This is a genomic window from Brevundimonas sp. GW821-FHT09G01, assembly GCF_059416065.1.
Genome location: NZ_JBWKOL010000012.1, coordinates 1 through 54,081, shown reverse-complemented (window position 1 = coordinate 54,081; position 54,081 = coordinate 1). Strand labels below are relative to the sequence as shown.

Genomic DNA, 54,081 nt, shown 5'->3' with positions numbered 1-54,081 from the left:
TCAGGGCGGCGAGGAGGAAACGGTTCATCGGGGGTCTCCGCGAAAGCTTGGCCGGGATGAAAGTCATCACCGGCGAAACGCGCGCGCGCAAGCCTCGGCGGACGGCGCGTCGCGCAAACGAAAACGCCCCGGAGTTTCCTCCGGGGCGTTCCGTAGTCGTTTCAGTCGCCTCAGTCCGTGGGCGGAACGAAGCGCGTCGTCCAGCGAACGGTGGCGCCTTCGGCGGCGCCGTCGACGGTGCGGGGCGAAACCCGCGACCGGCGAGCCGCAGCCAGAGCGGCCTGGCCGAAGCCGGCGCCCGCGGGGTCCTCGGACACCACGGAACAGTTCGACAGGCTGCCGTTCGGTTGAACGGTGCACTGAAGGGTCACCCGTCCCGACTCGATCCCGCGGGCGGACGCCCGTTCCGGGAACTCCGGCGGGACCTGACGGGCCCAGCTCGGCTGAGTGATCAGCGACGGACGAGCCGGAGCCGGCACCGGAGCCGGGCGCGGAGGATCCGGGGTGATCACCGGCGGTGCGGTGTTCTCGATCCGGTCTTCCTTCTTGACCGGCTCGATGCGGACCGGCTCGACCGGCGTCACGTTCGGCACGATCGCCGGGACACGCACCTGCAGCTTGGGCGGCGGAGGCGTATCGGTCGGCGGCGGCGGAGGCGGCGGCGGCGGGGGCGGCTCGGGGATCGGTTCGATCAGCTCGACGTCAACGGTGTCATCCGTGTACCGGACCTCGCGCAGCGTGAACTGCATGTTGATCAGGTAGATGGCGAGCAGGCCGAACAGGGCCAGAACGAACAGCACGCTGACGAGGAGCACGCCCGGGGGAACCCCGAGGAAGCCCTTCTTGCGCGGCGGGTCGTAGCGACTGCGGTGATATTCAACATCTGTCATGAGATCACCGTTCCCTACTGCGTCGACTGGTCTTCACCGACCAGAGCCACGGAATAGAACCCGTGATCCTGGAGGGAGTTCATGACCTGCATGAAGTCGCCGTATCGGGTCTGCTGGTCCGCACGGATGAAGATACGCTCATCCGACGGCGGCTTGTTGCCGATCAGCTTGCCCAGTTCGGCGCCGACCGAGGTGATCTCCACCTCATTGTCACCGATGTACGCGCGGCCGTTGTCCTGGATGGAGACGTAGAACGGCTTGGGCGGATTCTGCGCGGGTTTGGCGACCGCAGTCGGCAGCTTCACCTCCACCGACACAGTGGCGAGCGGAGCCGCCACCATGAAGATGATGAGCAGAACCAGCATGATATCAACGAAAGGCGTAACGTTGATGTCAGAGTTCTGCTCAATGGCCCACTTGCCACCGCCGCCGCCTGAAAGTTTGGCGGCCATCCGGGTTACGCCCCCTTGTCGAGGTTACGCGAGATGGCGTTGATCAGTTCGGCGTTGAAGCCGTCCGAACGGGTGCCGTACGCCGCGATGCGGGTGTTGAAGTAGTTGTAGAAGATAACCGCCGGGATAGCGGCGAACAGACCGATACCCGTGGCCAGCAGCGCCTCGGCGATACCGGGGGCGACGACGGCCAGGTTGGTCGTGTTGGTGTTCGCGATGCCGATGAACGAGTTCATGATGCCGTACACGGTGCCGAACAGACCGATGAACGGACCGGTCGAACCGACCGAGGCCAGGAACTGTTGGCCGCCCGAGAGGCGCTTGGCCAGACCCGACTGAACCGCCGAGACGGCTTGCTGCGCGCGCAGCAGGGCCGAGTCGGAGTGTTCGCCGGTGACCGAGAGGCCGGCCTGACGCGACAGTTCGATTTCGTCGGTGGCCGCGGCGGCCATGTCGGCCAGCGGGTTGCCTTCGAACTCGTCCGAGGTGGCGACCTTGCGCATGTCCGCGATGGTGCGGGCCGAGCGGAAGGTTTCCAGGAAGCGGTCGGTGGCGCGGTTGAGGGCGCCGAACTCGAACAGTTTGATGAGCAGCAGGGTCCACGAGAAGATCGAGGCCAGGACCAGGCCGATCATGACGACCTTAACGATCAGACCGGCGTCCATGAACATGGTCGCGATGGTCAGCTTGTGAGCGCCGCCTTCGGCAGCGGGAGCAGCTTCTTCGGCCGCGGCCGGAGCAGCTTCAGCAGCCGGCGCCGGAGTGGCGGCGGCGGCGTCAGCCGGGGTGGCCGTCGCGGCGGCGGGAGCGGCCGGAGCGGCTTCCTGCGCGAGGACCGGCGAACCAGCCATCAGGACGGCAGCGCCGGCCATGGCCAGAAGAATGTTGGTCTTTTTGAAATCGAGCATAGTTCGCCAGTTCCTGCTTTGGTGTCTGACTCGTGGAACCCAGGGAACAGGCCAATCTGGCGGCCGGTTCCCGATGAAAATCTCGCCCGCAGCGTCGGGATTCACTGAACCCTGATCTGCGGAACGCCTCCTGAACGCTTCCGGTTGCCTAAGGCTTCCGGGGCGGTGTCGACAGGCCTTGGGAAACCGTTTTCCCAACCCCTCCCGGCCGCTCGCAAAGGAAAGCGGTCAAGCTCCTTTGGCGAACGCATACCAGAGCGTCAAGTGCGCAACGGCGCTTTTCCCCTCGGGGGAGAGCACGCACGCTCATCGCGGAAGTTTCAGGTTGAAAGCGTCAATTTCGTGATGGTTGGGCAGAAAGTCCGACCCTTTGCGAGGGTGTACGGAGCATCATTTTGGAAAAATGAACCCCGATTGAGCAATTCATTCCAAACCGGCTAACGCGCCCGTAAATCCAGACCCGTTAACCTGTCTTAACGGGGTCGTTCCCACCTCTTATAAGGGAAATTCCGCATACGGGATCATACCGAACAGCGGTCTTCGCCGCGGAAGCTGAGGCGCTCCGGCGAATATGGCCTGACAGATTGTCTGAGAGGAGAAGGCATCTCCCGAGGAGATGGCGCCATACTTCCGAGAAGATGGTGCCCGGGGGCGGATTCGAACCACCGACACGTGGATTTTCAATCCACTGCTCTACCAACTGAGCTACCCGGGCGCACGCTTTGAAGCGAGGGAGCGGGGTCTATAAGCGAGCCGCTTTCGGGAGGCAAGCACCTCTGTCAGTCTTCTTGCGAACCACGGTTCCCGCCCTCGTCCGTGGGCTCGTCCTCTCGCACCGGTATGGCGTAGCCGCCGGTGAACCAGCGTTGCAGATCCACGTCGGCGCAGCGCTTGGAGCAGAAGGGTTTGTACTTCGGGTCCGCCGGCGCGCGGCGGCAGATGGCGCAGGTCGCCATGATCACTCGGCCTCGATGTTGGAATCGCCTGGCTTCAGGCTGTCGTCGGTCTTCAGATGGGCGCGCGGCCCCAGCTGCGCCACCAGCGGCGCGGCCAGCGCCGCGATTCCCGTGGCGCAGGTCAGGGTCACCCGCGCCCGTGTGGTGTCCTCCAGCAGCGCGGCCCGCAGCCGCCGGACCGCCTCCTGCGCCGCCTGTTCGGGCCGCGGCAGCCGCAGGCGAGGCTCCGCGTACAGCACCTCTTCCAGCGGAGTCCGCCCCCACGGCAGCGACAGCATCAGCACCCCGAACCGGTTCACCGGCCCGTAGACGATCGACGGATCGTCGCCGAACGCCGCTTGGGCCGCCGCCAGGATCGCCTTGCCGTCGTGCTGGGTCCCGATCAGGTCGACCGCCACCAGTCCGCCCCAGCGATTCAGCCGGATCAGCCGCGCCGCCGCCTTCAGGGCCAGACGATTCGTCTCGTCGCGCGAGTGCGCCCGGCCCATGTCGTGGGCGTTCAGGTCGATGTCGACGGTGATCATGGCGCGCGTGCGCTCGACGTGGACCTGGCCGCCCGGCACGGCCGCCGGTCCCTGGGCCTGCTCGACCGCCGCCCATCCGGCCTCGATCGCCGCCCGGCCCGTCGCCGGCTCCGCCCCCGGCGCGATCCGCGCCAGCGTTTCAATCAGTGTCGGCGCGGCCGCCAGCAGGCGGGGCTCCCCCTCCCCCGCGCCCAGCCGGCGCGCCACCGGCGCCTTGGCCTCGCGCCGTTCCGCCGAGATCTCGACCTCGACCTTGGCCCCCACCGGGGCGGAGATCCCGCCCTTCAACGGCATGAAGGCCTCAAGCCCCCCGACCAGGTCGATGAAGGCGCCCTTCAGCCCGGGGGCGGATTGCCTCACCCGCGCGACCGAGCGCGCGCCCAGCCGGGTCTGCGGCGGCGTATCGGCTCTTTCTATAAGTATGTGTTCGGCCCGGCCGTCCCGTTCGACCACCGCCCTCAGCTCGCCGGGCGTGTCGTCGAGGAAGACCTCCAGCGTCACGGCCTGACGCCCGCGCCGGCCAGCAGGTTCACGCTTTCATGCAGCGGCAGGCCCATCACGGCCGGATAGCTGCCGACCAGCCGGGTCACGAAGGCTCCGGCCCGGCCCTGGATGCCGTAGCCCCCGGCCTTGCCCTTCCATTCGCCCGAGGCGACGTAGGCGGCGATCTCGGCGTCGGACAGAACCTTGAAGGTCACCCGGGTCTCGACCACCCGATGGGTCAGCTTGCCGCCCGCCGCCACGGCCACGCCCGTATAGACGCGGTGGCCGCGCCCCGAGAGCAGCTTCAGGAAGCGCACGCACTCCGCCTCGTCGGCGGCCTTCTCCAGGAAGCGGCGGCCCACGGACACCACGGTGTCGGCGGCCAGCACCACGGCGTCCGGCGCGCGCGCGGCCACGACCTGCGCCTTGCCGATGGCCAGGCGCGCGGCGAGACGCGGCGGCGTCTCGCCCTTCAGCGGGGTTTCGTCGATGTCGGCGGGTTCGATTCGGTCGGGCTTGATCCCGACCAGCGCCAGCAGCTCCACGCGGCGCGGGCTGGCCGAGGCCAGCACCAGTTCGGGGCGAAGGCTCATGTGAGCCCGCCCTTACTTGAAGCGATAGGTGATGCGGCCCTTGGTCAGGTCGTAGGGCGTCATCTCGACCAGGACCTTGTCGCCGGCCAGCACGCGGATGCGGTTCTTGCGCATCTTGCCCGCGGTGTGGGCGATGATTTCGTGGTCGTTCTCGAGCGTCACGCGGAACGTCGCGTTCGGCAGCAGTTCGCTGACGACGCCGGGAAACTCGAGCAGTTCTTCCTTAGCCATGCGGCCTCTCACGCCCGGTGGATACGAGTAGACGCCGCGCGCCGGGCGGAGCGCGCGTCGAAGGAGCGGGCATATGCCCGAAAAAGGCGAGCTAGTCGAGTTCTCCTCCCCATTGCTCCGCAACGGAGAGGACCCGTCTTCAGCGCCGGTAAAGCGCCGTCACCAGCGTGAACAAACGCCGGGCCGTTTCGTGGTCCACCGTGATCTTGCCGTCCAGCCTGGCCTTAAGCAGCTCGGCGCCTTCGTTGTGAAGGCCCCGGCGACCCATGTCGATCGCCTCGATCTTGCCCACGTCGGTCCCACGCAGCACTTCATAGTAGCTGTCGCAGATGTCGATGTAGTCCTTGATCACCTTGGTCAGCGGCGACATCGACAGGCCATGGGCCTTGGCGAACCGCGGCCCAGCGATGTCGAACACCAGCCGGCCGTCCTGCGACGACAGCTTCAGCGAATAGGGTCCCGTCGCCGCCCCCGCGGGCTCGAAACTGTTCTTCTCGACCAGGTCGAAGACGGCGACGCGGCGTTCGTGCTCGATCTCGGCCGAGGCCGCCGGCAGGGAGGCCGCATCCAGTTCGATGGAGACCAGCCGGTGCTCGCTCACGAGGCGCCCGCCTCCGCCAGCGCCGCCTCGATGGAGCCTTCCAGGTGGGTCGGGGCGATCCGGGCGGGCCAGCGTTCCGACAGGTCGGTCAGCACGGCGTCCAGGCATTCCACCTCAACCCGCAGATCCCCGCCCCCGGCGAACATCATGATGATGCGTCCGCCCGGCGCGTCGCCCGGCTCGAACTCCATGGCCAGCAGCTCCAGCGCGATCTCCGGCCCGCGCGGCAGGCGGCGGCTCTTCACCGCGATCACGTCGCCGAACTGCATGGCCGCCATCACCCGGGTCCCGCCGCATTCCCAGCAGAACCGGCTCAGCGCCACGGTCAGCAGCCGCGCGTTGCGCTCCCAGACGATGTCCTTGGGACGCATGATCGCGTCCTGCAGCGCCACCGAGATGATGCTCAGGTCGTCGGCGTCCTCGGCCAGCAGACGCAGGGGCTCCATCGGCGACTTGATCGCCGTTTCCTCCGCCGCGCCCTTGACCTCAGTGTTCATGCGTATCGCCTGTGATCCGTCGGATGTTCGCGCCGCACGCGCCCAGCTTTTCTTCCAAACGCTCGAAACCGCGATCCAGATGATAGACCCGGCCGACCGTCGTTTCACCCTGGGCGACAAGGCCCGCGATGACCAGACTGACGGATGCGCGCAGGTCGGTCGCCATCACGGGCGCGCCGTGCAGCACCTCGACCCCCTTCACCACCGCCTCACCCGCGTGGACGTGGATGTCGGCGCCCAGGCGCGCCAGCTCGGGCGCATGCATGAAGCGGTTCTCGAAGATGTTCTCGCGGATGACGCTTTCGCCCTCCGCCGTTGTCATCAGCGTCATGAACTGGGCCTGCAGGTCGGTGGCGAAGCCCGGATAGACCTCGGTCTCCAGATTGACCGCCCGCAGGCGCTGCATCGGATCGCGCTTCACGATCACGCCGTCGTCGGTCGGCGTAACCTCGACGCCCGCGGCGACCATCTTCTCGGTCAGGGCGGTCATGAGCCCGGCGCGCGCCTTGGTCAGCCGCACCTCGCCCCCGGCCATGGCCGCGGCCACGGCATAGGAGCCCATTTCGATCCGATCCGGGATCACCGACCATTCGGCCCCGCCCAGCGAGGTCACGCCGGTGATGGTCAGGACGTCGGTGTCGATCCCGTCGATCTTCGCGCCCATCGCCGTCAGGCAGCGGGCCAGGTCGCCGATCTCCGGCTCCCGCGCAGCCTTGCGCAGCACCGTCGTCCCGTTCGCCATCACGGCGGCCAGCAGGGCGTGCTCGGTCGCGCCCACCGACACGAACGGGAACTCGATCTCGGCCCCGCGCAGCCCCTTGGGCGCGCGGGCGGTGACATAGCCCTCGTCCAGCTCGATCTCGGCGCCCAGGGCGGTCAGCGCCTGCAAGTGCAGGTCCACCGGACGCGCCCCGATGGTGCAGCCGCCCGGCAGCGACACCTTGGCCTCGCCGGTGCGCGCCAGCAGCGGCCCCAGCACATTGAAGCTGGCCCGCATCTGACGGACCAGGTCATAGGGGGCGAAGGTCGAGCTGATCGTGGCGCCGTGGAACAGGGTCTCCTGCCCGTCGGCCCCGTCGCGCTCGGTCACCTCGACGCCCAGCGCCTGCAGCAGCTTGCCCAGGAATTTCGTGTCCGCCAGGCGCGGCATGTTGGTCAGCAGCAGCGGCTGATCCGTCAGGATCGAGGCGGCCATCAGCTTGAGGGCGGAATTTTTGGCGCCGCTCACGGGAATGATCCCGTTCAGCTGGGCGCCGCCGGTGATGGCGATGCTGTCCATGTGGTCTCTTGCGGCCCTGCGCGGGGGCGTCAGGGTGATCGGCTATCTAGCGCGGTCCGCCGGGGGAGCGAAAGGCCGCGCGAACGGTGCGGCCGATGACTTTCAGTTGCTCGGTCTTGCAGGCTTGGCCGCGACCTTGCGGCGGCGCAGGTTGTCGCGCAGCGCCTTGGCCAGACGCAGGGCCTTCTCGGACTTGGCCCGGGCCGGACCGGCGGGCGCGGGCGCGCCGGAAACGCCGGTCGTCACTTCCGTGGCCGGCGCGGCCTTCACCGGCGCGGGCGCGGACGGCGGGGCCTCGGGGACGGCAGCGGCTTCGGGAGCGGTCGTCTCGGGCTTGTCCATGCGGGGATCAGAGCCCGCGTCGCGGTGCCGCGCAAGACCCCGACACCGTTAACGCGAACCTTGTCCACGGTCGCCCTCCGATCAGGCGAACCCCGCCGCCAAACTTTTCACACCCAAGCGGAAATAGGGCTTCCCCCCCGCCACGACGTTGGCTATAGGGCCGCTTCCTCAGATTTCGCCGCCGTAGCTCAGTGGTAGAGCGCATCCTTGGTAAGGCTGAGGTCGTGGGTTCGATTCCCCCCGGCGGCACCATCTGAAGACCCCTGCGGGGCCCGGCTGAAAAGTCGGGCCCCGCTTGCGTTTCGGGGCGTGTTCAGACGGCCTCCCCGTCCTCCTTCACGAATCTGTCCGGTCGCCGCTCCAGAAGGGCGAAGACCGCCTCGGACGGTCGGCACAGCCTCACGCCCAGCGGCGTCTCGACGATGGGCCGGTTGACCAGAACCGGATGGGTCAGCATCGCCTCGAGAATCGCCTCGTCGGTCACGCCGTCGGCCAGCAGCCCCAGCGCCTCGGCCGGCGTTCCCTTCGTCCGCATCACCTCGCGCGGGCGCGCGCCCATGGCCGACAGCAGATGCGTCAGGGTCGCGCGGTCCCAGCCCGCCTCCAGATAATCGACCACGGTCGGCGCGTATCCGCTGGCCCGGATCATCTCCAGGGCGTTGCGCGACGTCCCGCAGCCGGGGTTGTGGTAGATGGTGACGGGGAAAGCGTCGCCCATGTCAGGCCCTCCGTTGGTTGTTCAGGCGGCGGACGGCGGGCCCGCGGTCGTACCAGCCGCGCGTCCGGTTCACGATGGCGACCACGGTCAGCATGACCGGAACCTCGATCAGGACGCCGACGACCGTCGCCAGCGCCGCGCCCGAGGTCAGGCCGAACAGGCTGATCGCCGCCGCGACCGCCAGTTCGAAGAAATTGCTCGCGCCGATCAGGGCCGACGGCGCCGCCACCCGGTGCGCCTCTCCCGCCATCCGGTTCAGGACGTAGGCCAGGCCCGCGTTGAAATAGACCTGGATCAGGATCGGCACGGCCAGCAGGGCGATGACCAGCGGTTGCCGCACGATCTGCTCGCCCTGGAAGCCGAACAGCAGGATCAGCGTCGCCAGCAAGGCCAGCAAGGAGACCGGCGACAGGGCCTTGAGCAGCGCCGCCAGGGCCTCCGGCCCTCGCCGCAGGACCGCGGATCGCAGGACCTGGGCCAGGATCAGGGGAACGATGATGTAGAGTCCGACGGACGCCAGCAGGGTCTCCCACGGGACCGAAATGGCCGACAGACCGAGCAGCAGCGCGACGACCGGCGCGAAGGCGACCAGCATGATCGCGTCGTTCAGGGCCACCTGGCTCAGCGTGAACGGCGGATCGCCCTCGGTCAGCTGGCTCCACACGAAGACCATCGCCGTGCAGGGCGCGGCGGCCAGCAGGATCAGCCCGGCGATATAGCTCTCGACCTGACCGGGGGGCAGCAGGGGGCGGAACAGCGTCCCGATGAACAGCCACGCCAGCAAGGCCATCGAAAAGGGCTTCACCAGCCAGTTGACCCCCACCGTGACGGCCACCCCGCGCCAGTGACGCGCCACCGCCCCCAGCGCCCTGAAGTCGATGCGCGCCAGCATGGGAATGATCATCAACCAGATCAGCCCGGCGACCGGCAGGTTGACGTGCGCGATCTCCAGGTCCGCGATCCCCCGGAACGCCGGCTGGAAGGCGTGTCCCAGCGTGACCCCGACCACGATGCACAGCAGCACCCAGACCGTCAGGTATTTCTCGAACACGCTCATGCCCCGGCGTCCGCCAGCGACGCGGCGGCCGGATGGCGGTCCTCCGCCTTCCGCTCGCTGTACCGGTCCACCAGATAGTCCGCGCGCCCTCGGGTCAGCAGCGTGAACTTGACCAGCTCTTCCATCACGTCGACCAGCCGGTCGTAGTAGGGCGACGGCTTCATCCGGCCCTCGTCGTCGAATTCGTTGAAGGCCTTGGCCACCGACGACTGGTTCGGAATGGTGATCATCCGCATCCACCGCCCCAGCACGCGCAGCTGGTTGATGGTGTTGAACGACTGCGACCCCGCGTTGACCTGCATCACCGCCAGGGTCCGGCCCTGGGTCGGGCGGACGCCGCCGCTCTCCAGCGGAAGCCAGTCGATCTGCGTCTTGAAGATCCCGGTCATCGCGCCGTGACGCTCCGGACTGCACCACACATGCCCCTCGGACCACAGCGAGGCCGCGCGCAGTTCCGCGACCTTGGGATGGGCCGGATCCGCGTCATCGGGCTGAGGCAGGCCGCGCGGATCATAGATGCGCGTCTCGGCCCCGAAGCGGCGCAGCAGCCGGGCGGCCTCCTCGACCAGAAGCCGGCTGTAAGACCGGTCCCGCAGCGAACCGTACAACAGCAGGAAGCGCGGCGGGTGGTCCGGCGCCGTCCCCGACAGCGCTCGCTCCGAAGGAACGTCTAGATAGGCCGGGGTCAGGGCGGGAAGGTGCGTCATGCCTTCCCTTTCGCACATGATTCGTATATTCGTGAAGTATGGAAATGAATAACGCCGTCCCGGTCCTTTCCGCCCTCGCCCACGAAGGCCGCCTGTCGATCTTCCGCACCCTGGTCCAGGCCGGTCCCGAGGGGCTGGCGGCGGGCGTGCTGGGCCAGGCGGTCGGCGTTCCCGCCAGCACCCTCTCCAACAGCCTGACCATTCTCGGCCACGCCGGCCTCGTCACTTCGCGCCGCGACGGCCGTTCGATCATCTACGCCGCCGACTACGGGCGCATGGGCGCCCTGCTGTCCTTCCTCGTCGAGGACTGCTGCAAGGGATCATCCGGGACCTGCGATCCCTCCCTCGCCGAGGTGGCGTCGAAGATCGCCTGCGTCTGACGCGGCCCCCGCGACACCCTGTCCGCGACAGCCTCGCCGACCCGTGCTACGTCCGCGTCATGCTCCGGCGCGCGCAAACCCTGCTGAACAAGGTCGGCCTTCTGGCCGCGCTGCTGTTCGCCCTGGTCGCCGTCATGCCCGCCACCGCCGCCGTGGCCTGCGCGGATGAGACGCCGCCCGCGGCCGCCGCCGGCGCCGCCGCGCCCTGTGAGGATCCGGCCTGCGAGCACTGCGTCATCGTCTGCGGACACGGCTGCTGCCACGCCCCGCACGCGGCGGCGCCGCAGTCCCCGCCGCCGGCCCTGCCCCTTCCGAACGAGCGCCACGGCGTCTCGCGCTGGGCCTCGTCCCCCGGGGCGCCGCTGCAGGCCGCCTACGGTCTCGAACGCCCTCCACGGGTCTGATCCGGCGCGGCCTTTCGCGTCGCGCCCCGCCCTTCATCCTGATCAGATCCCCGGCTCGCCGAGTGCGCATCCGCGCGTTCGCGGGCCCATCCAGAGACCTCCATGACCACCCGCAAACACTGGCTGATGACCGGCGCCGCCGTCATCGCCGCCCTCGGCGTCGGCTTCGGCGGCGCCCGCCTGCTCGATTCGCCCGCCCCGCCGCCCGCCGAGGACCACGCTGAGGATGCGGCCGCTCCCGAAGGCTTCCTCGCCATGACCGAACAGCAGGCGACCGCCGCCGGCGTCACCCTGGCCGCCGTCACCCGCGGCGGCGGAAGCGAGTACCGCCTGCCGGGCCGCGTCTCCGTCGCCCCGGGCGCCGAGGCCCGCGTCGACGCCCCTCTGGCGGGCGTCGTCACCGCCGTCCACGTCGGCCCCGGCTCGACCGTCCGGCGCGGCGCCGCCCTGGCCACCCTGCGCAGTCCCGAAGGCGCCTCGGCCCGCGCCGACATGGACGCCGCCGCCGCCGCCGCCGAGGCCGCCCGCGCCGCCGCCGCCCGCGACCGGGCCCTGTTCGACCGCGGCTACATGCCCCGCGCCCGCGTGGACGTCAGCGAGGCCGAATCGCGCAGCGCCGACGCCCGCCTGCGCGCCGCCCGCGCCCGCGTCGCCGCCTGGGGCTCGCCCGGCTCCGACGGCGTGGTGGTCATCCGCAGCCCCGCCGACGGCGTGGTCACCCGACTGCTCGCCGCCCCCGGCGTGACCCTTCACGAGGAGGCCCTGCAGGTCGCCGAGATCGCCGACAGCCGCCGCGCCGAACTGGTCTTCGACGCCCCGCCCGCCGCCGCCCGCCTGCTGACGGTCGGAACCCGGCTGCGCGCCGACCTCGCCGGCGGCGAGACGCTGGAGGCCGTGGTCATCGCCGTCGCCCCGGCCACGGAAGGCGGCACGGCCGTCGTCCGCGCCGCGCCTTCGGGACCCGCCCCCGCCGCCGGAACCGTCCTGTCGGCCCGCCTGTCGGTCGGCGGCGGCGACGGCCTCACCGTCCCGGCCGATGCCGTGCAGACGGTCGAGGGCGTCCCCTCGGTCTTCGTGAGGGAGACCAACGGCTTCCGCGCCCGTCCCGTCGTCACCGGCGCCACCGCCGGCGGCCGCATCGAGATCCTCTCGGGCCTGACCGGAACCGAACGCATCGCAGGCGCCGGCGCCTTCCTGCTCAAGGCCGAACTGGCCAAGGGCGAGGCGGAGCACGGGCACTGATCATGTTGAACCGCATCATCGACGCGGCGGTCCGACACCGCTGGCTCATCATCGTCCTGGCCCTGCTGTGGGCCGTCGTCGGCGCGCGCGAGCTGACCCGCCTGCCCATCGACGCCGTGCCGGACATCACCAACCGGCAGGTCCAGATCACCACCGTCGCCCCGGCGTTGGGGCCCGAGGAGGTCGAGCGGCAGGTCACCTTCCCGCTCGAGACCGCCCTCAGCGGCCTGCCCGGCCTGGTCGAGACCCGCTCCCTGTCGCGCCACGGCTTCTCCCAGATCACCGCCGTCTTCACCGACAGCACCAGCATCTGGTTCGCCCGCAACCTGGTCAACGAGCGGATGCAGGACGCCCGCGCCGACCTGCCTGACGGCCTGACGCCCTCCATGGGGCCGGTCGTGACCGGCCTGGGCGAGGTCTACATCTGGACCGTCGAGATGAAGGGCGCCGCCGCCCGGACCGGCGTCCCCTATGTCACGCCCGAAGGCGAACGCCTGACCACCGACGCCGAGAAGGCGACCTACCTCCGCACCGTCCAGGACTGGATCATCGCGCCCCAGCTGCGCGGTGTGGACGGAGTCGCCGGCATCGACGTGCTGGGCGGCTATGTGAAGGAGTACGCCGTCCATCCCGACCCGGCGAAACTGGCCGCCTACGGCGTCGGCCTGGTCCAGCTGGCCGAGGCGCTGGAGCACGCCAACCGCATCGCCGGCGCCGGCTACGTCAACCGCGCGGGCGAGGCCTGGATCGTCCGCGCCGACGCCCGCGTCCGCACCCTTCAGGAACTGGCCGCCACCCCGATCCTGAACCGCAACGGACAGGTCATCCGCGTCTCCGACGTGGCCGTGGTCGAGACCGGCCGCGCGCCGCGCCTCGGCTCGGCCAGCTCGGACGGCCATGAGACCGTCGTCGGCACGGCCCTGATGCTGCAGGGCGAGAACTCCCGCAACGTGGCCCAGCGCGTCGGCGCCAAGCTGGAGACCATCCAGGCCAGCCTGCCGCCCGGCGTCATGATCCGCCCGGTCCTGGACCGCACCGCGCTGGTCGAGGCCACCATCAGCACGGTCGAGCACAACCTCGCCCTCGGCGCGGCCCTGGTCATCGCCGTGCTCTTCTTCGCCCTCGGCAACGTCCGGGCGGCGATCATCACCGCCTTGGTCATCCCCCTCGCCTTCCTGTTCGCGGCCACGGCGATGAACCGCTTCGGCATCAGCGCCAACCTGCTCAGCCTCGGCGCGCTGGACTTCGGCCTGATCGTCGACGGGGCCGTGGTGGTGGTCGAGAACACCCTGCGCCGCCTGTCCCTCAAACGTCAGGAGACCGGTCGCCCCCTGGCGGTCGCGGAACGCCTGTCGATCGCCGCCTCCGCCGCCCGCGAAATGGCCCGGCCCGCCGCCTTCGGCCAGGCCATCATCCTGCTGGTCTACGCTCCGCTGCTGATGTTCGAGGGGGTCGAGGGCAAGATGTTCGGCCCCATGGCCGCCACTGTCATGCTGGCGCTCGCGGGGGCCTTCATCCTCAGCTTCACCTTCGTCCCGGCCCTGACCGCCCTCTGGGTCCGCGAGCCCAGGGCGGGGCATGATGACGGCGAGACCAGGATCAGCCGCGCCGTCCGCGACCGCTACGAGCCCCTGCTCAAGGCCGCCGTGGCCCGTCCGCGCGCCGTTCTCGCCGGGGCCGGCGCCGCCCTCGCGGCAGGCGTCGTCGCCTTCCTGATGCTGGGCAGCGAGTTCGTGCCGACGCTGGATGAGGGCGACATCCTGGTCCAGGCCCTGCGCGTCCCCTCCACTTCGCTGGAACAGAGCCAGGCCATGCAGTTCCGCGTCGAGACGACGCTGAAGGCCATGCCCGAGGTCGAACGCGTCTTCACCCGCACCGGCACCGCCGAGGTGGCGTCCGACCCCATGCCGCCGTCCATCTCGGACACCTTCGTCATGCTGAAGGACCGCAAGGACTGGCCCGACCCGTCTCTGCCCAAGGCCGAACTGGTCAAGCGGATGGAGGAGGCGCTCAGCCATCTGCCGGGCAACAGCTATGAGTTCACCCAGCCGATCCAGATGCGCTTCAACGAGCTGATCGCCGGGGTCCGCTCGGACGTCGCGGTCAAGGTCTATGGCGACGACTTCGAGGCCATGACCCGCTCGGCCGAACAGGTCGCCGCCGTCCTGCGGCGCATCGACGGGGCCGCCGACGTCCGCGTCGAACAGGTCTCGGGCCAGCCGACCCTGACCGCTCGCGTCGACCGCACCATCGCGGCCGCCCAGGGCATTCACGCGTCCGACGCCGCCGACGCCCTGGCCATCGCCCTGGCCGGACGCGAGGCCGGCCATGTGCTGGAGGGCGACCGCCGGTTCGACGTGGTCGTCCGCCTCGACGACGCCCTGCGCAACGATCCCGGGATCATGACCCAGCTGCCGGTCATGCCCGAGGAGTCCGAACCCGGCGCCCCGACCGTGCCCCTGTCCGCCGTCGCCCGCTTCGAGGCGGGGGAAGGTCCCAACCAGATCAGCCGCGAGAACGGCAAGCGCCGCATCGTGGTCCAGGCCAACGTCCGCGGCCGCGATCTGGGCGGCTTCGTCGCCGAGGCCCGGCGCGCGGTGACGGCCGAGGTCCAGCCTCCGGTCGGCGGCTGGCTGGACTGGGGCGGCCAGTTCGAGAACCTCGAGCGCGCCTCCGCCCGCCTGGCCCTGATCGTGCCGCTGGTCTTCCTGACCATCGGCGGCCTGCTGTTCCTGGCCCTGCGCTCGGTTCGGGACGCGGCGCTGGTCTTCGCCGGGGTGCCCCTGGCCCTCGTCGGGGGCGCCCTGGCGCTGGCGGCGCGGGGCATGCCCCTGTCGATCTCGGCGGCGGTCGGCTTCATCGCCGTCTCCGGCGTGGCCACCCTCAACGGCCTGGTCCTGATGCAGGCGGTTCTGGAGCGCCTCAAGGCCGGCGAGCCGCCGATCCAGGCCGCCGTCGCCGGCGCCGTCAGCCGCCTTCGCGCGGTCCTGACCACGGCCCTCGTCGCCGTGCTGGGCTTCATCCCGATGGCCTTCGCCTGGGGCCCCGGCGCGGAGGTGCAGAAGCCGCTGGCCACCGTCGTCATCGGCGGCCTGACCTCGGCCACCCTGCTGACCCTCATCGTCCTGCCGGTCCTGGCCTCGCTGGGACGGCGGACGAAGGGAAGCTGAAAGAGAAAGGGCCCGGTCTTTCGACCGGGCCCCTGATCTCAGAAGTTCGAATCGGCGGCTGTTCCCAGCGGCAACCCGTCCGGCCGGGCGACGCGCCGTTCGTGCTCCAGCGGAATCTCGGCGTCATAGCGGCCCGGGAAGGCGTAGCCGCCGTCGTTGAAATAGGGCGAACGGCCGTAGCCGTATCCGCGGTAGCGATAGCCGTAGGGGCTGTTCTCGGTCTGGCGGTAGCTCAGGCCCAGGGTGCCGTTCTCGCCGATCGGCAGGGTCACGGCCATGCCGAAGTCGCGATAGCCGCCGGTGCCGATGCCGGCGGTGAACTCGCTGTGCATCTTGCGGTCCACCCGGGTGTCGCGGACGCCGCCGATGTCGCGGTCGGCGGCGACGCCGTTGGCGTAGGGCCGGGCCTCCGGATCGCGCGCGGCGATCCAGCGGTCGATCTGCTGGTCCGTGGTCAGGTTGTGCGGCTCGGCGGCCTGCTGGGCCGCGCCCTCGGCGGTCGGGGCCACGGGCCGGGTCACGGCGGTCAGGTCGACATTGGTCGCCGGCGCGGTCGTCATCACCCCGTCGGGATCGCCGCCCATCAGGGCCGCGGCCATCATCAGTGCGGAAACCGCCATGCGCCTACTCCTGTACCAAACCCACCCTAGCCCTGAATAAGGCCAAGGTCAGGCGTTTCCGTCTCCACGCTGCAACGGATCGCGCAGCGGTTCGCCCTCGGGCACGAATTCCAGCGCCACCGAGTTGATGCAGTAGCGCAGTCCGGTCGGCGGCGGCCCGTCGGGGAACACATGCCCCTGATGCCCGCCGCAGCGGGCGCAGACCGTCTCGGTCCGCACCATGCCGTAGCTGGTGTCGGTGATAGCGACGACATGGGCCTCGTCCACCGGTTCGGTGAAGCTGGGCCAGCCGGTGCCGCTCTCGAACTTGGTCCCGGCCCGGAACAGCGGCAGGCCGCATTCCCTGCAGCAGAACACCCCGGCCCGCTTCTCGCCCAGCAGCACGCCGCAGAACGGCGCCTCGGTGCCGTGCGACAGCAGGACCCGCGCCTCCTCGGCCGTCAGGTCCGCCTCCAGCCGCGCGCGCTCGACCGCATCCGGCGGCGTCAGGTCGTATCCGGAGGGGGAGCGGTGCGTGTCGGTCATGGCGTGGAGATAGGAAGCGGACGGCACGGGGTCCAGCCTCCAAGGAAAAGGGCCGGACAGTTTCCTGTCCGGCCCCTTGTCTCACTCAAACCGGGTTCAGCCCCCGAACAGCGTGCCCACCCAGGCCTGAACCGCGGCCTGGTCGGCCGGGTCGCCCGTGTACACCAGGCCGGCGGCCGGGGCGTAGGGGGTGTTGTTCGGGCGCGGACGGGCGGTCCAGGCCTTGTGGCCGTAGCTCAGCTCCGAATAGTTCGACGGCAGGCGACGGGTGGTCGGTTCGATGAAGATGGTGTCGGTCGCCGTCGTCGTGCCCGCGATGCGGACGTTCGGCAGCTTGGAGATCAGGTCCAGCGTGTCCAGGCAACCGCCCGAGCAGCCGGCGTCGACCAGGACGATCACCGGACCCTGCACCGGATTGGCGGCGCCCGTGTCGGCGGTGGAGGCGCGGCCTTCAAGGGTGAAGGTCGGCTGGCCGGCGGCGATGGCGGCGTCGAAGGCGGCCACGATGGCGGCGGTCTGCTCGATCACGGCCGGGGCTTCGGCGGCGAAGCGCGGGTCCGCCTGCATCAGGGCGAGGGTCTCGGCGTACCAGGTGCGGTTGCCCGGGGTGGCGCGGTAGGTGATGGCGCCGGCCGCGGGCTGGCGGCTGGTGGTGAACTCCGGCGTCCAGATGCGGTTGGCCAGGCCATAGCCGCGCGCGGTCGAGGTGTAGGCCGAGGCGCCCGAGGCGGCGCGCAGGTCCAGCACGAAGCCTTGCGGGCCGCGCAGCTGGGCGGCCTGGGCCTCAACGGCTGAGTTGAAGGCGTCCCAGCCCGCCGAGTCGGCGAACGAGTGGACGTTGACCCACGGGCGGCCGTTGACGGTCTCGACCGACAGTGGGGTCGCCGACGGCATGTAGACGGTGGCGCGGTAGGCGGCTTCCAGGTCGCCGGCGACCAGCGGCTCGGGGCGCAGGGTGATGGCGCGCGGACGGCGGTTGCCGGTGGCGAACTCGCAGATCGACGGCACGCCGTTCACGAACGGGTTGTTGCGGTTCCAGGTCAGGTAGGGTGCCGAGGTCACGCGACCGGCTTCGGTGTCCAGGTTGCCTTCCCAGCGGTCCAGCTTGTCCCGGGCGAACTCCTCGATCGGGGTGGCGTTGCACGACACCACCGTGTCGCCGACGCGCGGCACATTGGCGCCGCGAAGGCCCGGCTTGACGTAGGTCACGACATATTTGCCGCCGCGCCAGCCGGTGGCGAAACCGGCCCAGGACGTGCCGAAGTACGGGCCGAGGCCTTCATAGGTCGGGGCGATCTGGATGTTCGAGTCGCGGAAGCCCGCCGCGTAGTAGCGCAGCAGATAGGCGTGGGAATCGCCCGAGTTGACGCGGTTGACCCGGCCCAGCGAGTCCTGCAGCCCGGCGTCCAGCCAGGCGCGGAAGTCGACGCTGGGTTGGCCGGGGATGGCCGGCGCCGGGTGGTTGGCGGCCAGTTCGTCATGCGCCGCTTGCAGGTCCTGGCGGGCCAGGGCGCGAAAATCCTGGGCGAAGGCGGAGCCGGCGCTGACAGCGAGAACCAGTGCGGCGGCGGCCGCGGCGGGTAGGAAACGGGACATGAAGTCAGGCTCCGGAGCCGAATTGAACAGGGCGTGGCGACGTTAAAGCCCAAGGGTGACAGACTTGCCAAGCCTCTACCCCGTTCGGATGAACGCCCCCATCCGGTTTACTCCCTGCGGATCGCGGCCTAATCGGGGCGAAGCGCCTCCGCAGGCGGATCATCCGCTTCACAGTCGAGCCTTCATGTTCAAGAAGATCCTGATCGCCAATCGCGGCGAAATCGCCGTCCGCATCATCAAGACCTGCCGCCGCATGGGCATAGCCACGGTGCAGGTATACTCGGAAGCGGACGCCGGTTCGCTTGCCGTGGAGATGGCCGACGAGGCCGTCCTGATCGGTCCCGCCCCCGCCGCCCAGTCGTACCTGCTGGCGGACAAGATCGTGGAGGCGGTGCGTCAAACGGGCGCGGAGGCGGTCCACCCCGGTTTCGGCTTCCTGAGCGAGAACGCCGGTTTCGCGCGCCGTCTGAAGGCCGAAGGCATCGCCTTCATCGGCCCGAATCCCGAAGCGATCGACGCCATGGGCGACAAGATCACCTCCAAGAAGTTCGCCCAGGACGCCGGGGTCTCCACCGTGCCCGGCCACATGGGGCTGATCGAATCGACGGAAGAGGCGGTGAAGATCGCCCGCGAGATCGGCTACCCCGTCATGATCAAGGCCTCGGCCGGCGGCGGCGGCAAGGGCATCCGCGTCGCCCACTCCGACGACGACATGGCCGAGGGCTTCGCGGCCGTGAAGGCCGAGGCCCTGAACGCCTTCGGCGACGACCGGGTCTTCCTCGAGAAATTCATCATCGACCCGCGCCACATCGAGATCCAGGTGCTGGGCGACAAGCACGGCAACGTCGTCCACCTGTTCGAGCGGGAGTGCTCGATCCAGCGCCGGAACCAGAAGGTCATCGAGGAGGCCCCCTCCCCGCTTCTGGACGAGGCCACCCGCGCCGCCATGGGCGCCCAGGCCGTCGCCCTGGCCAAGGCCGTGAACTATGACTCGGCCGGCACGGTCGAGTTCGTCGCCGGCCAGGACAAGAGCTTCTTCTTCCTGGAGATGAACACCCGGCTTCAGGTCGAGCACCCTGTCACCGAACTGATCACCGGCGTCGATCTGGTCGAACAGATGATCCGCTCGGCCTGGGGCGAAAAGCTCGCCTTCGAGCAGAAGGACCTCAAAATCAACGGCTGGGCCATCGAGAGCCGCATCTACGCCGAGGACCCCTACCGCGGCTTCCTGCCCTCCATCGGCCGCCTGGTCCGCTACGAGCAGCCCGAGGAAGGCGAGCATGAGGACGGCTATGTCGTCCGCAACGATTCCGGCGTCCGCGAGGGCGACGAGATCAGCATGTTCTACGACCCCATGATCGCCAAGCTGTGCGCCTGGGCCCCGACCCGCGACGAGGCCCTGATCGGCATGGCCCGCGCACTGGAGGACACCCACCTGGCCGGCGTCGGCCACAACGTGCCCTTCCTGGCCGCCGTCATGGGCCAGCCCCGCTTCCGCTCGGGCAATATCTCGACCAGCTACATCAAGGACGAGTTCCCCGACGGCTTCCACGGCCTGGCCCCGACCGAGCATCAGGTCCGGCTGATCGCCGCCGCCGCCGTGGCCATGAACGAGATCCAGGCCGAGCAGGACGGCGACCCGTCCGACCGGACCGACTGGGTCGTCCTGATCGATAAGGCCCCGCACGGCGTCGACCTGTCCTATGACGAGGACGAGGCCCTGCTGCTGGCCTTCACCGGCGGCGGCCACGCCCGTTTGACCGAGATCGACTGGCGTCCCGGCCTGCCCCAGTTCCGCGCCGAGCTGGACGGCGAGCCCTTCACCGCCGACGTCGCCCGCGTCGCCGACGGCTTCGTGATCCGCCACCGCGCGGCCAAGGCCCGCGTCCGCGTGCTGCGCCCCCGCTTGGCCGACCTCTACGCCCGCCTGCCGGAAAAGGTGGCGGCGGACACCTCCAAGATGGTCCTGAGCCCCATGCCGGGCCTGGTCGTGGCCATCCCGGTCGTCGTCGGCCAGGAGGTCAAGACCGGCGAAACCGTCGCCATCATCGAAGCCATGAAGATGCAGAACATCCTCAAGGCCGAGCGCGACGGCGTGGTGAAGGCGGTGTCCGCCAAGGCCGGCGATCCGGTAGCGGCGGATGACGTGCTGGTGGAGTTCGGGTGAAGGCAGGAGGCTAGGCCGCGCCACGACTGGCCTTGGGCGTCACGGATTGGCGGAGACGAGCTTCCGGACGTACTGCATCGGTGTATCTGTGGCCGATCGCGCCGGGACCGTCAGTCCCGCCGACCGTAGAGTCTCGGCGATCCGCAGGATGAAATCGATACAGTCGTTGCCGTTCAGCGCGTAACGTTCCGCCGTAGCGGCGGCGTTGTCCGGTATGCCAACAGCCGTGAGCGTCGGCCGCGCCGCAGCCAGGGCTTGGCGATAGACGCTGCGATCCACCTTTACCGTCAGACAGTCCTGCTTCACGTGGGTGTAACGTTCCTCCATCTGCTGGCCGCTCACCGAACCGCCGAAATAGGTAAAAAGTGCGGCGGCAGCGCCAATGCCGGACCCGACCGTATGCCCGACCGCGCGGAATGTCCGCCCGCCACCGGACGGCCGTTCACTGAACGCCACAAAGGCGTGCCCCGGAAATCCGAAGGCGTTTGGACTGGGCCTCGCACAGAAGTTGATTTCCGTGGCGCCGCCGGCATCCGTCTGGGTCCGAAGATCGCGCTCATGCGCGGAGGCGTGCGAGACTGCCAGGCAGAGAACCGCGACAGCGAGAACGATGGAAGGTGGGATTTTCATTTTGCCCTCTTGTTTCAACACCAAGGGAGACAGATGCGCTTGCCGCCGATACTGCCGACCTGGACGGGTTTCGGCGCCAGTTGGCTCGGATTGTTGAAGACCGAGTTCGCTCCCCCCCACATCTGTCCCGGATTGCGAACGAACGAGTTATCGCCCCCCCAAATCTGGCCCGGGTTGCGGACGAACGAGTTATCACCGCCCCAGATCTGACCCGGATTGTTGACGAAGGAATTCGGTCCCCCCAAAAGTTGTCCGGGATTGTTGAAGACCGAGTTCGGCCCACCCGCGATTTGCTGGAGGGTTCGACCCATCAGGCCATTGCGGCCGACCAGATCGTTGCTGTCGCCGAAACACCCGCGTCCACCGAATCCATCGGTCAGACATTTCGTCAGCTCACGCGCGGTCAATCGGGATGCGATACAGCCTGCGGCGGCGTAGGGCTGACCGCCGGTCGAGGCGACGCACTGCACGGCGATCTGCATCTCGGGGTTGAGTTGAAGATTGAACATGTTGGCGCCCGCACAAACAGCCATGCCGCCGGGGTCCCCGCGAGACTGTGCAGCACATTGAAGCGCGATGCGTTGCTCCCGACTGAGATCGTCTCCGAACAGACGCGTCGCCGCACATCCCATGAACTGGCCGCTGTCGCCATTCGCTCCGGCAGCGCAGCCGAGCACTGCCTGCTGGTCCGGGGTGAGCTGCCGTCCCGCGAAAGCCCCTCCGGCGCACAGCGCGAAGGCGCCCGGGTCACCCTCTGAAGAGAAGGCGCAACGTGCGAGGATGCGCTGATCGTCGGATATCGGAAGAGCGACATTCGGTGCGGCGCATAGGGCGAAACCGGCAGCATCACTCTGGGACAGGGCGCAGTTCAAAGCCGCCTGCTGTTCGCGTGCAAGGAAGCGCGCAGAGGCGCAACGCGCGAACGCTTCGGGATCGCTTGGGGCTTGGGCCCCGCAGGCCAAAATCGCGCGCTCATCCGCCGTCAGAGCGCGGTTCAGATACTGTCCGCCTGCGCAACTCGCGAACCGCGCGGCGTCGCCCCCGGCCGTGGTCGCGCATCCGGCGACGACCCTTTGATCATCCGACAGGCGGATGCCGAGTTTCGGCGCCGCGCAGTTGGCGAAGGTCGGCGTATCGATACTGGACACCGCGCAATCCAGAACAGCCTGTTCGTTTCGGGGCAGGATAATCTGTTGCCCGGCGCAGCCGGCGAAAGTCGCGACATCCAGGCCGGCCTGCCGGGCGCACGCTTGGGCGCGCCTGGCCGTGTCCAAGTTCGCGGACACGCCGAAGACGGCCGGACCGCTCACGGCGCCGGACATTCGATCGAGGCTGGTTTGCCCGACCAGCCCGCAGGGCATGGGCCCGATCGGGCCAGCACAGATCGCGCCTCCGGAGGTGTTGGTGCTGACCAGCTGGACCTGCCTCGGATCGAAGGGGCCATTTACAAAACCACCCGACTGCAGCTGCATGAGATACGCTTGCACCGCCGAACACGGCCCCGGGCCGAGTGGACCGAGGCAGATGGGTTCTCCGACCGGGCCAGCCAGGGTCGGCAACCGAAACTGCTGGGCCCCGATCAGCTGGAGAGCGATGAAGGTCCGAACCTGATTGCAGGGACCGGGGCCTGCCGGCCCCGCGCATATGGGACCGGCCATCGGATCGAAGCCGACCTGCTGCACCGGAATGCCGGCGGCTACGAGCTGCACCCAAAGGAAATGCTGGACCGCCTGACACGGTCCCGGTCCAGCGGGACCGGCGCAGATCGGTCCTATGATGGGATCTAGCCCGATCTGTTGAACTGGCGGCGGAGGCGGAAGAACCTGGGCCACCGCGGAGCGTAGTCCGATCAGTCCCAGCACAAACGCGATAGTGATCACCACGCCAATTTTTGCGGCGAAACCGCAGAACATTCTGATTGTCATGAATCCCACCCCCACAACCTTGACGAGACGTTAAGCTATAATGGCGGGCGAGAAAACTAATATATCGACGTTCTTCTCGCTTCCCGTTTCACACCACCCGCACCCGCGGTCCCCGCGCCCCCGGCCGGTCCAGCAGCAGGTCCGTGACCGCCCAGACCAGGGCGTCAGCGCGGTCCAGCGAGCCTTCGCCGAGCTCGGAGCCGAGCATCAGCAGTTCCTCCTCCAGCGCCTCGAACAGGCCGGCGTGCTTGACGCGGCCCTGTTCGTAGAGGGCGGCGACCGGCTCGGCGCGCAGAACCTTGCCCTTGGTGGCGCGGACGGTGCGGACCGGGATCGGGCGATCGACGGCCTTGAGGACAGAGACGACCATGTCGCCGCCCTGATTGACCTCGGCGACGATGCAGCCGGCCTTGACCTCGCGGGCCAGGGCGACGGCGCGGCGGGCCCATTCCTCGGGCGACAGGCCGTGGGCCGAGCGATCGGCCAGCACCACGGCCTCGCGCACGCCGTCCGGGCGCAGGCGAGAGGCCGCCGCGATGATGCCGCAGGCGTCGCCGGACGCGGTGGCCGGCGGGTCGACGGCGACGACGATGCGTTCGTAGGGCCCCTCTCCCTCCCCTCCTGGGGAGGGTGGCTGTCGCGCAGCGACGGACGGGTGGGGAACCGCACGCCCGGATACGCACCCCACCCTGTCGCCGCTGCGCGTCGACATCCCTCCCCACAAGGGGGAGGGAGAACGCGCCCGCGCCATCATCTCGGCCGTGAACAGCGAGCCGTCGAGCTCGACGATCTTCCCTTCCAGCTCCTGCGCCTCGCGTTTCGTGCCGCCGTAGAGGGCGCGAAGGCCGTCGAGGAAGCCAGGGGCGAGGTGGTCGGCGTTGTCCGAGGTGCCCGCATGGGTGACGGCGCAGGAGGCTTCGTCCTTGAGGCGGACGAGGGCGCGGGTGGGTTTCGGGGTGGTGGTGACGAGGAGGCGGGGATGGGTCGAGACCCCCTCCCCCGCCGGGAGAGGCATGGGGAGCCGCAGCCCCATCCGCAGGAGCGCCAGCGTCTCGGCGGCGCCGCGCGCGCCGGACGCCCGCCAGGCGCAGAACTCGTCGGCCCAGGCGGCGCTGAACTGCGGACCGCGCAGGGAGTCGGGATCTTCAGCCGAAAAGGCGTAGGCGATGCAGCCGTTGGCGAATTTCAGGCGGCGGCGCGAGCTTTCGAACACCGGACGGGTCTTGGCCGTCCAGCGCGGCAGGGCGCGCAGGCCCGAGACGCCCTCGATCATCACCTCGCGCACGTCGTGCAGGGTCGGGCCGATCAGGGCCAGGCGACCGCCTTTGCCCAGGACCTCGGCCTGGTCGGCCAGCCATTCGGCGCCCGCCTGGGTCTTGCCCGCGCCGCGTCCGCCCAGGAACAGCCAGGTGCGCCAGTCCGAACCGTCGGGCATGGCCTCGGGCGGCCGCTGGGCCGGGCGCAGTACGATGGGCGGGGCGACCGGCTCGGGATCGGGGTCCGGCTCGGGCTCCGGCTCCGGCTCCGGCTCCGGCTCCGGCGGCGCATGGCGGGCGCGCAACCGCTCCTTCACCTGCCAGAACCGAACGGCCGTCATGCCGAGCCGCATGAGGCGGCCCGCGTCCTCCACACGGCCGTCGACGATCACCTTCACGACCTGGTCCTCGATGGAGGCCATGGTGGCTTCGGGGTCCTCGCGGTGGAAGGTGAAGGCCAGCGCCTTCCGCAGCGCCTCGTCCCGATCCTTCGATGTCGCCGTCGTTTCCATGCCCTCATTATCCCATGGGGCCGGAGGGACGCCGGGAATAGGACGCTGGCGGGGAAGGGTTGGCTTGGAGATCAATGCGTTGGGGACCCGGGTTGTGATGGTTTAGCGCGATCGTCCTCCATCCTTCAGAAGAGATGGCGCAGCCTTGACACCGGTGTCAGGAACAACCCAACTTGCCGCGCCTTCTGACCGCCGCGAGGATGCCGGCATGACATCGACCCTGTCCCGACGCGGCCTGCTGGCCGCGGGCGCCGCCGCGCCGCTGCTGGCCGCCTTACCGGCGCCTGGGCGCGCCTGCGCACAGGCGACAGCGCCCGACCGCGCCGCGGTGCTGACGACCATGAAACGCGCCACGCGGTTCATGACCGACGAGGCCTCGGTGGGCGGGGGCTATGTCTGGTCCGCCCTGCCCGACTTCTCGCGCCGCTGGGGCGAGCTGGAGGCGGCGCCGACGATGATCTGGGTGCAGCCGCCGGGGACCGGCACCATGGGCCACCTGTTCCTGGACGCGTATCACGCCACCGGGGACGAACAGTTCTACGAGGCCGCCGTCGGCGCGGCTCGGGCCCTGGTGCGGGGCCAGCATCCGTCGGGCGGCTGGAACTACGTCATCGACACCGCAGGGCCCGAGAGCCTGCGCCGCTGGTACGAGACCTATGGCCGGAACGCCTGGCGGATGGAGGAATTCCACCACGACTACGGCAACGCCACCTTCGACGACGCGGGGACCTCGGAGGCGTCGCAGTTCCTGCTGCGGCTGTATCTGGAGAAGCGCGAGCGCGAGTGGCGGGCGCCGCTGGACAAGGCGATCCGCTTCGTCCTGGACAGCCAGTATGCGAACGGCGGCTGGCCCCAGCGCTATCCGCGCACCGACGGGGCGGGGCTGCACGGGCGGCCCGACTACACCGGCTACATCACCTTCAACGACGATGTGGCGGGCGAGAACATCAAATTCCTGATCTTCTGCCGCCAGACGCTCAATGCCAGAGAAGGAGGTGGGTGCCTGGACGATCCGATCCGGCGCGCCATGGACTGCTTCCTGGCTTGCCAGCAGCCGGCGCCCCAGGCCGGATGGGGCCTCCAGCACCACGCCGACACGCTGAAGCCCGCCGCCGCCCGGACCTATGAGCCCGAGGCCTACGCCACCCACACGACGGCGGCGAACATCGAGCAGCTGTTCAGCTTCTACCGCCTCACCGGCGACCGGAAATACCTGGCCCGCGTATCCGAGGCGCTGGACTGGCTGGACAGCGTGCGCCTGCCGCAGCGGCTGCAGCGCGACGGGCGGACGCATCCGACCTTCATCGAGCCGGGGACCAACAAGCCGCTGTACGTGCATCGCCGGGGCTCGAACGTCGTCAACGGCGCCTACTATGTCGATGGCGATCCCAACGACACGGTGATCCACTACAGCTCGTTCCGGGCGGTCAATGTCGAGCGGATGCGGGCCGAGTACGCGCGGCTCATGGCGATGACGCCGGAACAGGCGTCGGAGGGCTCGCCCCTGCTGGCGCCGCGGGGGTCGGTGGCCCTGCCCCGCTACTTCACCCTGCAGGACATCTCGGTCTCGGACATGACCAGCGACGGGCGCCGCCCGCCGGCCGAGCCCGCCGTGGTCGCGGGACTGGTGGCGGGGCTGAACGCCCGCGGCTACTGGCCGACGCCGCTGAAGGCGGTGAGCAATCCCTACATCGGCGACGGCTCGCCCCAGGTCGCGCCGGGCGAGTTCCGCATCACGCGCGTGGGGGACGCGTCCGACACCTCGCCCTACATCACGGACTTCCCCGTGATGGGGATCTCGACCGGCGAGTACATCAAGAACATGGGCGTGCTGATCGAGGCGCTGGGCGGCGCCTGAGGGCTGTTCAGGCCCGGCGGGCGCTCGATGCGACGTCGAAGGGGCGGCCCAGGCTGCTCATCAGGTTCCAGCCCGCATTGGTCGGCCAAAAGCGGGCCTTGCCGCGCCGCTCAACCAGTCCCAGCACAGCCAGCTGCTCGCTCACGGCGGGCTGTTCGGTTCGGCTGTCGTCCACGATGTCCAGAAGGGCTTCAATACGGTCTGCGTCGGTCATGGTCTCCAGATAGGGCCTGCGGACCCGGGGGGCCACCCGATATCGCAGGCCATCCCCTGAATCTGCGCCCACCGTGTCCCGGAAGCGTAGCCGTGCCCTGATGAAAAGCCGCGCCTGACCTACTGGCGGACGAAGGCGATGTCGCGCGCGCCGCCGGCCCAGGCCCGAAGACCGTCCACCTGCCCGTCCGCCGCGCGCGTGAACACGAAGGTGGTGACGCCGCGCAAGGGGGTCGAGAACCCGTCGGCGAAGCGCGGCGTCAGCGGCCACTCGACCCCGAAGGCCTGCCGGATCACCAGCGCCTCGCCCTGGCGGACCACCACGATCCGGGCGTCCAGCTCAACGCTGTAATAGGTCCCGGCATAGGCGCCGATCTCCGCGAGGGGCGGCGGGACCGCGGGGTAGCGGGTCTCCTTCGCATCACGGCTCAGGATCAGCTCCGTCGGCCCCTGCCCGTTGCGGACGAAGCGGACGCCGTCGCCGTCGGCCCGCCTGAACCGCTCGCCGCCGACCGGGGTCAGGTCCTGGGAGCGCCCCTGCGTCAGCGTCAGCCGCCCGTCCAGCAGCGCCGTCCGCAGCAGTTCGCCGGTGACGGGGTTCCGGAACAGGCCCTGATAGGACGCCAGATCGGCCGACGCGGCCGCCGACACGGACGCCGCCGGTGCGGGGACGATGGGCTCCTTGACCGAAGGGCCGGCGGCGGCCAGGGCCTGGTCCGCCAGCGCCTCGCCCACCGCGACGGGATTGATCCCGCCGTTGTTGCACAGCACGGCGACGGACAGGCCGGCGTCGGGATAGCGGGCCGTCCAGGTCTTGTATCCGCCGGTCGAGCCGCTGTGCCCCACGCGCGGCAGGCCGTGCGCCCGGTCGAGCTCGAGCCCCAGGCCGTAGGGCGTGGCGGTTCCGTCGTTCAGGCGTCCCGGCGTCGCCAGCGCGGCGACCAGCTGCGCCCCGCCCGGCAGGCCGGCGGGCCGGTCCAGGAAGGCGTTCCAGCGCAGCAGGTCGTCCAGGGTGGTGAGCAGGCCGCCGTTTCCGATGACATTGGTGAACGGCATGCTGGCGATGAAGCCGTCCTCCACCGGCGCATAGGCGGTGGCGCGGCCCGGGACCACGGTGCGGAAGTCCTCGCGCCAGCGGGTCTGGCCCATGCCCAGGGGCTTGAACAGACGCTGGTCGGTGAAGGCCTGCAGGCTCTGGCCGCTAACCCGCGCGACGATGATCGCGGCCAGGCTGTAGTTGGTGTTGGTGTAGAGGAACTCGGCGCCCGGCGTGAAGTTCAGCCCCTTCTGGCGCGACGCCAGATCCAGGATGACGGCCTGGCTGTGGACCTGGGTTCCGGGCGGATTGCCGGTCAGGGCCAGCAGGCTCCACTGCTCGCGCAGGCCGCTGGTGTGGGTGAGCAGATGCCGGAGGGTGATCGGCGTCCCGTAGTCCGGCATCTCGGGCAGATACAGGCGGATGTCGTCGTCCAGCCCCAGCTTGCCGTCCTGAACCAGCAGCAGCACGGCGGCGGCGGTGAACTGCTTGGCCACCGAGCCGCTTTCGAAGATCGTGGCCGGCGTCAGCGGATCGGGATGCTCCAGATCGGCCATGCCCCGGGCGCCGCGCAGGACCGGCTGTCCCGGCCGCGCCAGACCCACGGCGCAGCCCGGGCCGGTCGGGGCGACGGCGGCGAACACGGCGTCCAGATCGACATCCGGCGCCCGGGTCTGGGCCATGGCGTTCGAGGCGAGACCGGTCAGGGCGAAGGCCATGACCGTGGCGGTGAAGCGGGCGGTTGGACGCATGGAAGACCCCGACGAAACAGGCGGCCTTTCGACCAGCCGGTCCGCGGCCCCGCAACACCGCATCGGCCAACGGCGCCGCCTGTCGGTGAACGGTGACGGCGGCGCCCTATCCGTCGTCCCGGCATGATCGCGGGTGGCGCACTGGCCCGAAGCAAAGCTAGAACGGCGCCATGGAAGAAGAGGCCAAATCCAAGTCCAAGCCCTCGGTCCGCGCCCGCGCCGACGCGATCAAGGACTTCCGCTGCAAGAACCTTATCGCGGTGATCGAGAACCCGTCCGACATCAAGAACATCGGCACGGTCATCCGCAACGTGAACGCCATGGGCGTCGAGAAGGTCTATGTCGTCGACCCCAAACGCGCCCTGCCCGACGACTGGCAGGATCTGCGCGAGGACAAGGCCCTCTCCAAGATCTCCGTCTCGGCGGTGAAATGGACCTTCGTGAGACGGTTCGACAGCACCGATGACTGCTTCGACTACCTCGAAAGCAAGGGCTTCACCTCCATCGTCACCTCGCCCCACGTGAAGGGCAAGGCGTCCATCTTCCTGGACGAGGGCGACTACACCGCCCAGACCAAGCTGGCCGTCTGGTTCGGCAGCGAGGCCGTCGGCATCAGCGACCGGGCCGTGGAACGCAGCGAACTGTGCGTCAGCATCCCCATGTTCGGCATGATCGAAAGCCTGAACCTGGGCACCAGCTCGGGTATCGTCCTGTACGAAGTCGCCAAGCAGCGCCGGGCCTACCAGAGCCGCTACCGGCTGAGGAACAAGCGGGGAGAACGGGCCACGCCGCTGCCGACAGTGATGCCGGTGGAGTGAGGCGGCGAAGGCCCGCTACGCCTCCATCAGCCGGCGAACCACCGTCCACAGCACGGCGAGCAGGGCCACGACGATCACGACCTTGAGCAGGACGACGGTGTTGGGATCGACCTTCAAGGCCCGCTCGCGTCTGAGCGCCCATCGCGGGGCGCCGTCCAGCAGCGGATCGCTGGGCGCGCAGGTGCTGTCCCGCGCCGTCTCCGGGGCCTTGATCGACCACCGCGCGAGGGCCGCGTCGATATAGACGCGAAAGGCCATGTGGTAGTCCCGGCTGGCCTGCTCGATGTACCGCTCCAGCGCCGAAGCGTCGGAATGCAGCACCAGGGCGACTAAGGCCTCGAAATCCGCCTGGGTGACGGGGCTGGCGCCGCGCATGGCGGATCTTTGCAGCACCGCATGCCCTACCGATTCCAGCACCGCCCTACGATATGGGTCGGCCAGCAGGACATCGACGTCGCGCCGGGCCACCTCGAAAGTGAACTCCAGATCGGCATGCCCGGACCCGACCGGCTGCTGATAGATCAGCCGGTTCCCGTCCTCGTAGACATGGGGTTCGTAACCCGAGCCCAGCAGACGCCTCACCGCGCATAGCCCGGCGCCGCCAGAGGAACCGGCGTGGAGTTCAGGCGGACCCACTGGACCGCCAGTTCGCAAAGCTCGCCGCCCGCGCCCTCGCGGGTGCGCACCTCCGCGACAAGCCGGGCCGCCCGGTCCCGTTCGGCGTCAGACAGGGGCGCGCCCGAGGCGAGGTGCGCCAGGAAGGCCTGGCCCATGCGGCGGTAGTCGGCGTCCCAGTTGGCGCCGCCGTTGCGGTCAACCTCGTCGGCGATCCGTCCGGCGATGCGGATGACCTCGCCCTGCACCGTCGCGGCGGGCCCCTTGGAGGGGACCAGCAGGGCCCACAATTCCTGCTGTTGATCCTGCCAGCGTCCTCCCCGGACCGTGATCGGCGCGAGACCGTCATGCATCAGCCGGCGCGGGACAGGCGGGACATCGAACAATGCGTACAGACGATCCAGGCCATCGCTGGTCGCCTCCAGAAACTCGGGATTGAAGCCTGCGCGGTGGAACTCGAAATTTTCGCCGATCCGCTGCACGGCGGCCTGCATCTGGGGGGTGACCGGCCCCGAGTCGCCGCCGCCCGACACCGCGCGCCGCAGCCGGTCGAACAGTCCCGGCGTCCTGGGCGGGGTCGCCGCCAGCAGCAGGGCGGCGATGCCGGCCATCGGCTCGATATGGATGTTGCTGCACTGCTGTAGCCCGGCGGCCAGCGGCGTCTGCCCGGCGAGGTTGACCGCATCGGCCCGGGCGCCCCGGGCCAGTAGAACGCGCACCGCCTCCAGCCGGGCCGACATCGCCGCGCCGTGCAGGGGAGTATTCCCCTGCCCGTCCGTCGCCTGGATGTCGGCGCCGAGATCGAGCAGGATCTCCCCCCCGCCCTGCCAGCTTCCGGCGCGCTCGTGCAGCGGCGTGCGGCCGTAGGCGTCGCGAGCCTCGATATCGGCCCCCTGACCGACAAGCCAGCGCGCCAGCTCATCCGGACAGTCCCCGAACGCCAGGGCCGTCTGCTTGCCGTACCCGCCGCGCGCATCGAGTTCGCACGTATCGAAGACGGCCTTGAGCGCGGCGATGTCGCCGGCCTTGAGAAGGGCGTCGAAATCCTTGGGGAGCAGCTTCTTCTTCGCTTTCGGCATAGCCCCCGCCTCCGTTCGCTCGTCGTCGCCCATGCTAACGTTTGGTCGCTGAGCCGCAACGGCTCCGTTGATCCCGACGGCGCCCTACGCCCCGCGCAGCAGGCCTTCCATCAGGGCCTGGAACGCCGGAATGGCCCGCCTTGCGGTGGCCGCCGGATCGTCGGCGTTGGCGATCCACTGGGCCGCATAGGTCGAGGCCCCGCAGATCAGTCGGGCGGCGGCCTCGGCATCGACGTCCCTGACCAGACCCTCGCTCTTCAGCCGCTGCACGCTGGCGCTGATGGCGGCGATGCAGCCGTCGTTGTTGGGCCATTGGGACGGGTCGCCGAGCACCGCCGGGCCGTCGCGCAGCACGATGCGCTGGATCTCGGGCTCCAGCGCCATCTCGATGTAGCCCACGTTCTCGTCGACGAAGCCCTGCCAGCGGTCCGACGCGGCGGCGGAGATCGCGTTCAGGCGCGTCGCCATTTCGGAATCGATCTGAAGGATCACCGCCATCAGCAGCCCCTTCTTGTCTCCGAAGTGGTGGTAGAGCGCGCCGCGGGTGAGCCCGGCCTCGGCCGTGAAATCGTCCATCGACGCCTCGGCGTAGCCCTTCTCGCCAAAGGCTCGGCGCGCCGCGGCGATGAGGGTCGCGCGGGTCGCCGCGAGCCGTTCGGCCCGGGGTTTCGGCTTGATCACGGAGCCTGCCGACAAAAGTCTTCTCCATTGCGTTGACATACGGCGCGTATGTAACCACTTCGCTCACATACGAGACGTATGTAATCACATCGAAGCGGTTCCCCAATGGCCAATCCCTATCGAGTCATCTTCAGCGCGCCCGGGGCGGCGGGCTTCGCTTCGGCGGGCTTCGTCGCCCGCCTGCCCATCGCCATGGCGCCCATCGGCATCGTCACCATGCTGGCCCAGACCCACGGCGCCTATTGGCTGGCCGGGGCGGTCGCCGCCGTCTTCACCCTGACCAACGCCCTGGCCGCGCCGCAGATCTCGCGCCTGGTCGATCGCTTCGGACAGAGCCGGCTGCTGATCCCCACGGCCGCGGTCGCGGTCCTGGCCTTCATCGGGCTGATCCTGGCGACGCACCAGCGCTGGCCAGTCTGGACCCTGTTCGTCTTCGCCTTCCTGGCCGCCGCCATGCCCAGCATTCCGGCCATGGTCCGGGCCCGCTGGACGGAGCTGTTCCGCGACCGGCCCGAGCTGAACACGGCCTTCGCCTTCGAATCCGCCGCCGACGAACTGGTCTACATCGCCGGGGCCTCGCTCTCTGTCGGCCTGTCGGTCGCCCTGTTCCCCGAGGCGGGACTGGTCGCCTCGACGCTGGCCCTGGCCCTGGGCATGACCGCCTTCGTGGTCCAGCGCGGCACCGAACCGCCGGTCCGGGGATCGGAGGGCGTCGCGCACCGCTCGGCCATCACGCGGCGGCCGGTTCAGATCATCACCCTGGCCCTGATCTTCGTCGGCGCCATCTTCGCCACCGCCGAGGTCAGCACCGTCGCCCTGACCCGCGAGCTGAACCAGCCCGGCGCCGCCAGCCTGGTGATCGGCGTCTATGCCCTGGGGTCGTTCGCCGTCGGCCTGATCATCGGGGCGCTGAACCTCAAGGCTCCGCTGCACCGCCAGCTGCTGGCCGCCCTGGGGGTCCTGCTGCTGACGTCCGTGCCGTTGCTGCTGGCCGACAGCGTCTGGCTGCTGGCCGCGACCATCTTCCTCAGCGGCGTCGCCATCTCGCCGACCTTCATCACGGCCTTTGGACTGATCGAGCGCCGCGTCCCGGCCGAAGTCCTGACCGAAGGCGTGACCTGGGTGATGACCGGCATCGGCATCGGCATGGCCCTGGGCGCCTTCGTCTCGGGCTCGATCGTGGACCTGTATGGGGCCCGCGCCGGCTTCTGGGTGACGATCGCCGCCGCCACCACCGCCCTGTCGATCGTCATCCTGGGTCAATCGGCCCTGGCGGGCGGCGGCAGGCCCGCCCCGGCGACGGCGGAGTAACCCTGCGCCTCCGGCGCCGGGTTCATCGCGATCGCGGAGGCAGGGGCAGGAACCGGGAGACGCGGGCCTGGTAGGCGCGGTAGGCCTCGGGACGCGTCTTCAGCATCTGGGCCTCCAGCATGGGCACGCCGCTGACGTGATTGAGCAGCCACCACATCAGGATGGCCGCCGGCAGCGTCAGCCAGCTCGCGGGATGGCCGGGGTCGAACGCCATGACCGGCCAGGCCAGCCAGACCGTCCACTCGAAGAAATAGTTCGGGTGCCGGGACCAGCCCCACAGGCCGGTGTCGGCGACCTTGCCCCTGTTGGAGGACTCCCGGCGGAACACAGCCATCTGACGGTCGGCGAGGGCCTCGCCCGCGACGGCGACGAGGACGACACACCCCGCCAACCCGTCCCGCCAGTCGAGCCCGGGGCCCGGTCGCGTCGCCGCCGCCCGGATGGAGACCGCCAGCACCACGACCGTCGCCGCCTGGATCATCAGGAAGCCCCAGGCCTTGAGCCCCCAGCCGCCCCAACCCTTCTTGAAGTCCTCGTAGCGGGGATCCGGGGCCGAGGCGCCCGCGGTTCGCACCGCCAGATAGCCGCCGAGCCTCAACGCCCAGAAGCCGATCAGCAGCGCGACCAGTCCCTGCCGTGCCGGAGCCGCGTCGGGCGCGGGCCATAACGCGGCCGCGCCGCCGATCAGTCCGACCGAAAGCGCCCAGATCACATCGGTCCAACCGCCGTCTCCGGTTCGACGCACGATCAGCCAGGCGACCGACAGGGAAGCGATCGACGCGGCGCAGACGAGAAGGATCGGCATTAGACCTCCGATAGTCTCCTGACCTACGCCCCAGGGCCGCGAACGGATGCCCGCCTACAGCCGCACGAACGGCTGCAGCAGCTTTCCGAGCCAGCCGTCGAGCAGGATCTGGCCGTCCAGCGCGGCGACGCACAGGCACGGCTCGTCCGAAACGACCCGCGGCTGGTGCACGGTCTGGCTGTCGGCCTCCTCGAGATCGCCGACGTCGAACCGCTCGGTCTCGGTCGCGTAGGCGCCGGCCAGCACGCAGGTCAGTTCCACCCCGCCATGGGTGTGTTTGGGCGTGGCGCGGCCCGGCTGGATTTCCAGCAGGATGACCCGGCAATTCCCCGCCCGCGGCCCGTGCACGTCACGCACCCTCACCCCCGGGCCCATCCATCGCCAGGGACCGAGGGGCAGCCTGCGCAAGGGTTCGGGCAGTTGGGGCATGTCGTTCAGCGGCGGCGGGGCCAGGGCCGCGCCCGCATCGACCTCTGTGCGCGCCAGCACCGCGGCGAGGGCGCTGCCGCTCATCGGCTCCGGCTCCATGTCATCCAGGAACCGCCCCCCCACCGCCTGCAGCCGGCGTGCGAACGCGGCGGTTTCAGAGCGGAACGACAGATGCGCGGCCACGACCACGGCTTCCGGCGGGCTCAGGCCGCCGGCGGCGTAGGCGAGAAGACGCTCATCGGAAACGGTATGACGCAACGCGTTCATTCCTGCCCCCTGACGGGCTCGAGTATCAGTCTCAACTTGATCATGGCCTTGCGGATGCGTGATTTGACGGTGCCCAGGGGAAGGTTCAGGGCGTGAGAGATTTCGGAGTGGGCGTCACCCTTGAAGAAGGCGAGACGCAGCACGGCGATCTCGTCGGGTGACAGCCGGCGCATCGCCTGGTTCAACCGCGCGGCCTCGTCGGCCTCGGTCAACAGGTCGTCCGGGCGTTGGGGCTCATCGGGCCGCAGATCGAACTCGGGCAGTCCCGCCTCACGGCCTTCGCGGCGCAGAACGTCGAGGCGGCGATTGCGCGCAATGGTGAAGATCCAGGTCGCCGCGCCGGCGCGGGACGGATCGAACAGATCGGCCTTTCGCCAGACCGTCAGCATGGCGTCCTGGGCGAAGTCCTCCGCGGCGCCGGCGGGCGCGCCGGAGCGCATCAGGTAGGCCTTCAGCCGCGGCGCGAAGTATTCGAACAGCCGCGAGAAGGCCTCGCGGTCGCGATCGGCGGCGACGGCCTGGATCAGTCGGGCATGCTCATCCGTCCGCGCTCTCACCAAGCTCCGTTCCGCCTGCAGTTCGGCCGCGTGTCCATACATGGGTCCTGATACGCCGCACCGGTCGAACTGGATCACGACATCCGATGGCGAGGCCTCGACGTATCGAAGCCGATTTCCCCGTCGGAGTCTGCATGTCACATAACCCCGCGTCCCTCGACCCTGATCGCCGGCTCCGCATCGCGGTCATCGGCTCCGGCGTTTCGGCCCTGTCGTGCGCATGGCTCCTGTCCCGGCGGCATGAGGTGGTGGTCTACGAGCGCGAGGATCGCCTGGGCGGGCATTCGCATACCGTCGAGGTGGACGGGGCAAGCGATGCTCCGGTTCCGGTCGACATGGGTTTCATCGTCTTCAACGAGGCGACCTACCCCAACCTGATCGCCCTGTTCGATCATCTGGGCGTGCAGAGCCGGCCGACCGACATGTCCTTCGCCGTGTCGCTGGACCAGGGCCGTTTCGAGTACGCCGCCCCGGCCCTGTTCGCACAGCGGCGCAACGCATTCCGCCCGCGGTTCTGGACGATGCTGGGCGAAGTCATGCGCTTCTATCGCGACGCCCCGGCGCAGATCGAGGCGCTGAACGGCTCCGACCTGACCCTGGGCGACTATCTGAAGCGAGAGGGGTTCAGCGAGGCCTTCCGCGACGATCACCTTCTGCCGATGGCGGCGGCGATCTGGTCCTCCCCGGCGCATACGCTGATGGACTATCCGGCGGAGTCCTTCCTGCGGTTCTGCCAGAACCACGGCCTGCTGAAGCTTGTCGGCCGGCCCGTCTGGCGAACGGTGTGCGGGGGCAGCCGGGCGTACGTCGCGGCCATGGCGCGCGCGCTCGGCGAAGGCGTGCGGCTGGGCCGGCAGGCGACCCATGTCCGGCGGCTGGAGCAGGGCGTCGAGGTGCGCGACATTCATGGCGGCGTCGCCCGGTTCGACCACGTCGTGATCGGAACGCACGCCGATCAGGCCCTGGCGCTGCTGGACCAGCCGACCGAGGACGAGCGCGCCCTGCTCGGCGCGTTCCGCTACAGCCGCAACCTCACCGTCCTGCATTCCGACGCCAGCCTGATGCCCCGCCGCCGACGCGCCTGGGCCGCGTGGAACTACATCGGCGTCGATGGCGGACTTTGCGTCACCTACTGGATGAACCGGCTGCAGGGACTGCCGGGGCGGGACCTGTTCGTCACCCTCAACCCGCCGCGACCGCCCCGCCCCGACACCCTGCTCCGCACCGAGGTGTTCGAGCATCCCATCTTCGACCCGGCCGCCGTTCGCGCGCAGAAGTCGCTGTGGAGCCTGCAGGGCCAGGGCGGGGTCTGGTTCTGCGGCGCGCATTTCGGGGCCGGCTTCCATGAAGACGGCCTGCAGTCCGGCCTCGCGGTCGCGGAGCAGTTGGGCGGCGTCCGCCGGCCATGGACCGTCCCGAACGAGAGCGGCCGCATCCATCTGACCCCGGCCCCCTCCGTCGCCTTCGAGAACGCCGCATGAGCGAGGCCTCCGCCCTCTACCGCGGAGAGGTCGCGCATCAGCGCCTCCGACCGAGGGCGCACAGGCTGGCGTACCGCGTGTTCTGGCTGCTGCTCGACCTGTCGGAGATCGATCGGCTGGACCAGCGCATGGCGCTGTTCTCGCGCAACCGGTTCAATCTCCTGTCCTTTCATGACCGCGACCATGGCGACGGCTCGAACACGGCCCTTCGGGTCCAGGTCGAAGCGCTGCTGGCCCGCGCGGGGATAGACACCGGCGGCGGCCCGATCCGGCTTCTGACCATGCCGCGCGTGCTCGGCTACGTCTTCAACCCGATCAGCCTGTTCTACTGCCATCACCCCGACGGTCGGCTGGCCGCGATGATCTATGAGGTCACCAGCACGTTCGGCGTCCGGCACGCCTATCTGATCCCCGTTCCCGCCGCCGATCAGGCCGCCGGCCGGATTTCGCAGTGCGCGGCGAAGGCGCTGCATGTCTCGCCCTTCCTGGGCATGGAGATGGACTACGAGTTCAGGGGCCGTGTTCCGGACGAGCGGCTGCTACTGACCATCGGCGGGTTCGACGCGCAGGGACTGATGATTACAGCCGCGATGTCCGGCAAGCGGCGCCCCCTGACGGACGGCGCCCTGTTGTCCGCCGTCATGGCGATCCCCCTTTTGACCCTGAAGGTGGTCGCCGCCATCCACTGGGAGGCGCTCAAGCTCTGGCTCAAGGGCGTGACGCTGAAACCCGCGCCGGCGCCGGCCGCTGAACCGGCCACGATTCAGTCTGGTGCAAGGCACAGCCGTCTCGGCCGGTGACCGGCCGCGCCCGGGTTCCGCTCAGACAGGAGCCCGCCCCGGCTGGACCTCTCCGAACACCCGCCGGAAGCTCACCCGAAGGGCCTCGTCGGCCTCGTCCATCGTGGCCGGGACGCCCACGTCGACCAGGCTGGTGACCCCGTGCTCCTGGATTCCGCACGGCACGATGCCGCCGAAATGATCCAGGTCGGGCTCCACGTTCAGGCTGACGCCGTGGAAGCTGACCCATTTGCGGACCTTGACGCCGATGGCGGCGATCTTGTCCTCGCGCGACCAGCCGGGACCCCTGCGCTCGACCCAGACGCCGACGCGGCCCTCGCGCACGTCGGCGGCGACGTTGAACTCATTAAGGGCGCCGATGATCCACTGCTCCAGGCCGCGGACGAAGGCGCGGACGTCCTTGCCGCGCGCGCTCAGGTCCAGCATCACATAGGCCACCCGCTGGCCGGGGCCGTGGTAGGTGAACTGCCCGCCCCGCCCGCTGCGGTGGACCGGGAAGCGCCCGGCGTCGAGCAGGTCGCCGTCCCTGGACGAGACGCCCGCCGTGTAGAGCGGCGGATGCTCCAGCAGCCAGATCAGCTCGGGCGCCTCGCCCGCCGCGATGGCGGCGGCGCGGGCCTCCATGGCCTCGACGGCGGCGGGATAGTCGACGTAGCCGTCCGAACGCGCCCATTCGACGGCCCGACCGTCGGTCCGGGCCAGCTTTGATACGGTTTCGCTTAAGGACTGGGAAAGCATGTCGCCCCCAATGTGGGGATCGGGAGCCCCATGCAAGACCACCCCGCCCTGTCCTCTTCAGTATCAGAGTCCCCCGTGAGCCAGATCGAAGCCGTCGATGTCGAGATCTCGGTCGTCCTGGGGCGCTCCGTGCTGCCCATGAGCCAGCTGCTTCGCATGGGCCGGGGGGCGGTGATTCCGCTTGATGCCTCGGAGCACGACGAGGTCTGGATCCTGGCCAACAACCACCCGGTCGCACGCGGCGAGATCGAGATCCGCGAGGATCGCATCGCCATCACCGTGACCCGGGCGGCGGATGTGTACGATTTCATGGCGGGGGCGGCCTGAGGCAGTAGGCAGTAGGCAGTAGGCAGTAGGCAGTAGGCAGTAGGCAGTAGGATACAGCGCGTCCCTGGAAAGGAAGCGAATTGTCCGAGGTTCAGAGCTACCGCGATCTGATCGTCTGGCAGCGCGCCATGGATGTGGCCGCCGCGACCTACCAACTGACGCGTAACTATCCTCGCGACGAACTGTTTGGCCTGACCTCGCAGAGTCGCCGCGCCGCAGCCTCCATCGCCGCCAATATCGCCGAGGGCTACGGGCGCGCTTCGAAGCAGGCTTACATCAACTTCCTCCGCATCTCCCAAGGCTCGCTTAAAGAGCTCGAGACCCATCTCCTTCTCGCCGAAAGGGTCGGGGTGACGCCCGTCGGATCCATCCAGTCCATCCTTGATCAGGCCGAAGAAATTGGCCGGATGCTCAAGGCTCTCATTGGAAAACTCCGAGATCATCCGAACCGCTGAAGCTGGCTCGATCGCCCCTACTGCCTACTGCCTACTCCCTACTGCCTTCTCCCCCCCTTCCCTTTCCCCATTCTCTCCGCTATCAGCCGCCCTCCGATGCGAGCGGTCGTGGCGGAATTGGTAGACGCGCAGCGTTGAGGTCGCTGTGGGGCAACCCGTGGAAGTTCGAGTCTTCTCGACCGCACCATCGATTTTTGGCCACATGTCCCCCTACCAAGGGACCGGCCGCCACTTCGGACGGGGATGGTTTTGAGCCGCCCCCAAGGGCGAATCATCGGCTAGATGCTGATCTGACAGATCGAAGGGAGGCCGCCGCGTGAGCACCACCGCAACCGCCCCCCTGCCGCCCGTCGAAGACGACATCGAACACATCGCCCTGGATGAGGACTATGTCCTGACGCCGGGCTTCGTCGAGAAGGTGGTCGACGCCGCCGACGACGGCGACGGCCTGAAGCTGCGCTCGCTGCTGGAAGACCTGCACCCGGCCGACGTGGCCGACCTGATGGGCTTCCTGACCGAACAGCACCGGGCCATGGTGGTCGTCTGGCTACCGCCCGAACTGCTGGCCGACACCCTGCCCGAACTGGACGACGGCATCCGCGAGGAGGTGCTGGAACGCGTTCCGCACCTGACCCTGGCGGAGGCGCTGCAGGAACTGGACTCCGACGACGCCGCCGCGGTGGTCGAGGATCTGGAGGACGACCAGCGCGAGAAGGTGCTGGCGGCCATGCCCGAGGTCGATCGCGCCGCGATCGAAAGCTCGCTGGGCTACGCCGAGGACTCCGCCGGCCGCCTGATGCAGCGCGAGGTGATGGCCGCGCCCCAGTTCTGGAACGTCGGCGACACCATCGACCACATCCGCAAGCAGGGCGAGGAGCTGCCCGAGCTGTTCTTCGACATCTATGTGGTCGATCCGCTGAACCGCCCCGTCGGCGGCGTCCCGGTCAGCCAGCTGCTGCGCAGCCCGCGCGCCATGACGCTGACCGAGATCATGGGGCCGATCAACGAGATCACCGTCGATCAGGACCAGGAAGAAGTCGCCTACATCTTCGAGAAATACCACCTGATCTCGGCCCCGGTGATCGATGTCGCGGGGCGTCTGGTGGGCCAGATCACCGTCGATGACATCGTCAACATCATTCAGGAAGAGAACCGCGAGGACATCCTGCGCCTGGCCGGCGTGGCCGACGAGGACCGCGGCTCGTCCGTGCCCGAGATCGTGCGCAGCCGCGTGCCCTGGCTGGCCATCAACCTGGCCACCGCCACCCTGGGCGCCAGCGTCATCGGCTGGTTCGAGGGCACCATCCAGCACATCGTGGCCCTGGCCATCCTGATGCCCATCGTCTCGGCCATCGGCGGCAACGCCGGGACCCAGGCCCTGACGGTGACCGTGCGCGCCCTGGCCACCCGCGAGCTGAACAGCTCCAACGCCCCGCGCACCTTCTGGCGCGAACTGATCGTCGGCTTCGCCAACGGCCTGGTGCTGGCTCCGCTGATCGGTCTGGCGACGGCCTTCTGGTTCCGGGACGAGGACTGGCGGATCGGCCTGGTGATCGCGGCGGCCATGGTGCTGAACCTGCTGGTGGCGGCGACCGTGGGAGTGCTGACGCCGCTGACCCTGTCGAAATTCAAATTCGACCCGGCGGTGTCTTCCGCCGTCTTCGTCACAGCGACGACGGATTTCTTTGGTTTCCTGATCTTCCTGGGCCTGGCGACCATCGTCCTGATGTGACGACAGCGCGCGGCGCGGCTCTTGCGGGCTGTTCCCGCAAGCGGAAGCGTCCGTCCCGATCTGGAACAAACCCCTGTGCTCGACACGAACAGGCCCCGTCTGAAGGTCTCCCGCGCGGGGATGGTGCTCATCAAGAGCTTCGAGAGCTTCCGGTCGCGCGCCGTGCAGCGCGAGGACGGCCGCTGGGTGATCGGCTACGGCCACACCGCCTCGGCCCGCGAGGGGCTGACGGTGGGCGAGCAGGACGCCGAACTGCTGCTGCAATACGACCTGATGCCAGTGGTCAAGGCGCTGAACGAACAGGTCGAGACCGTCCTGAACCAGCACCAGTTCGACGCCCTGGCCAGTTTCGCCGTGTCGGTGGGCGTGGACCGCTTCCTGGGCTCGGACGTGCTGGAACGACTGAACGCCGGCCACGCCGGAGAGGCGGCGGACGCCCTGGTCGGCTGGCCCGAGACCCCGTCGGCCGACACCGCCCTGCGCCGCCGCGCCGCCGAACGCGCCCTGTTCGTGGCCGATCCCGCCTCGCCGGTGCTGCTGTCCGACCTGCTGACCGCGCCCTTGCCGCCGCCGCCCGTCGCGGAGCCGGAATCGGAACCGCAGGTCGATCCGAACGCGAGCCGGGCCGCCGCCGTGGCCTCCCTGCTGGGCGAGACCCCGACCGCGCTGGAAGCGCCGGAAGCGGACGTCGCGCCGGAGCCCGAACCGGAACCCCAGCCCCCCGTGGTCGAAGCGCCCCGCGTCCTGCCCCTGCCCACCGTGTGGCAGTCGCAGGGACAGGTGTGGACGCCGCCGCCGCCGACGGCCATCGCCCAGTCGCAGCGCTATTCCCCCTACGCCGCCGCCATCATCGGCCCCCTGCCCGGTTTCCCGACCGCAGCGCCGACGGCCCCTGCCGAGCCGGAGCCCGCGCCTGAACCCGCGCCGGAACCCGAGCCTGACGTCACGGCCGCGTCCGAACCTGCGCCTGAACCCGAGCCCGAGCCTGTCGCAACGCCGGTGCGGACGCCCGTCTTCCCGCCGGCCCCGATCTTCGCGGCCTCCGCCACCGCCGCGCCGTCGCCCTTCCCGCCGCTGGAGCTGACCCCGGCGGTCGAGGCCGACTTCGCCGAACCGGCCCGCGACGCCTGGGCGCCCGAGCAGCGCGCCGCGCCGGAAGCGGCCGGCGAGGCCCTGTTCGAGGACGAGCCGCCGCTGGCCGTGCTGCGCCATGAGGTCGACCCGACCCCGGCCAAACGCTTCAGCCTGATCGAGACCGGCCCCTATCTGATCATGGGCGGACTGGGCCTGTTCGCCTGCGCCTCCTCGGCCGCCGCCTTCCGCAAGGCGGTCAGCGATCCGTTGCCGACCAACGAGTTCACGATCATCGCCTGGGTGCTGGCCCTGATCGGCGTCATCTGCGTCGGCGTCTCGGCCTGGAACCTGTCCGTGCGGGCCACGAAGAAGGACTGACTTTGCCTGCCCGCGCGGGCAGTGCTACGCCCGCGCCATGAGCATTCCCTTCGCGCCCCAATCCATGGAATTCGGCCTCGGCGAAAACGCTGACGCGATCCGCGACACCACCGCCCGCTGGGCCGCCGACCGCCTGGCGCCGCGCGCCGCCGAGATCGACGAGAAGAATGAGTTCGCCCGCGACCTGTGGCCCGAGATGGGCGAACTGGGCCTGCACGGCATCACCGTCGAGGAAGAGTACGGCGGCCTCGGCCTCGGCTACCTCGAGCATGTGGTGGCGATGGAGGAGGTGTCGCGCGCCTCGGCCTCGATCGGCCTGAGCTACGGCGCCCACTCCAACCTGTGCGTCAACCAGATCCGCCGCTGGGGCACGCCCGAGCAGAAGGCGAAATACCTGCCCAAGCTGATCTCGGGCGAGCACCTGGGCTCGCTGGCCATGTCCGAGGCCGGATCGGGCTCGGACGTCATGTCGATGCGCACTCGCGCCGACAAGAAGGGCGACCGCTACATCCTGAACGGGACCAAGTTCTGGATCACCAACTCCCCGACGGCCGACACCCTGGTCGTCTACGCCCGCACGGGCGAGGGCAACGGCGGCGTCACCACCTTCCTGATCGAGAAGGGGATGAAGGGTTTCAGCGTCTCCAAGAAGCTGGACAAGATGGGCATGCGCGGCTCGGACACCGCCGAACTGGTGTTCGAGGACTGCGAAGTCCCGGAAGAGAACGTGATGGGCCCCGTCGGCGGCGGCGCCGGCGTCCTGATGTCGGGCCTCGACTATGAGCGCACCGTCCTGTCGGGCGGCCCGCTGGGCATCATGCAGGCGGCGCTGGACGTGGTCCTGCCCTACGTCCGCGAGCGCAAGCAGTTCGGCAAGGCCATCGGCTCGTTCCAGCTGATGCAGGCCAAGGTGGCCGACATGTACGTGGCCCTGAACAGCGCCCGCACCTACGTCTACGCCGTGGCCCGCGCCTGCGACCAGGGCAAGACGACCCGCTATGACGCCGCCGGCGCGATCCTGCTGGCGTCCGAGAACGCGGTGAAGGTGTCGCTGGAGGCCGTGCAGGCCCTGGGCGGCGCCGGCTATACGAAGGAATGGCCGGTCGAGCGGCTGGTCCGCGACGCCAAGCTGTACGACATCGGCGCCGGGACGAATGAGATCCGGCGGTTCCTGATCGGGCGCGAACTGCTGGGGTGATGTGGTCGGACCGCCCGGTCCGTCAGGTCAGCATCGACGATGCCTAGACCACCTGGAAGATCGTTACAGCTATGAGACCGTCGCGGTTCTTACATTTCGGGTGAAGGCAAAGGAGCCATCAGCGCTCCCGCACTCGTACTCGTCCGCTGTGAGGATGAAGACTTGGGTTGCAGGAAGCCATCCGACCTGCCTCGCCAGCCAGCCTCGCCATCCTCCAGTCCCGGTAGCCTGTGCTTGACTGCTAGCGAGCCGCGAAATGACCGAAGCCAGCTTGGCGGGTTCGTATTTTCCCCGAACTGCCGTGATATGCAGTTTGCCGGTTTCGAGGCTTGCGCCGTCAAAGGTTATGTTGAGGGGGACCTCAAGCGAGTATTCGGCAGTCACGAGCATGCCGTCAGCAGCGACCGACACAGGGAGCGGGGCTTGAATTGGCTCACCTAGCCCTACCAGCATTTTGGGGTAGAGCGCGCTGACGCGATAGGACACATGCCTGCGGCTCGGGGTGTCCGTAACTGTGCGCATCACGCTAGCGACTGGAGGAGAGTCGCCTCTCATCATGTCGTTGATATCAGAATTCACGACCGGGCTGGCACCATCTATTAGAGGAAACGTCATCACGACGGAGACTTCTTGAGCCCCCTTGTTGCCCGCATTAAAGACGGTAAAGGGCAACTCCATCAGGATCGGTTCCGCACGGCATTGATCGGGTATCACCGCTAGAACTTGCATTTCCGGGAAGTCTGCGAGTTGGTCGCCGAAGCCAAACCGGATGTCAGCCTTATCAAGGCTGCCACTGTTTTTCGCGACCATCCGGGCTTCTAGAATAGCCCATATCGACGTCCCCAAGCTTGCAGCGGTCAGCACCAAGCCAACCAATACGAGGGCGGCGTCCTTATTTTTCTTTGTCCATTTGAACTTCAAGACGCCCTCCCCGCGTTTTGAACCCCAACACCAATAGCGTGTTTCCGTTTGGCGTAGTCAAACGGAGCCCGCCATGCCCGCGAAATCCGCCGCCCAGCAGAAGGCCGCCGGAGCCGCCCTGTCCGCCAAGCGGGGCGACACGCCGAAGTCGAAGCTGAAGGGCGCGTCGAAATCGATGCTGTCGATGACCGAGAAACAGCTCGAGGAATTCGCGCACACCAAGCGCAAGGGAAAGCCCGAGCACGTCAAACACTAGCCGGACAGCGAAACGGCGGCCCCGCCCCGCGGGACCGCCGTCGCCGTGTCGCCGGTCGTCAGGCCGCCGGACAGTCGCCGAGGCGTTCGGCCGTCATCGTCATGGTGGTTTCCGGCATCGGGGCCGGCGCGCCGGTCGTCTTGCTCTTCACCTCCATCGTGTAGCGGCTGGAGAAGTCGCCCGAGACCCGGATGGCCGATTCCGACTTCATGCCGCCCTGCATCTCGCAGACCGTGCTGGAGACCATGGCGTCGCCGTCCCGGCGGAAGGGCTGGGTGGTGCAGGTCGCGCCGGGCGTCGCCGCCGAACCGCCGGGCGCCTCGAAGGTCGCGGAGGTGATGCAGGTCTCGACCGGAGCCGGCGCCGCGCCGCCGGGCATGCCGGCCATGGCCGTCGTCACGCGCCACAGACCGGGTTTGGGGCCGTCCATCGAGGCCGGGGCCGCCGCGCGAGCCGCCTCGCCCGCCTTCTCGCCTTCCGTGGTGTCGCTTCCCTGGCTACAGGCCGCCAGGGTCAGGGCCGTGAGCGCGGCCGACGCAATCATGAAACGCATGAAAATCCTCCCATCGGGAACATCCCGATGACCGGAAACGGCCACGGTTCGGGACGGGTTCCCAACATCCGGTCGCCAAGCCGGCCGGATGGAGGTTTGTTAAGTGGCGTCGGAGCAGGTTCCCCCCTAGATCGGTTCATCACCCCTCCGGATCGCCCGTCGCCGATGCCCGACTACGACTATCAGGCCGACACACGCCCCTTCTCGCAGGTGATCGAGGACATCGGCGCCAAGGACGACCCGAAGCTGTACCTCGGGGAACTGGTCAATGCGTTCGGCGAGCGCGGCTTCGGCGCCCTGATGCTGTTCCTGGGCCTGGTCAGCGCCGTGATCGGCGCGGTGCCCGGATCGACCACCATCCTGGGCGCGCCGATCCTGCTGATCGCCTTCCAGCTGGTCATCCGCCGCGATCAGCTGTGGCTGCCGCGCTGGGCGCTGAAGAGCAGCATCGACCGCGAAGGCTACCGCACCGCCATCGCCAAGGTGATGACGCCGCTGCGCAAGGTCGAGCGGTGGTCGCGCCCGCGGCTGTCGATCATGACCAGCGAGGTGTCGGAGGTCCTGATCGGCATCGCCTGCATCCTGCTGTGCACCATCCTGGTCCTGCCCATTCCGGGGGGAAACCTGGTGCCGTCGCTGATCATCGTCGCGTTCGGCTTCGGCCTGGTGCAGCGCGACGGCCTGGCCATCCTGATCGCCTGGTGCGCCATCGCCCTGCTGTGCGTGGGCGGCATCGTGGTGTGGCTGGCCTGGGAGTGGGTGTCGCCCTTCCTGTTGCCGGCCTGGCACTGGCTGACGGGACTGGGCCCGCAGGCCTGGCACTGGCTGACCGGCCTCTTCGGCTAGAGCCTGACGCGCGAGACGCCGGAGAGATCTCCCTCTCCGGCGCCTGCGAGAACCTGCCGTGATCAGCCCTGGAACAGGGAAAGCACCAGTTGCGGCGTCTGGTTGGCGATCGAGAGCGCTTGAACCCCCAGCTGCTGCTTCGTCTGCAGGGCCTGGAGCTTGGCGCTTTCCTTCGCCAGATCGGCGTCGACCAGATTGCCCACACCCGCTTCGAGAGCGTCCGACAGCTTGCCGACGAACGTCACGTGAGTGGTGAGAGCCTTCGACTTGGTGCCCAGACGCGCCAGGGCGCCCGAAACCTTGTCGATGGAGGCGGACACGACCGCGAGGGACGCGTTCGCCTTGGTCAGGGTGTCGATCGATTGCGTCGTCGCGACCGTGACGGTCGTGCTGCCCAGAGCCATGACTTCAGCGCCGACCGTCAGGGTCGCCGTGCCTTGCGCGTTGGCCAGTGCCGAGAAACCGGTCGCGCCGGTCTTCAGCAGGTTGATCCCATTGAAGTCAGCGTTGCTGGTCACCGAGGCGATCTGGTCGCGCAGGGCCTTGAAGTCCTCGTTCAGAGCGGCGCGTGCCGCAGTCTTGAGCGACGCATCAGTCGCCGCGAGAGCCTTCTCCTTCATCTGCAGCAAGAGGTCAGAGACCGTCTCGCCCGCCGCCAGAGCCACGTCGACAGCGGCGACACCGCGATCGAGCGACTGTTTCACCGCGTTCAGCGCCCCGATATCGGCCCGTTGTCCCTGGGCGATCGCCCAGATGGAGCCGTTATCCTTGGCGTTGGCCACGCTCTTGCCGGTGTTGATCCGGTTTTGCGTGGTCGCCAGTTGGGCGTTGGTCGCGTTCAGGTTCTGGAGCGCGACTTGCGCGCCCACGTTCGTGTTGACCGACATAACCATCGGGTAGTTCCTTCCATTCTGGTCGGTTGTGAAAGGCCTTCTGGCCTTAGAACCGGTTCTGGTTCGCGCACGCCCACGCAAGGACCGGGCCGGTCCAAGCTGTTGATATTGCTGGAAGGGAAGGCGTGCGCGCGCTGCCGGTCGGCAGAATTGGCCGGGGGCGGCGAGGCAGGAAGAGAGAAGCTCTCCCTCCCCTCATGGGGAGGGTGGACCGCGAAGCGGGACGGGTGGGGAACAGCCGCACGGACAGGCGGCCGCACGGTCCCCCACCCTGTCGTCGCTGTGCGTCGACATCCCTCCCCACAAGGGGGAGGGAGATATGAACTCAGGCCGCCTGGGCCGGGGCGGGGGCGAGGCCCTGCATGATCATCTTGTTGATGTCGATCAGGGCTTCGAAATCATCCTCGCCGCGCATGATCGCGGAGGAGTGACGGCCGACGAACAGGCTGATCGAGATGATCTGGGCGCGCAGGCCCATGTCCATGGCGTTGTCCGGATTGGAGCAGTCCGTGGCCAGGGTCGACCACAGGCGACGGTTCCAGTCGAGCGCGTCGATCCGGGTCGAAATGTCCGAGGCGTCCACGGTCGAGGCGTGCATCAGCGCCCGGGTCACCTGCCCGAACAGCCGATACTCGGTCTCGCGCGGGGTCTCAGCCCGCGTGGCTGCGGTCTTGTACGCCTGAAGCGACATTCGCCAGACCTTCCTCGTAATCCACCAGTTTGCGGGCCGACATCAGCGCCTTGTAGTACTCGCGCGCCATGACGTGACGCGAGGCCGAGACGCAGTCGGCGAGCACATCGGGGTTGCGCGTGACGCCCATGAACTCGGTCAGGCGCAGCGCGAATTCGTCGTAGACCTTGGGAGCCGCAGCCTCGTCCAGGTACATCATCATGACGGGGAAATAGATCCGCTTGGCCGGGGAGTTGACGTCCTCCAGCTGCATGATGTCCTTCTCGCGAAGGACGCTGGCCTTGTTCTGCAGAATCAGGACGCCGCGACGGTCGCCGTTCTGGACGACGGCCCCGTTCAGGACGAATTTCTCGCCGGGCTTGAGCGACAGCTTGAGCGGCATCTGGGCGGCTTCCCCTTGGGTCCCGGACATACGGTTTAGAAAACCGGGAACCAACGCAGGCTAAACAGTCGTGGTTAACCATCTCTTGTGAGCCGACATCGTCATATTGCCTATCCGCTCCGCCCCCGAGTCGCTTCATGTCCGCCGCCGCCCTCGACGACACCTCCGCCCACGCCCCGGCTCCGGCCGCGCAGGGCATAGCGGGCGACGCCGCCTCCCCCGCCGCCATCAGCCGGCTGTCGAAGTCGCTGGCGGGCGTGCGGTCGGTGAAGGCCCAGCGCAAGGGGCTGGAACTGCTGAAGCTTTCGCTGGCGGCGATCCGGGTCAACGACTTCGACCGCGCCACCCAGCGGGCGCTGGACTCTCTGAAGCTGGACGAGACCAACGGCCTGGCCTGGCACGTGCTGGCGATCTGCCAGGAGAAGCAGAACCGGTTCGGTCCGGCCATCCACGCCTATGAGGCGGCGCTGCAGCTGCTGCCCGACCACACCGACATCGCCCACGACCTGGGCCGGCTGGCGCAGCGGCTGGGCTATCTCGACATCTCCGAGAAGCTGCTGCTGAAATTCCTGGCGGCCAATCCCGGGCATATCGAGGCGACCAACAACCTGGCCTGCGTGATGCGCGACCAGAACCGCTACGCCGACGCGATCGAGACCTTGCGGCCGCTGCTGCAGATCGAAGCGGACAGTTCGGTGCTGTGGAACACCCTGGGCACGGTGCTGAACGACCAGGGACGGCTGGACGAGGCCCTGACCTTCTTCGAGGAGGCGCTGCGGCTGGACCCGACCTTCGCCAAGGCGCGCTACAACCGCGCCAACGTCCGCCGTCCGCTGGGCGACGTGGCCGGCGCCATCGAGGACATGGAAGCCGCCCTGCCCGGCGCCGAGAACGGCTACGAGGTCGCCATGATGAACATGGCGCGCGCCCTGATGCTGATGGGCGAGGCCCGCATCCCCGAGGCGTTCGAGGCCTATGAGGTGCGCCTGGACCCCAACCTGCCCGACGCCATGCACGTGGCCGTCGACGCCCCGCGCTGGGATCCCAAGACCGAGGACATCCGGGGCAAGCGGGTGCTGGTGGTCGGCGAACAGGGCATCGCCGACGAACTGGTCTTCGCCAACTGCCTGAACGACATCATCGAGGCCGTGGGGCCGGAGGGTCAGGTCTATCTGGCCGTCGAGGCGCGGATGGTCGGCCTGTTCCAGCGCGGCTTCCCCAGGGCGATCGTCGGCGGCCACAAGGCGGTGCGGCTGGAAGGCCGCCTGACCCGCTACGTGCCCTTCGCCGAGGAGCTGGAGCAGAAGCTGGACTGCTGGGTCCCGATCGCCAGCCTGATGGCCGTTTACCGCCCGACGCTGGAGAGCTTCCCCGGACCGGGTCAGGTCATCGTGCCCGATCCCGACAAGGTCGCCTATTGGAGGGGCGAGCTGGCCAAGCTGCCCGAGGGGCTGAAGGTCGGGCTGCACTGGAAGAGCCTGGTGATGACCGGGGCGCGGGCGGCCTTCTTCGCCGCCGGCTTCCAGCGCTGGGAGCCGATCCTGACCACGCCGGGCTGCGTGATGGTCAACCTGCAGTGCGGCGACGTGTCCGAGGACCTGGCGGCGGCGGAGGCCGCGGGCGTGTTCATCTGGACCCCGCCGATCAATCTGAAGGACGACCTGGAAGACGTGGCCGCCCTCTCGGTGGCCTGCGACGTGGTGCTGGGGCCGGGCATCGCCGGGACCAATATCGCCGCCGCGAGCGGGGCCCGGACCTGGATGGTGGCGGCGCCGGACGACTGGCACCTGATGACCACCGACCACTACGTCTTCTATCCCGACGTGAAGATCTTCGTGCGCGGCGCGGTGGACGGCTGGCCCGAGGTGATCGACCGGATGCGGGCGGCGCTGGACCGGGTCGTGGCGGATGGCTGGAACGCCGCCTGAGCCGTGGCGTTGTCTTCCCTGAACAGGGAGGACGTGATGCCCGAACTCGACGACTACAAGGACGACCAGGAACAGTCTGAAGTTTATGACGAAACCCACCTCGACGATGAGGGGGACGGCGACTTCCTGCTGGACGAGGCGGATCAGGTGCTCGACGTCACACAGGCCGACGGCGACGCGGACCGGGACGACTTCGACGAGGACGCTGAACCGGAGGACCTGGACGAGGAGCTGGGCGCTTCGGGCATCGAGGCCGAGGCCGACGCCCTGCTGGGCGTGGACGGCGAGCGGCTGAACGAGATCGACGGCGAGAGCCAAGGCCAGCGCGGTGTCGACGAGGTCGAGCTGGTCTATTCCGGCCTGATGGAGAATGCGCGCGGAGCCCAGGCCAGCGCCGCCCATTGGGAGGCCAAAACCCTGTCCGACGACGACATCGCCGACCTGGGCTACGGCCCGGACGGCGACGAAGATCACCCGAAAAACTGAGGAGCGCCGACATGACCGGTCAAACCGAGCATCTGAACAAGGCGCAGGAAGACTGCGACCCCGAGACCCCGCACGCCAAGCGCGCGCCCCGCGAGGACGGCAAGCCGGACCAGCTGGCTGAAAAGACGCGCGAGGCGAACAGCCGGCAGGAGGCGCTGGTCGACGAGGGCCTGGAAGAGACGTTCCCGGCGAGCGATCCGGTGAGCGTGAAGCGGATTACGTGAATTGAATCTCCCTCCCCGGACGGGGAGGGAGAGCGCTTTTCCTACCCCTTTACCCGCCAGGTCGCCCCCGTCGGGCCGTCCATGACCACAACGTTCAGCGCGTTCAGGCGGTCGCGGATGCGGTCGGCCTCGGGCCAGTCCTTGGCGGCGCGTGCGGCGGCGCGCTGTTCCAGCAGGGCTTCGACCTCGACACGGAGATCGTCGGAGACCTCGCCTTCAAGCCATGCGGCAGGGTCGTTCTGGAGCACGCCCAGAATGGCGGCGGCGGCCAGCAGCTTTCCCTTGGCGGCCGAGACGGCCTCGTGGTCGCCGGCGGTCATGCCGCGCTCGATCTCGCTGGACAGGGCGAACAGGGCGGCGAAGGCGCCCGGCGTGTTCAGGTCGTCCTCGATGGCCTTGAGGAAGTCCTCGGGCAGCCAGTCCGGGCCCGCCACGATGGCCGAAGCGCGGTGCAGGGCGCCGTAGAGGCGGTCCAGCGACTTGCGGCTCTGCTCCAGCAGGGCCTCGTTCCAGTCCAGCGGCTGACGATAGTGGGCCGAGAGCAGGGCCCAGCGGATCACCTCGCCCGGCAGCCGCTCCAGCAGGGCGTGGGGCAGCAGGATGTTGCCCAGCGACTTGGACATCTTCTCGCCGTCCAGCGTCAGGAAGCCGTTGTGCATCCAGTAGCGGCTGTATTCGGCGTGCGCGTCCGCGCCGTGGGCGTGGCCGTGGGCGCAGACGCCCTGGGCGATCTCGTTCTCATGGTGCGGGAAGACCAGGTCGATGCCGCCGCCGTGGATATCGATGGGCAGGCCGAGGTTGGCCTCGATCATGGCCGAGCACTCGATATGCCAGCCGGGACGGCCCTCGCCCCACGGGGACGGCCAGGACGGCTCGTTCTCCTTGGAAGGCTTCCACAGCACGAAGTCGTGCGGGTTCTTCTTGTAGGGGGCGACCTCGACGCGGGCGCCGGCGATCATGTCGTCCAGATTGCGGCCCGACAGCTTGCCGTAGGTCTCGTAGGACGAGACGTCGAACAGCACATGGCCCTCTGCGGCGTAGGCGCAGCCGTGGTCGATGATCGCCTGGATCTGGGCGACGATGGCGTCCATGTGGTCGGTGACGTGGGGGGCCAGGTCGGGCGGGCTGACGTTCAGCCGGCCCATGTCCTCCAGATAGGCGGCCTCATAGCGGGCCGTGATCTCGCTGATCGGCACGCCTTCCTTGAAGGCCTTCTGATTGATCTTGTCGTCCACGTCGGTGACGTTGCGGGCGTAGATCACCTTGTCGGCGCCGTAGGTGCGCCGCAGCAGGCGGACCAGAACGTCGAACACCACCGGCGGGCGGGCGTTGCCGATATGGGCGAAGTCATAGACCGTGGGACCGCAGACGTAGAGCGTCACCCGGGTCTCGTCTCGCGGCGTGAACACGCGCTTTTCGCGGTGCAGGGTGTCGTGAATCGTCAGCGGCATGAGGAAGTCTTTTGCGGGAGAGTTTTCTTGCGGCACGGACCGGCGGTCCCATATACGCCGCCAAGCTGATAAACAGTCCCTTGCGACTTACAAAGCCGCGCGTTCGAGAACCGTCTCATGAGCTCTACCCCCGTCAAGCCCGTTCTGGTCGGCGACAATGACCAGCGCCCCAGCCGCGAAGAGGCCCTGAAGGCCGTTCGCACCCTGCTGGCGTGGGCGGGCGACGATCCCGACCGTCCGGGCCTGGTCGACACGCCGAAACGGGTGGTCGACGCCTACGGCGAATGGTTCGACGGCTATGACGCCGATCCGGCCAAGGAGCTGGGCCGCACGTTCGAGGACGTGCAGGGCTACGACGACATGGTCCTGCTGCGCGACATCGAGGTGGAGAGCCACTGCGAGCACCACATGGCCCCCTTCATCGGCAAGGCCTACGTCGCCTACATCCCGAACGACAAGGTGGTCGGCATCTCCAAGCTGGCGCGGGTCGTGGAGATCTATTCGCGCCGCCTGCAGACGCAGGAAGTGCTGACCAACCAGATCGCCGACGCCATCGAATCGAATCTGGCGCCGCAGGGCGTGGCCATCCTGATCGACGCCGAACATCAGTGCATGACCACCCGCGGCGTGCACCATCGCCACGTTTCGACCCTGACGACCCGGTTCACCGGCGTGTTCAAGACCGACGCGGCGCTGAAGGACCGTTTCCTCAAGCTGGCGCAAGGGCGCTGAGCCGCCTGAATCGTTTCGCCTGACAGGGGTATTCGGCGCAAACCCGCCGCTCTGGAACCCCAAGGTGGCCGAAGCCGCTTTACAAGCCGGTTAAGGGACGCCAAGAGACGAACCGAAGCTTTCAGTGACGCTCGCCGCGCCAAGCGCCGGGCCTGATGGAGACACCCGATTATGGGCGCCAAACTTTCCGGACCGGGCAGCAAGGCCGGCACCATCGAACAGAACGCGGACATCAACGTCACGCCGTTCGTGGACATCATGCTGGTGCTGCTGATCATCTTCATGGTCGCCGCGCCGATGGCCACCGTGTCGATCCGCCTCGACCTGCCGCCGGCGCAGCCGCCGGTGAACCCGACCGAGCAGAAGGATCCGGTGTACATCACCATCCAGGAAAGCGGCGCCATCTACATCGCGGACAAGGAATCCTCGATCGCGAACCTGCCCGCCGACGTTTGCGCCGCCTTGGGCGGTCCGAACTGCCGCGAAGAGCGCGTGTTCGTCCGCGCCGACGCCGAGGTGAAGTACAACCAGTTCATGGAAGTCATGAACACGCTGCAGGGCCAGGGCTTCTTCAAGGTCGGCCTGCTGAACGAAGACATCGAATAGGCCTCACGCCCGTTCAAATGATCAGGGGCCGCTTCCCGATGGGAGGCGGCCCTTTTTCATGCCCCCTTCCCGCCCTGAAACCGCCCGGCGCCGGGCGCGAGCTTGGCCGTTCGCCGCACGGCGCGGCGGACTGACAGGGAGGATTGAACCATGGGTGCGAGACTTTCAGGCCCCGGCGGAAACGGCGGCGCGACGATCGACCAGAACGCGGACATCAACGTCACCCCGTTCGTGGACATCATGCTGGTGCTGCTGATCATCTTCATGGTGGCCGCGCCGATGGCGACGGTGTCGCTGAAGATGGACCTGCCGCCGCCGGATATGGAAAGCCAGCCGCGCGAGCCGGTCTATGTCAGCGTGCACGAGGACGGCGGCCTCTGGATCGGCGACAAGCAGACCCGGATGGCGACCCTGGCCGCCGACGTCTGCGCCGCCGCGGGCCGGGGCGACGCCTGCCGGGACGAGCGCATCTTCCTGCGCGCCCAGCCCGAGGTGTCCTACGACCGCTTCCTGGGCGTGATGAACGGGCTGAAGGGCGCAGGCTTCAATGAAGTCGGCCTGCTGAACGAGGACATCGAATAGACCGACCGCAGGTCACGCAGTCTATTGCGAACGCCCGTGAGGCCGAGCGCCGGCTAAGGAAAGGGCCGCCCCCGCGAGGGAGCGGCCCTTTTTCATGCTTCGGTCGCGGTTGCGGTCCTACTGCACCGACTGCCGGGGCTGCGAGCCGCCCGGAGCCGGAGCGGAGGCGGCGGGCTGGTAGGGGCGTTCGCCGGCGGGCTCGGCCGGGGCCGGAGCGGGCGCACGGGCGGCGGCGGGACGCTGGGCCGGACGGCGCGCCGG

At 68.8% G+C, this 54,081-nt stretch carries 59 protein-coding genes and 3 tRNA genes (1 of these 62 only partly in view); 25 read left to right on the top strand and 37 right to left on the bottom strand.

The window, feature by feature from the left end; genetic code table 11:
* The 13 genes from AC07NB_RS16870 to AC07NB_RS16810 form a co-directional block, all read right to left on the bottom strand.
* Positions 1 to 28 carry the start of a M48 family metallopeptidase gene (locus AC07NB_RS16870; RefSeq protein ID WP_494572393.1) on the bottom strand. 716 nt of this gene lie to the left of the window's left edge, so 28 of the gene's 744 nt are visible here — the first part of the coding sequence; it begins with the start codon at positions 26 to 28; the stop codon falls past the left edge of the window.
* 142 nt (positions 29 to 170) lie between these two features.
* Positions 171 to 890, bottom strand: a complete 720-nt coding sequence (locus AC07NB_RS16865) for a TonB family protein (RefSeq protein ID WP_291834140.1) — start codon at positions 888 to 890, stop codon at positions 171 to 173.
* A 14-nt stretch (positions 891 to 904) separates the two neighbouring features.
* Positions 905 to 1,342: a biopolymer transporter ExbD gene (locus AC07NB_RS16860; protein ID WP_291834137.1), complete on the bottom strand. Its 438-nt coding sequence runs from the start codon at positions 1,340 to 1,342 to the stop codon at positions 905 to 907.
* Positions 1,343 to 1,347: 5 nt separating this feature from the next.
* Positions 1,348 to 2,250 (bottom strand): MotA/TolQ/ExbB proton channel family protein, encoded by a 903-nt coding sequence (locus AC07NB_RS16855; protein ID WP_291834134.1) that lies wholly within the window; start codon positions 2,248 to 2,250, stop codon positions 1,348 to 1,350.
* A gap of 639 nt (positions 2,251 to 2,889) precedes the next feature.
* Positions 2,890 to 2,965 (bottom strand) — tRNA-Phe (locus AC07NB_RS16850).
* Between the two features lie 64 nt (positions 2,966 to 3,029).
* The gene (locus AC07NB_RS16845) at positions 3,030 to 3,206 is read right to left on the bottom strand and encodes a DNA gyrase inhibitor YacG (RefSeq protein WP_492313629.1); all 177 of its coding nucleotides are present in this window, start codon (positions 3,204 to 3,206) and stop codon (positions 3,030 to 3,032) included.
* Between the two features lie 2 nt (positions 3,207 to 3,208).
* Positions 3,209 to 4,231 (bottom strand): ribonuclease E/G, encoded by a 1,023-nt coding sequence (locus AC07NB_RS16840; protein ID WP_494572392.1) that lies wholly within the window; start codon positions 4,229 to 4,231, stop codon positions 3,209 to 3,211.
* Entirely contained in the window at positions 4,228 to 4,806 is a 579-nt protein-coding gene (locus tag AC07NB_RS16835) for a Maf family protein (protein ID WP_291834130.1), read from the bottom strand. Before AC07NB_RS16835 ends, AC07NB_RS16840 begins: the two co-directional genes overlap by 4 nt.
* Positions 4,807 to 4,818: 12 nt before the next feature.
* Entirely contained in the window at positions 4,819 to 5,037 is a 219-nt protein-coding gene (infA, locus tag AC07NB_RS16830) for a translation initiation factor IF-1 (protein WP_003164348.1), read from the bottom strand.
* A 139-nt stretch (positions 5,038 to 5,176) separates the two neighbouring features.
* Positions 5,177 to 5,638, bottom strand: coding sequence for a UPF0262 family protein (locus tag AC07NB_RS16825; protein WP_494572391.1), 462 nt, complete (start codon positions 5,636 to 5,638; stop codon positions 5,177 to 5,179).
* On the bottom strand, positions 5,635 to 6,135 hold the full coding sequence (locus AC07NB_RS16820) for a DUF2948 family protein (RefSeq protein ID WP_291834124.1): 501 nt from the start codon (positions 6,133 to 6,135) through the stop codon (positions 5,635 to 5,637). The genes AC07NB_RS16825 and AC07NB_RS16820 overlap by 4 nt, the downstream gene beginning before the upstream one ends.
* Entirely contained in the window at positions 6,125 to 7,414 is a 1,290-nt protein-coding gene (murA, locus tag AC07NB_RS16815) for a UDP-N-acetylglucosamine 1-carboxyvinyltransferase (protein WP_492313631.1), read from the bottom strand. Before murA ends, AC07NB_RS16820 begins: the two co-directional genes overlap by 11 nt.
* Positions 7,415 to 7,516: 102 nt before the next feature.
* Positions 7,517 to 7,756, bottom strand: a complete 240-nt coding sequence (locus tag AC07NB_RS16810; RefSeq protein WP_494572390.1) for a hypothetical protein — start codon at positions 7,754 to 7,756, stop codon at positions 7,517 to 7,519.
* Positions 7,757 to 7,933: 177 nt separating this feature from the next.
* Between AC07NB_RS16810 and AC07NB_RS16805 the strand changes: the two genes are divergently transcribed.
* Positions 7,934 to 8,008 (top strand) — tRNA-Thr (locus AC07NB_RS16805).
* Positions 8,009 to 8,069: 61 nt separating this feature from the next.
* Here AC07NB_RS16805 and arsC read toward each other — a convergent pair.
* From arsC to arsH, 3 genes are read right to left on the bottom strand one after another with little or no spacing between them, the layout of a single operon-like run.
* Positions 8,070 to 8,474 (bottom strand): arsenate reductase (glutaredoxin), encoded by a 405-nt coding sequence (gene arsC, locus AC07NB_RS16800; protein ID WP_494572389.1) that lies wholly within the window; start codon positions 8,472 to 8,474, stop codon positions 8,070 to 8,072.
* A 1-nt stretch (position 8,475) separates the two neighbouring features.
* A complete protein-coding gene (arsB, locus tag AC07NB_RS16795; RefSeq protein WP_494572388.1) occupies positions 8,476 to 9,531 on the bottom strand; it encodes an ACR3 family arsenite efflux transporter in 1,056 nt (351 codons plus the stop codon).
* Positions 9,528 to 10,238, bottom strand: coding sequence for an arsenical resistance protein ArsH (gene arsH, locus AC07NB_RS16790; protein WP_494572387.1), 711 nt, complete (start codon positions 10,236 to 10,238; stop codon positions 9,528 to 9,530). The genes arsB and arsH overlap by 4 nt, the downstream gene beginning before the upstream one ends.
* Before the next feature lie 44 nt (positions 10,239 to 10,282).
* On the opposite strand from arsH, the gene AC07NB_RS16785 reads away from it, so the two are divergent.
* The 4 genes from AC07NB_RS16785 (at position 10,283) to AC07NB_RS16770 (ending at position 15,434) form a co-directional block, all read left to right on the top strand.
* Positions 10,283 to 10,618, top strand: coding sequence for an ArsR/SmtB family transcription factor (locus AC07NB_RS16785; protein ID WP_494572386.1), 336 nt, complete (start codon positions 10,283 to 10,285; stop codon positions 10,616 to 10,618).
* A 59-nt stretch (positions 10,619 to 10,677) separates the two neighbouring features.
* Complete coding sequence (locus AC07NB_RS16780; protein WP_492313636.1) at positions 10,678 to 11,022, top strand: hypothetical protein; 345 nt, start codon at positions 10,678 to 10,680, stop codon at positions 11,020 to 11,022.
* A gap of 102 nt (positions 11,023 to 11,124) precedes the next feature.
* Positions 11,125 to 12,264 (top strand): efflux RND transporter periplasmic adaptor subunit, encoded by a 1,140-nt coding sequence (locus tag AC07NB_RS16775; protein ID WP_494572385.1) that lies wholly within the window; start codon positions 11,125 to 11,127, stop codon positions 12,262 to 12,264.
* 2 nt (positions 12,265 to 12,266) lie between these two features.
* Entirely contained in the window at positions 12,267 to 15,434 is a 3,168-nt protein-coding gene (locus tag AC07NB_RS16770) for an efflux RND transporter permease subunit (RefSeq protein WP_494572384.1), read from the top strand.
* 38 nt (positions 15,435 to 15,472) lie between these two features.
* Here AC07NB_RS16770 and AC07NB_RS16765 read toward each other — a convergent pair whose 3' ends face one another.
* From AC07NB_RS16765 to AC07NB_RS16755, 3 genes are all read right to left on the bottom strand, one after another.
* On the bottom strand, positions 15,473 to 16,054 hold the full coding sequence (locus AC07NB_RS16765; protein ID WP_291840465.1) for a hypothetical protein: 582 nt from the start codon (positions 16,052 to 16,054) through the stop codon (positions 15,473 to 15,475).
* 48 nt (positions 16,055 to 16,102) lie between these two features.
* On the bottom strand, positions 16,103 to 16,579 hold the full coding sequence (gene msrB / locus AC07NB_RS16760; protein WP_492313639.1) for a peptide-methionine (R)-S-oxide reductase MsrB: 477 nt from the start codon (positions 16,577 to 16,579) through the stop codon (positions 16,103 to 16,105).
* Positions 16,580 to 16,675: 96 nt separating this feature from the next.
* A complete protein-coding gene (locus tag AC07NB_RS16755) occupies positions 16,676 to 18,175 on the bottom strand; it encodes a hypothetical protein (RefSeq protein ID WP_494572383.1) in 1,500 nt (499 codons plus the stop codon).
* Positions 18,176 to 18,359: 184 nt separating this feature from the next.
* Between AC07NB_RS16755 and AC07NB_RS16750 the strand changes: the two genes are divergently transcribed.
* Positions 18,360 to 20,342 (top strand): acetyl-CoA carboxylase biotin carboxylase subunit, encoded by a 1,983-nt coding sequence (locus AC07NB_RS16750; protein WP_494572382.1) that lies wholly within the window; start codon positions 18,360 to 18,362, stop codon positions 20,340 to 20,342.
* A gap of 39 nt (positions 20,343 to 20,381) precedes the next feature.
* On the opposite strand, the gene AC07NB_RS16745 is transcribed toward AC07NB_RS16750, so the two are convergent.
* The 3 genes from AC07NB_RS16745 to AC07NB_RS16735 form a co-directional block, all read right to left on the bottom strand.
* Positions 20,382 to 20,972 (bottom strand): hypothetical protein, encoded by a 591-nt coding sequence (locus AC07NB_RS16745; RefSeq protein ID WP_494572381.1) that lies wholly within the window; start codon positions 20,970 to 20,972, stop codon positions 20,382 to 20,384.
* A gap of 14 nt (positions 20,973 to 20,986) precedes the next feature.
* Positions 20,987 to 22,897 (bottom strand): hypothetical protein, encoded by a 1,911-nt coding sequence (locus tag AC07NB_RS16740; RefSeq protein WP_494572380.1) that lies wholly within the window; start codon positions 22,895 to 22,897, stop codon positions 20,987 to 20,989.
* Between the two features lie 88 nt (positions 22,898 to 22,985).
* Entirely contained in the window at positions 22,986 to 24,665 is a 1,680-nt protein-coding gene (locus tag AC07NB_RS16735; RefSeq protein WP_494572379.1) for a terminase large subunit domain-containing protein, read from the bottom strand.
* 208 nt (positions 24,666 to 24,873) lie between these two features.
* Here AC07NB_RS16735 and AC07NB_RS16730 point away from each other — a divergent pair, with 208 nt between their 5' ends.
* Positions 24,874 to 26,523, top strand: a complete 1,650-nt coding sequence (locus AC07NB_RS16730; RefSeq protein ID WP_494572378.1) for a pectate lyase — start codon at positions 24,874 to 24,876, stop codon at positions 26,521 to 26,523.
* Between the two features lie 7 nt (positions 26,524 to 26,530).
* Here AC07NB_RS16730 and AC07NB_RS16725 read toward each other — a convergent pair whose 3' ends face one another.
* Both AC07NB_RS16725 and AC07NB_RS16720 read right to left on the bottom strand, forming a co-directional pair.
* Positions 26,531 to 26,737: a hypothetical protein gene (locus tag AC07NB_RS16725; protein WP_291832506.1), complete on the bottom strand. Its 207-nt coding sequence runs from the start codon at positions 26,735 to 26,737 to the stop codon at positions 26,531 to 26,533.
* 119 nt (positions 26,738 to 26,856) lie between these two features.
* Complete coding sequence (locus tag AC07NB_RS16720; RefSeq protein WP_494572377.1) at positions 26,857 to 28,524, bottom strand: serine hydrolase domain-containing protein; 1,668 nt, start codon at positions 28,522 to 28,524, stop codon at positions 26,857 to 26,859.
* Between the two features lie 170 nt (positions 28,525 to 28,694).
* Here AC07NB_RS16720 and AC07NB_RS16715 point away from each other — a divergent pair, with 170 nt between their 5' ends.
* Positions 28,695 to 29,342, top strand: a complete 648-nt coding sequence (locus AC07NB_RS16715; protein ID WP_494572376.1) for a TrmH family RNA methyltransferase — start codon at positions 28,695 to 28,697, stop codon at positions 29,340 to 29,342.
* A gap of 15 nt (positions 29,343 to 29,357) precedes the next feature.
* Here the strand turns inward: AC07NB_RS16715 and AC07NB_RS16710 are convergent, their stop codons facing one another.
* The 3 genes from AC07NB_RS16710 to AC07NB_RS16700 all read right to left on the bottom strand — a co-directional run bounded on the left by AC07NB_RS16710 (position 29,358) and on the right by AC07NB_RS16700 (position 31,732).
* Positions 29,358 to 29,924 carry a hypothetical protein gene (locus AC07NB_RS16710; protein WP_494572375.1) on the bottom strand — a complete coding sequence of 189 codons (567 nt, stop codon included), beginning with the start codon at positions 29,922 to 29,924 and terminating at the stop codon, positions 29,358 to 29,360.
* On the bottom strand, positions 29,921 to 31,036 hold the full coding sequence (locus AC07NB_RS16705) for an ankyrin repeat domain-containing protein (protein WP_494572374.1): 1,116 nt from the start codon (positions 31,034 to 31,036) through the stop codon (positions 29,921 to 29,923). Before AC07NB_RS16705 ends, AC07NB_RS16710 begins: the two co-directional genes overlap by 4 nt.
* An 84-nt stretch (positions 31,037 to 31,120) precedes the next feature.
* Complete coding sequence (locus AC07NB_RS16700) at positions 31,121 to 31,732, bottom strand: TetR/AcrR family transcriptional regulator (protein WP_492313648.1); 612 nt, start codon at positions 31,730 to 31,732, stop codon at positions 31,121 to 31,123.
* Positions 31,733 to 31,822: 90 nt separating this feature from the next.
* Between AC07NB_RS16700 and AC07NB_RS16695 the strand changes: the two genes are divergently transcribed.
* On the top strand, positions 31,823 to 33,028 hold the full coding sequence (locus AC07NB_RS16695; protein WP_494572373.1) for an MFS transporter: 1,206 nt from the start codon (positions 31,823 to 31,825) through the stop codon (positions 33,026 to 33,028).
* A 22-nt stretch (positions 33,029 to 33,050) separates the two neighbouring features.
* Here AC07NB_RS16695 and AC07NB_RS16690 read toward each other — a convergent pair whose 3' ends face one another.
* From AC07NB_RS16690 to AC07NB_RS16680, 3 genes are read right to left on the bottom strand one after another with little or no spacing between them, the layout of a single operon-like run.
* Positions 33,051 to 33,833 (bottom strand): DUF1295 domain-containing protein, encoded by a 783-nt coding sequence (locus tag AC07NB_RS16690; RefSeq protein ID WP_494572372.1) that lies wholly within the window; start codon positions 33,831 to 33,833, stop codon positions 33,051 to 33,053.
* Positions 33,834 to 33,887: 54 nt separating this feature from the next.
* Positions 33,888 to 34,529, bottom strand: a complete 642-nt coding sequence (gene chrR, locus AC07NB_RS16685) for a cadmium/peroxide/UV radiation responsive anti-sigma factor ChrR (protein WP_494572371.1) — start codon at positions 34,527 to 34,529, stop codon at positions 33,888 to 33,890.
* The gene (locus AC07NB_RS16680; RefSeq protein ID WP_291832488.1) at positions 34,526 to 35,086 is read right to left on the bottom strand and encodes a sigma-70 family RNA polymerase sigma factor; all 561 of its coding nucleotides are present in this window, start codon (positions 35,084 to 35,086) and stop codon (positions 34,526 to 34,528) included. Before AC07NB_RS16680 ends, chrR begins: the two co-directional genes overlap by 4 nt.
* A gap of 134 nt (positions 35,087 to 35,220) precedes the next feature.
* Between AC07NB_RS16680 and AC07NB_RS16675 the strand changes: the two genes are divergently transcribed.
* Both AC07NB_RS16675 and AC07NB_RS16670 read left to right on the top strand, forming a co-directional pair.
* Positions 35,221 to 36,567 (top strand): NAD(P)/FAD-dependent oxidoreductase, encoded by a 1,347-nt coding sequence (locus AC07NB_RS16675; protein WP_494572370.1) that lies wholly within the window; start codon positions 35,221 to 35,223, stop codon positions 36,565 to 36,567.
* Positions 36,564 to 37,367, top strand: coding sequence for a DUF1365 domain-containing protein (locus AC07NB_RS16670; protein WP_494572369.1), 804 nt, complete (start codon positions 36,564 to 36,566; stop codon positions 37,365 to 37,367). The genes AC07NB_RS16675 and AC07NB_RS16670 overlap by 4 nt, the downstream gene beginning before the upstream one ends.
* A gap of 21 nt (positions 37,368 to 37,388) precedes the next feature.
* Here the strand turns inward: AC07NB_RS16670 and lipB are convergent, their stop codons facing one another.
* A complete protein-coding gene (lipB, locus tag AC07NB_RS16665) occupies positions 37,389 to 38,105 on the bottom strand; it encodes a lipoyl(octanoyl) transferase LipB (protein ID WP_494572368.1) in 717 nt (238 codons plus the stop codon).
* 75 nt (positions 38,106 to 38,180) lie between these two features.
* Between lipB and AC07NB_RS16660 the strand changes: the two genes are divergently transcribed.
* The 6 genes from AC07NB_RS16660 (at position 38,181) to AC07NB_RS16635 (ending at position 43,269) form a co-directional block, all read left to right on the top strand.
* On the top strand, positions 38,181 to 38,432 hold the full coding sequence (locus AC07NB_RS16660) for a FliM/FliN family flagellar motor switch protein (protein ID WP_291832481.1): 252 nt from the start codon (positions 38,181 to 38,183) through the stop codon (positions 38,430 to 38,432).
* An 80-nt stretch (positions 38,433 to 38,512) separates the two neighbouring features.
* Positions 38,513 to 38,887, top strand: coding sequence for a four helix bundle protein (locus AC07NB_RS16655; protein ID WP_494572367.1), 375 nt, complete (start codon positions 38,513 to 38,515; stop codon positions 38,885 to 38,887).
* A gap of 102 nt (positions 38,888 to 38,989) precedes the next feature.
* Positions 38,990 to 39,074 (top strand) — tRNA-Leu (locus AC07NB_RS16650).
* Between the two features lie 129 nt (positions 39,075 to 39,203).
* On the top strand, positions 39,204 to 40,619 hold the full coding sequence (gene mgtE / locus AC07NB_RS16645; RefSeq protein ID WP_291832479.1) for a magnesium transporter: 1,416 nt from the start codon (positions 39,204 to 39,206) through the stop codon (positions 40,617 to 40,619).
* 120 nt (positions 40,620 to 40,739) lie between these two features.
* A complete protein-coding gene (locus tag AC07NB_RS16640) occupies positions 40,740 to 42,071 on the top strand; it encodes a lysozyme (RefSeq protein ID WP_494572366.1) in 1,332 nt (443 codons plus the stop codon).
* Between the two features lie 37 nt (positions 42,072 to 42,108).
* A complete protein-coding gene (locus AC07NB_RS16635; protein WP_492313657.1) occupies positions 42,109 to 43,269 on the top strand; it encodes an isovaleryl-CoA dehydrogenase in 1,161 nt (386 codons plus the stop codon).
* Positions 43,270 to 43,338: 69 nt separating this feature from the next.
* Here AC07NB_RS16635 and AC07NB_RS16630 read toward each other — a convergent pair whose 3' ends face one another.
* A complete protein-coding gene (locus tag AC07NB_RS16630; RefSeq protein WP_494572365.1) occupies positions 43,339 to 44,190 on the bottom strand; it encodes a hypothetical protein in 852 nt (283 codons plus the stop codon).
* Positions 44,191 to 44,263: 73 nt separating this feature from the next.
* Between AC07NB_RS16630 and AC07NB_RS16625 the strand changes: the two genes are divergently transcribed.
* Positions 44,264 to 44,446, top strand: a complete 183-nt coding sequence (locus tag AC07NB_RS16625; RefSeq protein WP_494572364.1) for a DUF3008 family protein — start codon at positions 44,264 to 44,266, stop codon at positions 44,444 to 44,446.
* 58 nt (positions 44,447 to 44,504) lie between these two features.
* On the opposite strand, the gene AC07NB_RS16620 is transcribed toward AC07NB_RS16625, so the two are convergent.
* Positions 44,505 to 44,999: a DUF3617 domain-containing protein gene (locus AC07NB_RS16620; RefSeq protein WP_494572363.1), complete on the bottom strand. Its 495-nt coding sequence runs from the start codon at positions 44,997 to 44,999 to the stop codon at positions 44,505 to 44,507.
* A 165-nt stretch (positions 45,000 to 45,164) separates the two neighbouring features.
* On the opposite strand from AC07NB_RS16620, the gene AC07NB_RS16615 reads away from it, so the two are divergent.
* Positions 45,165 to 45,845: an exopolysaccharide biosynthesis protein gene (locus tag AC07NB_RS16615; RefSeq protein ID WP_492313660.1), complete on the top strand. Its 681-nt coding sequence runs from the start codon at positions 45,165 to 45,167 to the stop codon at positions 45,843 to 45,845.
* Positions 45,846 to 45,907: 62 nt separating this feature from the next.
* Here AC07NB_RS16615 and AC07NB_RS16610 read toward each other — a convergent pair whose 3' ends face one another.
* The 3 genes from AC07NB_RS16610 to flbT form a co-directional block, all read right to left on the bottom strand.
* Complete coding sequence (locus tag AC07NB_RS16610; protein ID WP_291832514.1) at positions 45,908 to 46,738, bottom strand: flagellin; 831 nt, start codon at positions 46,736 to 46,738, stop codon at positions 45,908 to 45,910.
* 325 nt (positions 46,739 to 47,063) lie between these two features.
* Positions 47,064 to 47,429 (bottom strand): flagellar biosynthesis regulator FlaF, encoded by a 366-nt coding sequence (gene flaF, locus AC07NB_RS16605; protein WP_291832465.1) that lies wholly within the window; start codon positions 47,427 to 47,429, stop codon positions 47,064 to 47,066.
* Positions 47,389 to 47,811 (bottom strand): flagellar biosynthesis repressor FlbT, encoded by a 423-nt coding sequence (gene flbT / locus AC07NB_RS16600; RefSeq protein WP_291832511.1) that lies wholly within the window; start codon positions 47,809 to 47,811, stop codon positions 47,389 to 47,391. The genes flaF and flbT overlap by 41 nt, the downstream gene beginning before the upstream one ends.
* Before the next feature lie 137 nt (positions 47,812 to 47,948).
* Between flbT and AC07NB_RS16595 the strand changes: the two genes are divergently transcribed.
* From AC07NB_RS16595 to AC07NB_RS16585, 3 genes are read left to right on the top strand one after another with little or no spacing between them, the layout of a single operon-like run.
* Positions 47,949 to 49,739, top strand: coding sequence for a tetratricopeptide repeat protein (locus AC07NB_RS16595; protein WP_494572362.1), 1,791 nt, complete (start codon positions 47,949 to 47,951; stop codon positions 49,737 to 49,739).
* Between the two features lie 36 nt (positions 49,740 to 49,775).
* Positions 49,776 to 50,225, top strand: coding sequence for a hypothetical protein (locus tag AC07NB_RS16590; protein WP_291832461.1), 450 nt, complete (start codon positions 49,776 to 49,778; stop codon positions 50,223 to 50,225).
* A gap of 11 nt (positions 50,226 to 50,236) precedes the next feature.
* Positions 50,237 to 50,449 (top strand): hypothetical protein, encoded by a 213-nt coding sequence (locus AC07NB_RS16585; protein ID WP_492313662.1) that lies wholly within the window; start codon positions 50,237 to 50,239, stop codon positions 50,447 to 50,449.
* Positions 50,450 to 50,490: 41 nt separating this feature from the next.
* Here the strand turns inward: AC07NB_RS16585 and cysS are convergent, their stop codons facing one another.
* Positions 50,491 to 51,900 carry a cysteine--tRNA ligase gene (gene cysS / locus AC07NB_RS16580; RefSeq protein ID WP_492313663.1) on the bottom strand — a complete coding sequence of 470 codons (1,410 nt, stop codon included), beginning with the start codon at positions 51,898 to 51,900 and terminating at the stop codon, positions 50,491 to 50,493.
* A gap of 117 nt (positions 51,901 to 52,017) precedes the next feature.
* On the opposite strand from cysS, the gene folE reads away from it, so the two are divergent.
* The 3 genes from folE (at position 52,018) to AC07NB_RS16565 (ending at position 53,820) form a co-directional block, all read left to right on the top strand.
* Entirely contained in the window at positions 52,018 to 52,632 is a 615-nt protein-coding gene (gene folE / locus AC07NB_RS16575; RefSeq protein ID WP_494572361.1) for a GTP cyclohydrolase I FolE, read from the top strand.
* Positions 52,633 to 52,803: 171 nt separating this feature from the next.
* Positions 52,804 to 53,238, top strand: coding sequence for an ExbD/TolR family protein (locus tag AC07NB_RS16570; RefSeq protein ID WP_291832454.1), 435 nt, complete (start codon positions 52,804 to 52,806; stop codon positions 53,236 to 53,238).
* A 150-nt stretch (positions 53,239 to 53,388) separates the two neighbouring features.
* Positions 53,389 to 53,820, top strand: a complete 432-nt coding sequence (locus tag AC07NB_RS16565; protein WP_494572360.1) for a biopolymer transporter ExbD — start codon at positions 53,389 to 53,391, stop codon at positions 53,818 to 53,820.
* Positions 53,821 to 54,081 lie beyond the last annotated feature (261 nt).

Coding starts and splice junctions, on each gene's coding strand:
- AC07NB_RS16865 (WP_291834140.1), bottom strand. CDS start 890: ATGACAGATGTTGAATATCACCGCAGTCGCTACGACCCGCCGCGCAAG.
- AC07NB_RS16860 (WP_291834137.1), bottom strand. CDS start 1,342: ATGGCCGCCAAACTTTCAGGCGGCGGCGGTGGCAAGTGGGCCATTGAG.
- AC07NB_RS16855 (WP_291834134.1), bottom strand. CDS start 2,250: ATGCTCGATTTCAAAAAGACCAACATTCTTCTGGCCATGGCCGGCGCT.
- AC07NB_RS16845 (WP_492313629.1), bottom strand. CDS start 3,206: ATGGCGACCTGCGCCATCTGCCGCCGCGCGCCGGCGGACCCGAAGTAC.
- AC07NB_RS16835 (WP_291834130.1), bottom strand. CDS start 4,806: ATGAGCCTTCGCCCCGAACTGGTGCTGGCCTCGGCCAGCCCGCGCCGC.
- infA (WP_003164348.1), bottom strand. CDS start 5,037: ATGGCTAAGGAAGAACTGCTCGAGTTTCCCGGCGTCGTCAGCGAACTG.
- AC07NB_RS16820 (WP_291834124.1), bottom strand. CDS start 6,135: ATGAACACTGAGGTCAAGGGCGCGGCGGAGGAAACGGCGATCAAGTCG.
- murA (WP_492313631.1), bottom strand. CDS start 7,414: ATGGACAGCATCGCCATCACCGGCGGCGCCCAGCTGAACGGGATCATT.
- AC07NB_RS16810 (WP_494572390.1), bottom strand. CDS start 7,756: ATGGACAAGCCCGAGACGACCGCTCCCGAAGCCGCTGCCGTCCCCGAG.
- arsC (WP_494572389.1), bottom strand. CDS start 8,474: ATGGGCGACGCTTTCCCCGTCACCATCTACCACAACCCCGGCTGCGGG.
- arsB (WP_494572388.1), bottom strand. CDS start 9,531: ATGAGCGTGTTCGAGAAATACCTGACGGTCTGGGTGCTGCTGTGCATC.
- arsH (WP_494572387.1), bottom strand. CDS start 10,238: ATGACGCACCTTCCCGCCCTGACCCCGGCCTATCTAGACGTTCCTTCG.
- AC07NB_RS16785 (WP_494572386.1), top strand. CDS start 10,283: ATGAATAACGCCGTCCCGGTCCTTTCCGCCCTCGCCCACGAAGGCCGC.
- AC07NB_RS16780 (WP_492313636.1), top strand. CDS start 10,678: ATGCTCCGGCGCGCGCAAACCCTGCTGAACAAGGTCGGCCTTCTGGCC.
- AC07NB_RS16775 (WP_494572385.1), top strand. CDS start 11,125: ATGACCACCCGCAAACACTGGCTGATGACCGGCGCCGCCGTCATCGCC.
- AC07NB_RS16770 (WP_494572384.1), top strand. CDS start 12,267: ATGTTGAACCGCATCATCGACGCGGCGGTCCGACACCGCTGGCTCATC.
- AC07NB_RS16765 (WP_291840465.1), bottom strand. CDS start 16,054: ATGGCGGTTTCCGCACTGATGATGGCCGCGGCCCTGATGGGCGGCGAT.
- msrB (WP_492313639.1), bottom strand. CDS start 16,579: ATGACCGACACGCACCGCTCCCCCTCCGGATACGACCTGACGCCGCCG.
- AC07NB_RS16755 (WP_494572383.1), bottom strand. CDS start 18,175: ATGTCCCGTTTCCTACCCGCCGCGGCCGCCGCCGCACTGGTTCTCGCT.
- AC07NB_RS16750 (WP_494572382.1), top strand. CDS start 18,360: ATGTTCAAGAAGATCCTGATCGCCAATCGCGGCGAAATCGCCGTCCGC.
- AC07NB_RS16745 (WP_494572381.1), bottom strand. CDS start 20,972: ATGAAAATCCCACCTTCCATCGTTCTCGCTGTCGCGGTTCTCTGCCTG.
- AC07NB_RS16740 (WP_494572380.1), bottom strand. CDS start 22,897: ATGACAATCAGAATGTTCTGCGGTTTCGCCGCAAAAATTGGCGTGGTG.
- AC07NB_RS16735 (WP_494572379.1), bottom strand. CDS start 24,665: ATGGAAACGACGGCGACATCGAAGGATCGGGACGAGGCGCTGCGGAAG.
- AC07NB_RS16730 (WP_494572378.1), top strand. CDS start 24,874: ATGACATCGACCCTGTCCCGACGCGGCCTGCTGGCCGCGGGCGCCGCC.
- AC07NB_RS16725 (WP_291832506.1), bottom strand. CDS start 26,737: ATGACCGACGCAGACCGTATTGAAGCCCTTCTGGACATCGTGGACGAC.
- AC07NB_RS16720 (WP_494572377.1), bottom strand. CDS start 28,524: ATGCGTCCAACCGCCCGCTTCACCGCCACGGTCATGGCCTTCGCCCTG.
- AC07NB_RS16715 (WP_494572376.1), top strand. CDS start 28,695: ATGGAAGAAGAGGCCAAATCCAAGTCCAAGCCCTCGGTCCGCGCCCGC.
- AC07NB_RS16705 (WP_494572374.1), bottom strand. CDS start 31,036: ATGCCGAAAGCGAAGAAGAAGCTGCTCCCCAAGGATTTCGACGCCCTT.
- AC07NB_RS16695 (WP_494572373.1), top strand. CDS start 31,823: ATGGCCAATCCCTATCGAGTCATCTTCAGCGCGCCCGGGGCGGCGGGC.
- AC07NB_RS16690 (WP_494572372.1), bottom strand. CDS start 33,833: ATGCCGATCCTTCTCGTCTGCGCCGCGTCGATCGCTTCCCTGTCGGTC.
- chrR (WP_494572371.1), bottom strand. CDS start 34,529: ATGAACGCGTTGCGTCATACCGTTTCCGATGAGCGTCTTCTCGCCTAC.
- AC07NB_RS16675 (WP_494572370.1), top strand. CDS start 35,221: ATGTCACATAACCCCGCGTCCCTCGACCCTGATCGCCGGCTCCGCATC.
- AC07NB_RS16670 (WP_494572369.1), top strand. CDS start 36,564: ATGAGCGAGGCCTCCGCCCTCTACCGCGGAGAGGTCGCGCATCAGCGC.
- lipB (WP_494572368.1), bottom strand. CDS start 38,105: ATGCTTTCCCAGTCCTTAAGCGAAACCGTATCAAAGCTGGCCCGGACC.
- AC07NB_RS16640 (WP_494572366.1), top strand. CDS start 40,740: ATGGTGCTCATCAAGAGCTTCGAGAGCTTCCGGTCGCGCGCCGTGCAG.
- AC07NB_RS16635 (WP_492313657.1), top strand. CDS start 42,109: ATGAGCATTCCCTTCGCGCCCCAATCCATGGAATTCGGCCTCGGCGAA.
- AC07NB_RS16625 (WP_494572364.1), top strand. CDS start 44,264: ATGCCCGCGAAATCCGCCGCCCAGCAGAAGGCCGCCGGAGCCGCCCTG.
- AC07NB_RS16620 (WP_494572363.1), bottom strand. CDS start 44,999: ATGCGTTTCATGATTGCGTCGGCCGCGCTCACGGCCCTGACCCTGGCG.
- AC07NB_RS16615 (WP_492313660.1), top strand. CDS start 45,165: ATGCCCGACTACGACTATCAGGCCGACACACGCCCCTTCTCGCAGGTG.
- AC07NB_RS16610 (WP_291832514.1), bottom strand. CDS start 46,738: ATGGTTATGTCGGTCAACACGAACGTGGGCGCGCAAGTCGCGCTCCAG.
- flaF (WP_291832465.1), bottom strand. CDS start 47,429: ATGTCGCTTCAGGCGTACAAGACCGCAGCCACGCGGGCTGAGACCCCG.
- flbT (WP_291832511.1), bottom strand. CDS start 47,811: ATGCCGCTCAAGCTGTCGCTCAAGCCCGGCGAGAAATTCGTCCTGAAC.
- AC07NB_RS16595 (WP_494572362.1), top strand. CDS start 47,949: ATGTCCGCCGCCGCCCTCGACGACACCTCCGCCCACGCCCCGGCTCCG.
- AC07NB_RS16590 (WP_291832461.1), top strand. CDS start 49,776: ATGCCCGAACTCGACGACTACAAGGACGACCAGGAACAGTCTGAAGTT.
- AC07NB_RS16585 (WP_492313662.1), top strand. CDS start 50,237: ATGACCGGTCAAACCGAGCATCTGAACAAGGCGCAGGAAGACTGCGAC.
- cysS (WP_492313663.1), bottom strand. CDS start 51,900: ATGCCGCTGACGATTCACGACACCCTGCACCGCGAAAAGCGCGTGTTC.
- folE (WP_494572361.1), top strand. CDS start 52,018: ATGAGCTCTACCCCCGTCAAGCCCGTTCTGGTCGGCGACAATGACCAG.
- AC07NB_RS16570 (WP_291832454.1), top strand. CDS start 52,804: ATGGGCGCCAAACTTTCCGGACCGGGCAGCAAGGCCGGCACCATCGAA.
- AC07NB_RS16565 (WP_494572360.1), top strand. CDS start 53,389: ATGGGTGCGAGACTTTCAGGCCCCGGCGGAAACGGCGGCGCGACGATC.